General features: G+C 58.9%; 57 protein-coding genes, 3 tRNA genes and 3 pseudogenes (2 of these 63 cut by a window edge). 28 read left to right on the forward strand and 35 right to left on the reverse strand.

Translation table 11 applies throughout. From position 1 onward, the window contains the following. From trmY to ACN2TU_RS10295, 5 genes are all read left to right on the forward strand, one after another. Positions 1 to 53 carry the end of a tRNA (pseudouridine(54)-N(1))-methyltransferase TrmY gene (gene trmY, locus ACN2TU_RS10275; RefSeq protein WP_435155127.1) on the forward strand. The gene continues 544 nt to the left of window position 1, outside the view, so the window shows 53 of its 597 coding nt (coding positions 545-597); the start codon falls outside the window, past its left edge; it ends in the stop codon at positions 51 to 53. 50 nt (positions 54 to 103) lie between these two features. Further along, positions 104 to 176 (forward strand) — tRNA-Pro (locus ACN2TU_RS10280). Positions 177 to 371: 195 nt separating this feature from the next. After that, positions 372 to 1,094 (forward strand): profilin-fold protein, encoded by a 723-nt coding sequence (locus ACN2TU_RS10285; protein WP_435155128.1) that lies wholly within the window; start codon positions 372 to 374, stop codon positions 1,092 to 1,094. A 111-nt stretch (positions 1,095 to 1,205) separates the two neighbouring features. After that, entirely contained in the window at positions 1,206 to 1,907 is a 702-nt protein-coding gene (locus ACN2TU_RS10290; RefSeq protein WP_435155130.1) for an SDR family oxidoreductase, read from the forward strand. 74 nt (positions 1,908 to 1,981) lie between these two features. Further along, the gene (locus tag ACN2TU_RS10295; protein ID WP_435155131.1) at positions 1,982 to 2,347 is read left to right on the forward strand and encodes a VOC family protein; all 366 of its coding nucleotides are present in this window, start codon (positions 1,982 to 1,984) and stop codon (positions 2,345 to 2,347) included. A gap of 10 nt (positions 2,348 to 2,357) precedes the next feature. Here ACN2TU_RS10295 and ACN2TU_RS10300 read toward each other — a convergent pair whose 3' ends face one another. Both ACN2TU_RS10300 and ACN2TU_RS10305 read right to left on the reverse strand, forming a co-directional pair. After that, positions 2,358 to 4,028 carry a hypothetical protein gene (locus tag ACN2TU_RS10300; RefSeq protein ID WP_435155132.1) on the reverse strand — a complete coding sequence of 557 codons (1,671 nt, stop codon included), beginning with the start codon at positions 4,026 to 4,028 and terminating at the stop codon, positions 2,358 to 2,360. A 188-nt stretch (positions 4,029 to 4,216) separates the two neighbouring features. Then, positions 4,217 to 5,316 (reverse strand): annotated as a pseudogene (locus tag ACN2TU_RS10305) (oxidoreductase). Between the two features lie 175 nt (positions 5,317 to 5,491). Here ACN2TU_RS10305 and ACN2TU_RS10310 point away from each other — a divergent pair. Further along, positions 5,492 to 6,049 carry an NUDIX domain-containing protein gene (locus ACN2TU_RS10310; protein ID WP_435155133.1) on the forward strand — a complete coding sequence of 186 codons (558 nt, stop codon included), beginning with the start codon at positions 5,492 to 5,494 and terminating at the stop codon, positions 6,047 to 6,049. A gap of 69 nt (positions 6,050 to 6,118) precedes the next feature. Next, the gene (gene tgtA, locus ACN2TU_RS10315) at positions 6,119 to 7,594 is read left to right on the forward strand and encodes a tRNA guanosine(15) transglycosylase TgtA (protein ID WP_435155134.1); all 1,476 of its coding nucleotides are present in this window, start codon (positions 6,119 to 6,121) and stop codon (positions 7,592 to 7,594) included. 71 nt (positions 7,595 to 7,665) lie between these two features. Here tgtA and ACN2TU_RS10320 read toward each other — a convergent pair whose 3' ends face one another. Further along, a complete protein-coding gene (locus tag ACN2TU_RS10320) occupies positions 7,666 to 7,971 on the reverse strand; it encodes a hypothetical protein (protein WP_435155136.1) in 306 nt (101 codons plus the stop codon). 162 nt (positions 7,972 to 8,133) lie between these two features. On the opposite strand from ACN2TU_RS10320, the gene arcS reads away from it, so the two are divergent. Next, positions 8,134 to 9,936, forward strand: a complete 1,803-nt coding sequence (arcS, locus tag ACN2TU_RS10325; protein WP_435155138.1) for an archaeosine synthase subunit alpha — start codon at positions 8,134 to 8,136, stop codon at positions 9,934 to 9,936. Positions 9,937 to 9,998: 62 nt separating this feature from the next. Further along, complete coding sequence (locus ACN2TU_RS10330; RefSeq protein ID WP_435155139.1) at positions 9,999 to 10,802, forward strand: GNAT family N-acetyltransferase; 804 nt, start codon at positions 9,999 to 10,001, stop codon at positions 10,800 to 10,802. A gap of 88 nt (positions 10,803 to 10,890) precedes the next feature. Here the strand turns inward: ACN2TU_RS10330 and ACN2TU_RS10335 are convergent, their stop codons facing one another. The 4 genes from ACN2TU_RS10335 to ACN2TU_RS10350 all read right to left on the reverse strand — a co-directional run bounded on the left by ACN2TU_RS10335 (position 10,891) and on the right by ACN2TU_RS10350 (position 12,795). Further along, on the reverse strand, positions 10,891 to 11,058 hold the full coding sequence (locus ACN2TU_RS10335; protein WP_435155140.1) for a hypothetical protein: 168 nt from the start codon (positions 11,056 to 11,058) through the stop codon (positions 10,891 to 10,893). Further along, on the reverse strand, positions 11,055 to 11,177 hold the full coding sequence (locus ACN2TU_RS10340; protein ID WP_435155141.1) for a hypothetical protein: 123 nt from the start codon (positions 11,175 to 11,177) through the stop codon (positions 11,055 to 11,057). The genes ACN2TU_RS10335 and ACN2TU_RS10340 overlap by 4 nt, the downstream gene beginning before the upstream one ends. Before the next feature lie 96 nt (positions 11,178 to 11,273). Further along, a complete protein-coding gene (locus tag ACN2TU_RS10345) occupies positions 11,274 to 12,344 on the reverse strand; it encodes an archaeosine biosynthesis radical SAM protein RaSEA (RefSeq protein WP_435155142.1) in 1,071 nt (356 codons plus the stop codon). A gap of 16 nt (positions 12,345 to 12,360) precedes the next feature. After that, a complete protein-coding gene (locus tag ACN2TU_RS10350) occupies positions 12,361 to 12,795 on the reverse strand; it encodes a VanZ family protein (RefSeq protein ID WP_435155143.1) in 435 nt (144 codons plus the stop codon). A gap of 441 nt (positions 12,796 to 13,236) precedes the next feature. Between ACN2TU_RS10350 and ACN2TU_RS10355 the strand changes: the two genes are divergently transcribed. The 4 genes from ACN2TU_RS10355 to ACN2TU_RS10375 all read left to right on the forward strand — a co-directional run bounded on the left by ACN2TU_RS10355 (position 13,237) and on the right by ACN2TU_RS10375 (position 19,794). Next, positions 13,237 to 13,482 (forward strand): hypothetical protein, encoded by a 246-nt coding sequence (locus ACN2TU_RS10355; protein WP_472850202.1) that lies wholly within the window; start codon positions 13,237 to 13,239, stop codon positions 13,480 to 13,482. A 405-nt stretch (positions 13,483 to 13,887) separates the two neighbouring features. Further along, positions 13,888 to 16,131 carry an outer membrane protein assembly factor BamB family protein gene (locus ACN2TU_RS10365; protein WP_435155147.1) on the forward strand — a complete coding sequence of 748 codons (2,244 nt, stop codon included), beginning with the start codon at positions 13,888 to 13,890 and terminating at the stop codon, positions 16,129 to 16,131. Between the two features lie 214 nt (positions 16,132 to 16,345). Then, positions 16,346 to 18,277 carry an aldehyde ferredoxin oxidoreductase family protein gene (locus ACN2TU_RS10370; RefSeq protein ID WP_435155148.1) on the forward strand — a complete coding sequence of 644 codons (1,932 nt, stop codon included), beginning with the start codon at positions 16,346 to 16,348 and terminating at the stop codon, positions 18,275 to 18,277. Between the two features lie 302 nt (positions 18,278 to 18,579). Beyond that, entirely contained in the window at positions 18,580 to 19,794 is a 1,215-nt protein-coding gene (locus ACN2TU_RS10375) for a trans-sulfuration enzyme family protein (protein WP_435155149.1), read from the forward strand. 432 nt (positions 19,795 to 20,226) lie between these two features. On the opposite strand, the gene ACN2TU_RS10380 is transcribed toward ACN2TU_RS10375, so the two are convergent. The 10 genes from ACN2TU_RS10380 to ACN2TU_RS10425 form a co-directional block, all read right to left on the reverse strand. Then, positions 20,227 to 20,598: a DUF8048 family protein gene (locus tag ACN2TU_RS10380; protein ID WP_435155151.1), complete on the reverse strand. Its 372-nt coding sequence runs from the start codon at positions 20,596 to 20,598 to the stop codon at positions 20,227 to 20,229. A gap of 32 nt (positions 20,599 to 20,630) precedes the next feature. Continuing rightward, a complete protein-coding gene (locus ACN2TU_RS10385; protein WP_435155152.1) occupies positions 20,631 to 20,885 on the reverse strand; it encodes a MoaD-like domain-containing protein in 255 nt (84 codons plus the stop codon). Beyond that, on the reverse strand, positions 20,886 to 21,155 hold the full coding sequence (locus ACN2TU_RS10390) for a ubiquitin-like small modifier protein 1 (RefSeq protein ID WP_435155153.1): 270 nt from the start codon (positions 21,153 to 21,155) through the stop codon (positions 20,886 to 20,888). A gap of 106 nt (positions 21,156 to 21,261) precedes the next feature. Beyond that, entirely contained in the window at positions 21,262 to 21,729 is a 468-nt protein-coding gene (locus ACN2TU_RS10395) for a hypothetical protein (protein ID WP_435155154.1), read from the reverse strand. Next, complete coding sequence (locus ACN2TU_RS10400) at positions 21,726 to 22,100, reverse strand: DUF7971 family protein (protein ID WP_435155156.1); 375 nt, start codon at positions 22,098 to 22,100, stop codon at positions 21,726 to 21,728. Before ACN2TU_RS10400 ends, ACN2TU_RS10395 begins: the two co-directional genes overlap by 4 nt. 59 nt (positions 22,101 to 22,159) lie before the next feature. Beyond that, positions 22,160 to 23,119, reverse strand: a complete 960-nt coding sequence (locus tag ACN2TU_RS10405; RefSeq protein ID WP_435155158.1) for an aldo/keto reductase — start codon at positions 23,117 to 23,119, stop codon at positions 22,160 to 22,162. Between the two features lie 43 nt (positions 23,120 to 23,162). After that, positions 23,163 to 23,441, reverse strand: coding sequence for a DUF8028 family protein (locus tag ACN2TU_RS10410; protein WP_435155159.1), 279 nt, complete (start codon positions 23,439 to 23,441; stop codon positions 23,163 to 23,165). Between the two features lie 225 nt (positions 23,442 to 23,666). Further along, a complete protein-coding gene (locus ACN2TU_RS10415; protein ID WP_435155160.1) occupies positions 23,667 to 24,479 on the reverse strand; it encodes a ZIP family metal transporter in 813 nt (270 codons plus the stop codon). Between the two features lie 282 nt (positions 24,480 to 24,761). After that, on the reverse strand, positions 24,762 to 25,022 hold the full coding sequence (locus ACN2TU_RS10420; RefSeq protein ID WP_435155161.1) for a DUF8028 family protein: 261 nt from the start codon (positions 25,020 to 25,022) through the stop codon (positions 24,762 to 24,764). A 462-nt stretch (positions 25,023 to 25,484) separates the two neighbouring features. Further along, positions 25,485 to 25,637 (reverse strand) — tRNA-Met (locus ACN2TU_RS10425). A gap of 217 nt (positions 25,638 to 25,854) precedes the next feature. On the opposite strand from ACN2TU_RS10425, the pseudogene ACN2TU_RS10430 reads away from it, so the two are divergent. Next, positions 25,855 to 27,005 (forward strand): annotated as a pseudogene (locus tag ACN2TU_RS10430) (DUF7115 domain-containing protein). Between the two features lie 21 nt (positions 27,006 to 27,026). Here ACN2TU_RS10430 and ACN2TU_RS10435 read toward each other — a convergent pair. Next, on the reverse strand, positions 27,027 to 27,386 hold the full coding sequence (locus ACN2TU_RS10435) for a DUF5830 family protein (protein WP_435155162.1): 360 nt from the start codon (positions 27,384 to 27,386) through the stop codon (positions 27,027 to 27,029). An 86-nt stretch (positions 27,387 to 27,472) separates the two neighbouring features. Between ACN2TU_RS10435 and ACN2TU_RS10440 the strand changes: the two genes are divergently transcribed. Further along, complete coding sequence (locus ACN2TU_RS10440; protein ID WP_435155163.1) at positions 27,473 to 28,120, forward strand: TVP38/TMEM64 family protein; 648 nt, start codon at positions 27,473 to 27,475, stop codon at positions 28,118 to 28,120. 31 nt (positions 28,121 to 28,151) lie between these two features. Here ACN2TU_RS10440 and ACN2TU_RS10445 read toward each other — a convergent pair whose 3' ends face one another. From ACN2TU_RS10445 to ACN2TU_RS10455, 3 genes are all read right to left on the reverse strand, one after another. After that, entirely contained in the window at positions 28,152 to 28,274 is a 123-nt protein-coding gene (locus tag ACN2TU_RS10445; protein ID WP_435155164.1) for an HVO_2523 family zinc finger protein, read from the reverse strand. Between the two features lie 42 nt (positions 28,275 to 28,316). Then, positions 28,317 to 29,561, reverse strand: coding sequence for an aryl-sulfate sulfotransferase (locus tag ACN2TU_RS10450; protein ID WP_435155166.1), 1,245 nt, complete (start codon positions 29,559 to 29,561; stop codon positions 28,317 to 28,319). Between the two features lie 160 nt (positions 29,562 to 29,721). Further along, the gene (locus ACN2TU_RS10455) at positions 29,722 to 32,802 is read right to left on the reverse strand and encodes an adenosylcobalamin-dependent ribonucleoside-diphosphate reductase (RefSeq protein ID WP_435155168.1); all 3,081 of its coding nucleotides are present in this window, start codon (positions 32,800 to 32,802) and stop codon (positions 29,722 to 29,724) included. Positions 32,803 to 33,151: 349 nt separating this feature from the next. Here ACN2TU_RS10455 and ACN2TU_RS10460 point away from each other — a divergent pair, with 349 nt between their 5' ends. Next, complete coding sequence (locus tag ACN2TU_RS10460; RefSeq protein WP_435155170.1) at positions 33,152 to 33,313, forward strand: hypothetical protein; 162 nt, start codon at positions 33,152 to 33,154, stop codon at positions 33,311 to 33,313. Here ACN2TU_RS10460 and trpG read toward each other — a convergent pair. The 4 genes from trpG to trpD are packed head-to-tail and all read right to left on the reverse strand — an operon-like array spanning position 33,289 to position 37,193. Beyond that, entirely contained in the window at positions 33,289 to 33,915 is a 627-nt protein-coding gene (gene trpG / locus ACN2TU_RS10465) for an anthranilate synthase component II (RefSeq protein WP_435155172.1), read from the reverse strand. The genes ACN2TU_RS10460 and trpG overlap by 25 nt on opposite strands. Positions 33,916 to 33,934: 19 nt before the next feature. Further along, complete coding sequence (trpE, locus tag ACN2TU_RS10470; protein ID WP_435155173.1) at positions 33,935 to 35,536, reverse strand: anthranilate synthase component I; 1,602 nt, start codon at positions 35,534 to 35,536, stop codon at positions 33,935 to 33,937. Continuing rightward, positions 35,533 to 36,192: a phosphoribosylanthranilate isomerase gene (locus tag ACN2TU_RS10475; RefSeq protein ID WP_435155174.1), complete on the reverse strand. Its 660-nt coding sequence runs from the start codon at positions 36,190 to 36,192 to the stop codon at positions 35,533 to 35,535. The genes trpE and ACN2TU_RS10475 overlap by 4 nt, the downstream gene beginning before the upstream one ends. Further along, positions 36,189 to 37,193 carry an anthranilate phosphoribosyltransferase gene (gene trpD, locus ACN2TU_RS10480; RefSeq protein ID WP_435155176.1) on the reverse strand — a complete coding sequence of 335 codons (1,005 nt, stop codon included), beginning with the start codon at positions 37,191 to 37,193 and terminating at the stop codon, positions 36,189 to 36,191. Before trpD ends, ACN2TU_RS10475 begins: the two co-directional genes overlap by 4 nt. Positions 37,194 to 37,358: 165 nt before the next feature. On the opposite strand from trpD, the gene ACN2TU_RS10485 reads away from it, so the two are divergent. Then, positions 37,359 to 37,432 (forward strand) — tRNA-Val (locus ACN2TU_RS10485). A gap of 181 nt (positions 37,433 to 37,613) precedes the next feature. Here the strand turns inward: ACN2TU_RS10485 and ACN2TU_RS10490 are convergent. The 5 genes and pseudogenes from ACN2TU_RS10490 to ACN2TU_RS10505 all read right to left on the reverse strand — a co-directional run bounded on the left by ACN2TU_RS10490 (position 37,614) and on the right by ACN2TU_RS10505 (position 39,653). Beyond that, positions 37,614 to 37,844, reverse strand: coding sequence for a DUF7978 family protein (locus ACN2TU_RS10490; protein ID WP_472850204.1), 231 nt, complete (start codon positions 37,842 to 37,844; stop codon positions 37,614 to 37,616). A 37-nt stretch (positions 37,845 to 37,881) separates the two neighbouring features. After that, positions 37,882 to 38,067 (reverse strand): annotated as a pseudogene (locus tag ACN2TU_RS26945) (DUF7978 family protein); the annotation flags it as partial. Then, complete coding sequence (locus ACN2TU_RS10495; RefSeq protein WP_435155179.1) at positions 38,064 to 38,255, reverse strand: hypothetical protein; 192 nt, start codon at positions 38,253 to 38,255, stop codon at positions 38,064 to 38,066. The pseudogene ACN2TU_RS26945 and the gene ACN2TU_RS10495, both read right to left, overlap by 4 nt. 253 nt (positions 38,256 to 38,508) lie before the next feature. Then, a complete protein-coding gene (locus ACN2TU_RS10500) occupies positions 38,509 to 39,177 on the reverse strand; it encodes a DUF7344 domain-containing protein (protein ID WP_435155181.1) in 669 nt (222 codons plus the stop codon). Positions 39,178 to 39,326: 149 nt separating this feature from the next. Then, positions 39,327 to 39,653 carry a lycopene cyclase domain-containing protein gene (locus ACN2TU_RS10505; RefSeq protein WP_435155183.1) on the reverse strand — a complete coding sequence of 109 codons (327 nt, stop codon included), beginning with the start codon at positions 39,651 to 39,653 and terminating at the stop codon, positions 39,327 to 39,329. Between the two features lie 95 nt (positions 39,654 to 39,748). On the opposite strand from ACN2TU_RS10505, the gene ACN2TU_RS10510 reads away from it, so the two are divergent. The 3 genes from ACN2TU_RS10510 to ACN2TU_RS10520 all read left to right on the forward strand — a co-directional run bounded on the left by ACN2TU_RS10510 (position 39,749) and on the right by ACN2TU_RS10520 (position 43,110). Then, complete coding sequence (locus tag ACN2TU_RS10510) at positions 39,749 to 40,888, forward strand: CBS domain-containing protein (protein ID WP_435155185.1); 1,140 nt, start codon at positions 39,749 to 39,751, stop codon at positions 40,886 to 40,888. A gap of 177 nt (positions 40,889 to 41,065) precedes the next feature. Then, on the forward strand, positions 41,066 to 42,079 hold the full coding sequence (locus ACN2TU_RS10515) for an N-acetyltransferase DgcN family protein (protein ID WP_435155187.1): 1,014 nt from the start codon (positions 41,066 to 41,068) through the stop codon (positions 42,077 to 42,079). Next, a complete protein-coding gene (locus ACN2TU_RS10520; RefSeq protein WP_435155188.1) occupies positions 42,076 to 43,110 on the forward strand; it encodes a dipeptide epimerase in 1,035 nt (344 codons plus the stop codon). Before ACN2TU_RS10515 ends, ACN2TU_RS10520 begins: the two co-directional genes overlap by 4 nt. Positions 43,111 to 43,128: 18 nt before the next feature. Here ACN2TU_RS10520 and ACN2TU_RS10525 read toward each other — a convergent pair whose 3' ends face one another. Together ACN2TU_RS10525 and ACN2TU_RS10530 are read right to left on the reverse strand one after the other, a co-directional pair. After that, a complete protein-coding gene (locus ACN2TU_RS10525; RefSeq protein ID WP_435155190.1) occupies positions 43,129 to 43,902 on the reverse strand; it encodes a M14 family metallopeptidase in 774 nt (257 codons plus the stop codon). 75 nt (positions 43,903 to 43,977) lie between these two features. Next, positions 43,978 to 44,223, reverse strand: a complete 246-nt coding sequence (locus ACN2TU_RS10530) for a PRC-barrel domain containing protein (protein WP_435155192.1) — start codon at positions 44,221 to 44,223, stop codon at positions 43,978 to 43,980. A 265-nt stretch (positions 44,224 to 44,488) separates the two neighbouring features. Between ACN2TU_RS10530 and ACN2TU_RS10535 the strand changes: the two genes are divergently transcribed. Together ACN2TU_RS10535 and thrS are read left to right on the forward strand one after the other, a co-directional pair. Continuing rightward, positions 44,489 to 44,650: a hypothetical protein gene (locus tag ACN2TU_RS10535; RefSeq protein WP_435155193.1), complete on the forward strand. Its 162-nt coding sequence runs from the start codon at positions 44,489 to 44,491 to the stop codon at positions 44,648 to 44,650. Positions 44,651 to 44,928: 278 nt separating this feature from the next. Beyond that, positions 44,929 to 46,851, forward strand: a complete 1,923-nt coding sequence (gene thrS / locus ACN2TU_RS10540) for a threonine--tRNA ligase (RefSeq protein WP_435155195.1) — start codon at positions 44,929 to 44,931, stop codon at positions 46,849 to 46,851. A gap of 852 nt (positions 46,852 to 47,703) precedes the next feature. On the opposite strand, the gene ACN2TU_RS10545 is transcribed toward thrS, so the two are convergent. Next, positions 47,704 to 48,744 (reverse strand): DUF7972 family membrane protein, encoded by a 1,041-nt coding sequence (locus ACN2TU_RS10545; RefSeq protein ID WP_435155196.1) that lies wholly within the window; start codon positions 48,742 to 48,744, stop codon positions 47,704 to 47,706. Positions 48,745 to 48,790: 46 nt separating this feature from the next. Next, complete coding sequence (locus ACN2TU_RS10550; protein ID WP_435155197.1) at positions 48,791 to 49,657, reverse strand: PspA/IM30 family protein; 867 nt, start codon at positions 49,655 to 49,657, stop codon at positions 48,791 to 48,793. A gap of 54 nt (positions 49,658 to 49,711) precedes the next feature. Between ACN2TU_RS10550 and ACN2TU_RS10555 the strand changes: the two genes are divergently transcribed. The 5 genes from ACN2TU_RS10555 to ACN2TU_RS10575 all read left to right on the forward strand — a co-directional run bounded on the left by ACN2TU_RS10555 (position 49,712) and on the right by ACN2TU_RS10575 (position 54,175). Further along, positions 49,712 to 50,308, forward strand: coding sequence for an alpha/beta hydrolase (locus ACN2TU_RS10555; RefSeq protein ID WP_435155198.1), 597 nt, complete (start codon positions 49,712 to 49,714; stop codon positions 50,306 to 50,308). A 485-nt stretch (positions 50,309 to 50,793) separates the two neighbouring features. Beyond that, the gene (locus tag ACN2TU_RS10560) at positions 50,794 to 52,455 is read left to right on the forward strand and encodes a CTP synthase (protein WP_435155199.1); all 1,662 of its coding nucleotides are present in this window, start codon (positions 50,794 to 50,796) and stop codon (positions 52,453 to 52,455) included. Next, positions 52,455 to 53,372, forward strand: a complete 918-nt coding sequence (gene guaA, locus ACN2TU_RS10565) for a glutamine-hydrolyzing GMP synthase (protein ID WP_435155201.1) — start codon at positions 52,455 to 52,457, stop codon at positions 53,370 to 53,372. The genes ACN2TU_RS10560 and guaA overlap by 1 nt, the downstream gene beginning before the upstream one ends. Next, positions 53,372 to 53,692, forward strand: coding sequence for a DUF7126 family protein (locus ACN2TU_RS10570; RefSeq protein WP_435155202.1), 321 nt, complete (start codon positions 53,372 to 53,374; stop codon positions 53,690 to 53,692). Before guaA ends, ACN2TU_RS10570 begins: the two co-directional genes overlap by 1 nt. A gap of 81 nt (positions 53,693 to 53,773) precedes the next feature. Beyond that, positions 53,774 to 54,175, forward strand: coding sequence for a GNAT family N-acetyltransferase (locus ACN2TU_RS10575; RefSeq protein ID WP_435155203.1), 402 nt, complete (start codon positions 53,774 to 53,776; stop codon positions 54,173 to 54,175). Between the two features lie 300 nt (positions 54,176 to 54,475). On the opposite strand, the gene ACN2TU_RS10580 is transcribed toward ACN2TU_RS10575, so the two are convergent. Then, positions 54,476 to 55,147 carry an MBL fold metallo-hydrolase gene (locus ACN2TU_RS10580; RefSeq protein WP_435155205.1) on the reverse strand — a complete coding sequence of 224 codons (672 nt, stop codon included), beginning with the start codon at positions 55,145 to 55,147 and terminating at the stop codon, positions 54,476 to 54,478. 100 nt (positions 55,148 to 55,247) lie between these two features. Here ACN2TU_RS10580 and ACN2TU_RS10585 point away from each other — a divergent pair, with 100 nt between their 5' ends. Next, positions 55,248 to 55,430: the 5' portion of a DUF8142 family protein gene (locus tag ACN2TU_RS10585; RefSeq protein ID WP_435155206.1), read on the forward strand. Its footprint extends 93 nt past the window's final position; the window shows 183 of its 276 coding nt (coding positions 1-183); the start codon lies at positions 55,248 to 55,250; its stop codon lies beyond the right edge, outside the window.

Consider the following 55,430-nt stretch of genomic DNA (forward strand, 5'->3'; position numbering starts at 1 on the left):
CGATGACGGTGGCCCACAACTATCTCGACACGAAAGGGTACACCGACTACTGACACCGAAATTCCGGAACCGTTAAAGCCGGGTATCGCCATTTCCCAGATGCGGGCCGGTGGGGTAGCCTGGTATCCTTCGGCCTTCGGGTGGCCGTAACCGCGATTCGAATTCGCGCCGGCCCACTTTTCCCGCAACGTCATAACGACGAGCGATAGCGAGGAGTCTGCGTTGTGGAAATCGAGGAGGAAACCCTCCCGAACGATTTTCGGTCGAGGAACGGTTGCTCGGCTTGGAGTTGGTTCGACCCCGAGCGACGGCGAGCCGTCGTGAAAACCGAGTCACCACCGTTATGCCCGTGACATCCCTACCCACATAGAATGACTGAGGGAATCGACTTCGACGTCACGGAAACCGCCAGCGTCGCCGAGGAGCGGGACGCGGTCGTCTCGGCGGTCACGCAACACGCGGGGGAAATCGCACGCGAACTCGCACTGCTACAGGGCGGGGATTACGGCCAAGCGACCTTCGACACGAACGGGGGAAAGTGGACGCTCAAATACGAGGCTGGTGACATCCAGTATCTCCGATTCAAAGGGAAATCCGGCGGCGAAACTTACGTCGTCTCGTCGAAACAGCCGCCGGATCCGGATGACCTCGCCGACGCGATGCAGGATTACGAAGCGTTCGTGCGGGCGTACAACCGACACGTCGAATCGAAGGAGGGTGTGCTGGATGGTGTGTCAAGCGACTTCCCGCCGATTTCCTCGACCGATTCGGTCGTCGCCGAACGGGATCGTATCGTCGGCCGCATCCGAGACGTTGCCGACACCATCGCGGGGGAACTGCACCGCTACGATGGTGTGGATTATGGAACGTTCACCACGCGAGTGGGCGGCCAACGGTGGGAGTTAAAGCGTGACCACAGTTCGGTTTCGTACCTTCGCGTCGGCGGACAGGGTGGTACGTACCTCGTCTCACAGTACGAACCGCCGTCGGCACCCGATGTTCGCGAACTCGCCGACGACTTCAGGGGGTTCGTCGAGGCGTTCAACGACCATGTGGACGAGTTGGAAGCGGACCTGTCGAAAGTCTCGCTCTGAATCGGGAGGACGCGAAAACGACCGAGACATTCGAACGCGGAAACGAACACGAAACAGTCCGATTTTCGCCCGTTTCCGAACACACAAACCCACACCGACCGACGCATCGGTATGGACGAAAACGTCGCAATCGTCACCGCCGCAGGTCGCGGAATCGGTGCGGCATGTGCCCGAAGGCTCTCGGATGATGGATACACACCTGTGTTGCTGTCGAAGTCCGGGTCGGCAGTCGATGTGGCGGAGGATATCGGCGGCGTCGGATTCGAAGGGTCGGTCAGCGACCCCGACGACCTCTCCGCACTCGTGGAGGCTACAGACGAACGATTTGGTCGCATCGACGCCGTTGTGAACAATACCGGCCATCCGGCGACTGGCGACTTGCTGGACATTTCGGACGAAGAGTGGCACGACGGACTCGACCTGGTTCTCTTGAACACGGTTCGGATGGCGCGACTCGTGACCCCGATTATGGAAGCACAGGGAGGTGGCGCGTTCGTGAACATTTCTACCTTTTCGGCGTTCGAACCGAGCAGTGAGTTTCCGGTTTCGTCGGTACTTCGTGCAGGTCTCGGGAGTTTCACCAAACTTTACGCAAACCGATACGCCGAGTCCGGGATTCGGATGAACGCCGTGCTACCGGGGTTCGTGGATAGCTACGAGGTCGATGCGGACACGAGAGACCGGATTCCGATGGGACGTCCCGCGACCACGTCCGAAATCGCGGACACCGTCGCCTACCTCCTCTCCCCGGCAGCGAGTTACGTGACCGGCCAGAATGTCCGGGTAGACGGCGGCCTCACGGACAGCGTCTGATTTCCGTCGGCACCACGGTCACTTTTGCCGCCCTTCAGATACGGTTATCTCACTCATCCGAGAATGTCGGACGAATGTCATCGACGACAATCGAAAACCGAATCGGTTCCGTGTTCGTCCCCGTCTCCGACATGCAACGCGCAATCGAATGGTACTCCGTCCTCTTCGACCTACCGGCGGACGAATCGAGCCACGACGGAACGATTTACAATGTGGAAATGGCTGGCGACGTGAATCTCACGCTCGATTCGAATCGTCCGGTCGAGAACTCCTCGCAACCGCTGTGTTACTTTTGGACGGACGATATCGAGGAGACACACGATTTCCTCATCGAGGGAGACATCTCCATCGTGATGGAACCGGAGAACATCGGGAGTGTGACATTCGTCACGTTCGAAGATCTAGATGGAAATCGACTGATGGCTTGCCAAGCGAACTGAAACTGGCGGTTTATCCGGATTCGTTTCCGGAAACGGATTCGTCGCTGCTCTCGGGAGTTTTCGACGCCGGTTCGACCGCTGGTTCCTCGGGGGCAGGTGATGACTCCGTCGCCGGATTCGACGGTTCCGGTGTCCGACTTTGTATCACTTTTGGAGATTGCCGTTCCGTCGTCGAATCGAACGAGTCCGCCGTCGGCTCCGACGACTCCGTCGCCGAACCAGATGATTCCGTCGTCGATGGTGGTTCTTCCGTCGTGGTTCTCGTCCGCTCGGTCGTCGTTTCGGTCGTCGGTTGCTGCGTGGGGCGAATCGCTTGGTCACAGGCGTTCATATTCGGTTGTCGTTTCGAAATCGCCGGTCTTACAGCACCCAATTCGTATGCACTGATGTTGGTGATGACGAACCCAGCGGCGCTATCCACGTCACCGACGTTCGACTCGTCGATTATCGTTCGTCCACGCACCGGGCCGATTTCGTTGTAGGACGTCGCAATTCCCTCCGGTGTGTACCACGACGAACTGATCGTGATTCGCTCGAACGAACCCGTCACACGTGCTCGGTCGCAGGCAAGGAATTCGATACCGCTCGATGGGTTGTCTTCGTCGTTCAGTGGTTTGGTGTCGTCCGCTTGAATGTCGAAGTCGTCCGGGTCTATCCGGCGGCCGTTCAGGAATACCCTCGCACCGCTCCCGATTCGAAATCGCTCGATTTCGCCGGAAAACCGATACGCGTCACCTCCCCCGGCGACTACACCGCGAACGCGGCGCTTCGAAATCCTGTCTTCCCGGTCGATAGTGACGTGTCGGTCGGCAATCGGTGCGTCTCCGCTGCTACCGCTCTTTTCGACCTGCCCGCTAACGGCGAATTCGTACCGAATGGGGTTTCGAGGGCTCCCACCGACGATGACGAGGTGATTCGGGAGCGTCTCTGATTGGCCCTTCGCCGAGACCGTCATTTCGTGCTCCCGGCACCACGATCCTGCGAAAGGGTTATCCGCGGTGAACTGCGCTGGCTGTCCCGGTGTCTGCAGTTCCCGTGTATCGATGCTCACCGAGTCGATGGCGAACGGGTACGGTGCATGTTCGTCGATAGGACTGATGAGTGTCGTTCCCCGAATCGGTCCATCGAACAACCAGTTCGTGCCGAGTCCCGTCGCGTCCCAAAAACTTGTGTGCATTCTGATACTGCGGAAGTCCCCCGTCACTCGCACGGTTCGACAGTCGAGAAATTCGATGGGCGTCTCTATTGCCGGCGCGTCTCCGAGTTCGGTTGGTCGGACTCGCTGACCGTTCAGAAATACCGAGACCTCTTTAATACGTTCGGCTGACAACGAAACCCGAAACCGAACGAGACGCCCCGTGAACCAATACGCGTCCCCGCCGCCGGCAATCGCCCCACTCGCGTGAGTTCCGTCGCGGGAGATGGTGTCTTCGTCGTTCACGCCAACATGGCTATCCGAAATCGGCGCACCACCAGACTCGCCACTTTTTTCGAGACGACCACTGACTGAAAAGGCGTACTCGATGACGTTCCGCGAACCGCCACCGTAAATGATGATGTGGTTAGCCATCTGTCCCGCTCTAATTCTCATTCCCGCCGCCCCGCGTCGTCCCACCTGAAATCCGCCCAACAACAGTGCGGTGGTCGAGAGCACGTTACGGCGGCTCAAACGTGATTTCATGAATCGTCTCCCCGGATTCGAGGGGTGACAGAATAAAACGCGAGAATCGTTCGATTTGCTACACTACGTGACAACGACGGCTTACCGTGGTGCTACGTGAACGGTGCGAAGTATCCCGAACCTACCGGCGTCGAACGTCGAAAACGGCCGACGACGACCGCAGACCGAGCACAAGCGATACTACTGCGTCACGTCGGCGGAACCTCGGTGTCGTTCAGGGTCGCGTCGGGGAGGAGGGTCGCTTCGAAGTCGAAGTCGTTCAACTCCTCCCCGTTTCGAACGCGGTCGGGCCAGTCGGGATTCGCGAGGGCACTTTTCGCGAGCGTGATGAGGTCGGCACCGTCCTCGATAGTTTGTCGCGCTGACACCGGGTCGCCGAGACCGCCGTTTGCGATGACCGGAACGTCGGCGTACGCATCGGCGAGTTCGGCAAGCGTCGGCCCGCTGTCGCCGAACGCGGGGGCAGTAATGTCCGGTTCGGTGACGTGGACGTAGTCCACACTCACTTCGCTGACGTCTCGAAGACCGTCTCCGATTGCGATTCGCCGCCTTCCCACTCGTGTTCGTCGTCGTTGACTTTCGTCTGGGAGAGTCGCACGCCGACGACGAACTCGTCGGAAATGCGGTCGGTGACAGCGTCTACGACCTCGTGCAGGAGACGAACGCGGTTTGCGACCGAGCCGCCGTATTCGTCGTCACGGTCGTTCGTGTAGGCGGTGAGGAACTGGTCGAGCAGATAGCCGTTCGCGCCGTGAATCTCGACGCCGTCGAATCCAGCGTTCGAAGCGCGCTCAGCGGCATCCGCGAACCCTTCGACGGCCGCTTCGATTTCCGATTGGGACAACGCTTTCGGCGTTGGGAACTCCCCGTCGCCACCGTAAATTGGGAGTTGCTCGTCCTGCGGTGTGACGGCGGATGGGCCTGCCGTTTCCTCGACGTGGCGGTTGCCTTGCGAGAGCACTCCCGCGTGCATGAGCTGGGCGAAAATAGGCGCACCGACCTCGTGAACTGCGTCGGTAACCCGCGTCCACGTCTCGGCGTGGTCGTCAGTTGCGAGTCCGGGCTGGTTGTCGTATCCCTGGCTGTACGCCGTATCCGTATAGATACCTTCCGAGACGAGGAAACTGAAGCCACCCTCGGCGAACTGTGCGTAGTATCGCGCCATCTCGGCGGTTGCGTTTCCGTCGTCGGTCGCACTCGTCCGCGTCATGGGTGCGAGACCGATTCGATTATCGAGGCGCTGTGCATCGAGTTCGACCGTTTCGAACAGTACGTCGGTTTCGGACATGCGCGAGCGTAGCGGCGTCGCGAATAAGTGGCCCATGTAACCCGAAGATTCGGCCGGAAAACGTGGAATACCGCCACATTCCTCCGCTTTCGAGGATGTTGTTCGGACATCGATTGTTTGTCTGTCATCGACGCGGGTAGTGCGATTTTTCAGTACCGACTCGGTACTGGTTCACATGACCGACGAAGACCCCCTTGCATGGAAAACGCTCGACTCCGAAGTCGCCTACACCTGTCCCGGTTTCGAAATTCGTCACGAGGATGTTCGTCTCCCGGACGGTGTGAAAACAGATTTCGATTATCTCACGGAACCCGAAAGCGTGGCCGTCCTGCCGTTTACCGAGGATGGCGACGTGGTCGTCATCGAGGAGTGGCGACAGGCCGTATCGCGAGTTTCGCGCGGGCTGCCAGTCGGTGGGGTCGAACCAGAAGACGACACTCTCGAACTATCGGCACACCGGGAACTCACCGAGGAGACGGGGTACGAAGCAGACCGTGTCTCCCACCTCACGACCGTTGAACCGGCAAACGGAATCGCGGACTCCGTGATGCACTACTTTGTCGCGTACGACTGCGTCCCGACCGGCGAGCAGGAACTCGACGACAACGAGAGCATACGTGCGACGACGACCACGTTCGACGCGCTGAAAGAAGAAATCGCCACCGACGGTGTCTACGACGGTCGAACCGTGCTCGGGGTGTCGTATTACGAAACGTTCGGCGCGGAGGAGTAGAACGGTTGGTTCTGGTGAACCGAACGCGTAGCGCAATTCTTACACCGCCACCGTGGCAACGACGCGGTAATGGAACGAGATATCTTCGAACTCCGCGCTCAAGACGGCGGGGGTCGGATCGGGGTACTCACCGTCCCGCGCGCTGGTGTGACGGTCGAAACCCCAGCACTTCTGCCGGTCGTCAACCCACACGTCATCACCGTCGAACCCTCCCGACTCGAATCCGAGTTCGGCGCGGAAATCCTCATCACGAACTCCTACATCCTCTACAAAAGCGACGAGTTCCGCGACGAAGCCCTCGACGTGGGACTACACGAACTGCTCGATTTCGACGGCGCGATTATGACCGATTCCGGGTCGTTCCAACTCGCCGAATACGGCGAAATCAGCGTGACGACCGAGGAAATCCTCCAGTTCCAACACGATGTTGGCTCGGACATCGGAACCCCTGTGGACATTCCGACGCCACCCGACGTAGACCGCGAGCAGGCTGAAGACGAGTTGGCAACCACCCAAAAACGCCTCGAACTGGCCGAAACCGTCGATGTCGGCGACATGCTCGTCAACGCGCCGGTGCAGGGTTCGACGTACCCCGACCTCCGCGAGGAGGCGGGTCGCCACGCCTACGGAACCACACTCGACGTGTTCCCGGTCGGGGCCGTCGTTCCCCTGATGAACGAGTACCGATACGGCGACATGGTGGAGATGGTCGCCGGAGCGAAACGCGGACTTGGTGCCGACGCCCCGGTTCACCTGTTCGGCGCGGGCCACCCGATGATGTTCGCGCTGGCAGTTGCCATGGGCTGTGACCTCTTCGATTCGGCGGCCTACGCGCTCTACGCCCGCGACGACCGCTACCTGACGGTTCGCGGAACCCAACACTTGGACGACCTCGACTACTTCCCATGTTCCTGTCCCATCTGCGCGAACAACACGCCCGAGGAAATCCGGAGTTTGGATGACAGGGAGCGAGAAGAGCAACTCGCGGAGCACAACCTCCACGTCACGTACGAGGAGATTCGCACCATCAAGCAGGCGATTCGGTCGGGCAACCTGCTCGAACTGGTCGAAAACCGCGCCCGCGCACATCCCGCGATGCTAGACGGCTACCGTGCGCTGGTCGAGCATTCGGAACAACTCGAACGGGCCGACCCAGCCTCGAAAAGTACCTTCTTCTACCTCTCCAGCGAGAGCGCCTACCGTCCCGAAGTCGTACGGCACCACGAACGACTATCGCGCCTGAATCCCGAGGGGAAAGTGCTCCTGACCGAAGGCAACCCGAGCAGTCGCTACGACGAATCGTGGAACGTCGTCCCGCCGTTCGGCCCGTTCCCCCGTGCACTCTCGGAGACGTATCCTCTGACGGCAGAGGTGCCCGACCGAATGGACGTGGACGGGTTCGAGATGGCGGCGCAGGGCGTGGCCAAGCTTGTCGAAGAGAATCCCGAAACCGAGTTCACGCTCGCACATCGTGGATGGCCTGAATCGGCGATTCGACACGTTCCACAGTCAGTTCACATCGTCGATTTGGACGACCAAGCGTAGAATCAGGGTTGAGAGTGTTTTCAGGTCTGTTTGTTATCAATTCTAACACCCCTGGGGACTGTCTGCGACTGCTACGCGCAAAGGACGCCCGAACTCACTCGGTCACTCGTGGCAAGCCACTCGTTCCCCGTTCGTTCGCCCGTGCCCGGCCAAAGCAGCAGGCGGGCGAGTGCCCAGCACTCGCCCGCCGATTTACTGGGCTGCCTGCCATCATGTGTCGAAAAGACGGATTTCGCCCCGAAATCGGCAGAACGATCCTCCGCCCCGAAACCGGTTGGCCGGGTTTGGCTTGGACGGGCAGGCCGCTGGCCTGCCCGTCCTGCGGTTAGTTCGGGAACGAGGAAATGAGCGAGTAAATCCGAGCAGGTGCTCCGCACCTGCGAGGGGAGAGCGAGCTCGGGCGTGGCGTGCGCCTCGCATCAGCAGTCGAAACCTCATCAAAACCACGCTCGTCGTGTACAACGCATACCCACTATCATCCACTCCGCAACTCACGGAGTTACGCAAGATAGTTGAATCCGCTTCCCCGAAAGACGGGTATGACCGACTATTTCGAGGTTCACGACCGGGATGGGGCGGCCCGAATCGGGGAACTCCGTCTCACCGAGTCCGTGACCACGCCCGGACTCGCGGAAGGGGCGGAGCAACGCTCCGCCGAACAGTCGAGCGGCAACCGCCGCGAGACCGCCGTGGTGGCCGACGCGGGGAGCCTCTGGTTCAAGGAGCACGAGATGCCGGAGGGCGACGAGTCGCAGTTGACTGTTCTGCCGCATCGCGCATTCCCGCGCGGCACCGACGACGAAGTGATGGACTCGTTCGCGGTGGACTATCCGGACGTGGACTTCCCCAGTGCGGCAGTTATTGCACCCGAAACGGCCGAAGATTTTGGCACCGACGCATACGTCCTCTCTGGGGCGCAAGGCGTCGTCGGCCACGGAGCGGGATTCAAAGAGGCAATTATCGAGACCCGCGGGTCGATACCCTCGGACAGCGCGCTGTTTCTATCCGGCGTCGCCACGCCGAAAAACGTCGCCACGCTGGTCTACGCCGGGGTTGACCTCGTGGATGCAGACCGCGCCGTGGTCAAGGGAACCCAGGGGAAATACCTGACGACGGAAAATGAGTACCATCTGGACGAACTGGACGAACTCCCCTGCTCTTGCTCTGCCTGCCAGCGCCGGATGAACGAGTTTACCCGCGAGCACTGCGTCGACCACAACGTCAACGCGCTCCGAGCCGAGTTGGCTGTCGTCCGCCAGCGAATCCGGGCGGGGCGACTTCGGGACTACATCGAAGGACAGGCGCGCCACGACCAGTGGCTTACAGCCGCGTTCCGGGAGTTCGACCAACAGTGGAGCTACGTGGAGGAACGAACCCCGGTTCTCCGAAATACGGAACTCGCCGCTGCGACGGAGGATTCCCTGCGTCGAGTCGAGATTCAGCGGTTCGCGAACCGAGTGACGACGCGCTATCAGGGTCGGTTCGACAACCCGTTGGTGTTGCTTCCCTGCTCCGCAAAAAAGCCCTACAGCGAATCGCAGAGTCACGGCCAGTACCACGACGCCATCCAGTTCCGTGCGCATAAGGTGTCGATGACGAGTCCGATCGGCGTCGTGCCGCAGGAACTCGAACTAACCTACCCCGCCCAGCATTACGATTCCGTCGTCACGGGTCGCTGGAGCGAGGACGAAAAGGAATTCGTTTCGGAGGTTTTGCGACGGTATCTGGAGCAAAACGAGTATCCACGCATCATCGCGCACGTTCCCGAAGAAGGCTACCGCGACGTGTGCGAGCGCGTTGAGGACGCCCTCGATATGGAGTTCGAGTACACCGTGGAAGGACACCCGACAAGTACCGAATCGCTCGCCAACCTGGCCAGCACGCTCTCGGGCGAACTGAAGTATGGCAAGCGAGAACGCCAGCACAACACGGTTCGCGGAATCGCGGACTACCAGTTCGGCGAGGGTGCGGGCGACGAACTCTTTTCGTCCATCAACATCGAGAGTCGCTACCCGAAGCTCCGGGTTCACGACGACGATGGGGAACAGTTGGCCGCGATGGTGCCCCAGTACGGCACGCTCTCGTTCACGCTCGCCGGAGCGCGCCAGTGGGTCGAAAGCGACGTACCGGAAAGGCGAATCGAAATCGACGCCTTCGCACCCCACGGAAGCGTCCTCGCGCCAGGTATCGTGGACGCGGACGACGACATCCGTGTCGGCGACGAGGTCATCATCGAAGGGCCGAAGGCGTTTGCCATCGGTCGTGCCGAGATGTCCGGGGCGGAGATGGTCGAATCGACGCGCGGCGTCTCGGCGGACGTTCGACACGTCGAAGAGAAATAATCGACCCGGAAAGCGAAATTAGGCGATAAATAATAACCTCCTTCGGGTAGGTATACACGATTATGGGAGTACCTGTCGACATCGAGTTTGAGGACGCCATTCAACAACGAATTTACGACGAGGTCGAGCGCAACGGTTCCGTTTCCGTCGAGGAAGTCCGCGACAGCGTTCGAATCGACTCACCATCCGGATCGAAACCGGCGCGCTCCGGGACGACGGAACCACGGGTTCGAATTCCCCCGGAGGAGTTCCAGCAGTACGTGACTGCGCTGTTGGACGCAGGGCACCTCGTGGAGCAGGAAGGAGAACTCCACCTCGCGCTGGACAGCGACGTAGAGGAGTACGAAGAGGACGGCCTCTCGTACCAAATCCGCCAAGCGCACCAGTTCGACCGTCAGGGCATCGAAACCGCGATTCGCGAGGTCGCCGACGAGGGGGCGTCGGTTTCCGCGGAACGGGTTTCCGCCGATATCAACGACGAAGGTGTCCTGCTCCGGAACAACGACCGACGCTCGCGGATGTTCTACGTGGCAACCATCAGCGACGGCGAGAACGAGGGCGAAATCGCGGGATGGGTTCACCTCGACGCGCCGGAACTCGACAAACTGCGTCACACCGCCGAACTGACCGTGGGCGTCCGCGGGCCCTACCGAAAACACGGCATCGGGAGCAGATTGCTGGAGCGCGCGATGGCGTGGGCACACGACGCCGGTTACCAGAAAGTGTACCAGAGCGTTCCGGCGACGAACGAGACGGCTATCGACCTCCTCGAAGACCACAGCTGGGAGACCGAAGCGGTACGAAAGGATCACTATCTCGTCGGCGACGAGTTCGTTGACGAAGTCATGATGGCCAGAAAGCTCTGAGCGGGATATTTCGGCGTCCGATTTCCAGACATCGTTGCGGATAGAAACTCACGAATACTCGAAGCCGTAAACACGTTCGCTAGCGCCGTCATCCACGAAGAAGTGACCAGACGGCACCGACCAGCAGTCCGCCGATAAACACCAAAAGGAGGGGCCAGAGAACGACTGGCCCGGCGACGGTCGCGGGGTCAACGAGCGTCAACAGCTTTCCAACCGTCTCCAGTCGAGCACCCGTCAATCCCCCGGTGACCGTCATCGTTGTACCTCTGTCGGTAAGTCGGTAGCGATCCACTGGTCTCCCTGCTCCGGGTTCCGGATTTCGACCCAGCCGTTCGGACAGTAGACCGTCTCGTATTCGTCCCGTGAATTCGTCATCACTCGGGACGCTCGTCTGCGTCCATTCACCCCGTTGTCCGGTCGCGGGATGCGTACTTTGTTATCCACGTCGTAGCCGGAATAAGACCGTCCTGATTACCGCGCCAGTGGGAGGTTATAGCTCTTCTCGCGCTCCATTACGGCCTCCCACGTGTGTTCACACTCACACGTCACTTCGTCGAACACGGAGGGATCCTGTCGGAGGTCGAAATCCTTGATGGCCTTCTGTGCGAGGTCGTCGCATTCGCCACAGTTGTGTGCGCCACGATCTGACCCATGACCGACTGGGTCGGAGATAACGATTGCGGGTGCGTCAGCCGTGTCCTGTAGTACCTCACAGACGCTCCAGAGCCACGGCGGCCGGTAGCCGTTTCGGAAGTAGAGTTCGTCTACCATCGTGTATCGCTGAACGTTCGTCGGGTTCATCGACACCGTGTGGGCGTACTCGGCGCACTTTCGAATCGACTCCTTCATGTCCTGTACCGCGTTGGCCTCCGAGAGGAAGGGCGGCTTCATCAGCAGGTAGGCCTTGATACCCGCATCGACCGATTCGGCGTGTTCGCTGGCCTCGATAAACTGCTCGAAGTCGAAGTACTTGTTCACGCAGTCCTTGCGAACTCGGTCGTTCGCCGTCTCCAGTCCGATTGCAACGTCGGTTTCGAGACCGACGCCCGTGAAATTCTCCAACTTCTCCTTCGCTACGAAATCAGGCAGGCTCTCCACGACGATTCGGTCGCGGTCGGAAAACGTCTCGGCGATAGCTTGCCGTGTTTCGGCACCGACTTCGCGCTCGTCCAGGAACGACCCGGAGGTGTAAATCTTGATGAGGCCGCTCTTTTCGTCCGCGTTCTCGCGCTCGTGTTCGAGACAGACCTCGATTTGATCCATCAGGGCTTCGTGCCCGACGCTTCCGCCTTCGACCGACTCGGCGACGTAACCGCACATCGTACAGCCACCGGCCCGCGCCCAGCGACAGCCACCGGTGTTGAGAATGATGGTGAGGCTCTGGTAGACGCCGTCCGGTGTGTTGTCCTCGTCCAACCACACTCGTGTCGGCTCGTGTGGGTCGTAGTGTTTCTCCTTCCGGGCGCGAATATCGCGCATCACGGAATTGTGGGCGTCCATGCCCTTGCCCCGTTCGTAGCTCTCGGGAGTCGGCGTGCTCATTGTGCGGGAAGAACAGTTACGCGCGTAAATCGCCTTCGTCTCGCCGAGCCACAAGCCACCGAACTGTGACCCACCATATCCCAACTGCGAGGCTCGCACCAACTGCATCAGCAATCACGTCTCCGATTCCGGTGTGTCGAACCGGAACGAACGCTTGGGCGATTTCCATCAGGATGCCGAATCCGGTCGCTCCCGACATGGCCACCAGAGCGATTTTTATCGCTCTGGTGGCCATGTCGTTGTGACTCGACAGGGCGACTGCGAGCAGAATGCCCAAAACGCCGTAACCAGTCGCGTGATACCATTTGTCCATTCCGACGAGTCCGAGGGGTCCAAGGGAGGAAACGCCAGCATCGGGCGAGGAGAACACCGAGAAGTAGCAGATACCGACCGCAACGGCAATGACAACGGCCCAGTTTCGTGTGGCAGCTCTATCGCGAAGCGTGGTCATCCGTCTGGTAATTGCGTGCAAGAAGCGTAAAGGCCGACGATTTGGTATAGACATGAAAATTCGTCGTATATAATAGCAAAATATAGTCATTAAATTCATATTTATTTGTCGTTTTTTCCATAATCGAAGTATTTCCGGGCTCTGGACGCCGAGAGTAGTGACACACGGTAGACGGCCGGTTTGGATGGCGAAATGAGAACGACGCCAGTTGGTACGATGGGATGATTTACACCGTATCGCACTACTCCTACCCGACCGCGACGATGTACGCCTTCGATGAGGAAACCGGTGATACGCAGTGGACGTTTGGCGACGACTGTGGCACTTTTTTCACACACCAGTACTCATCGACGGGTTGGCTTTCGTGGCAACCGATGAGACGCTGTGGCATTTGGTGCAAACGACGGAGGCGTTGAGTGGTCGAGAGAAGCCGGCTCAACGATGGAGTTCGAGTCACTCGCGGGGTCGGACGGAACCGTCTACGCAGGCGTCTTCGATGACGATTCCAGTGGCGTGGTCGCGCTCGACAAAACAAACGGCACCGAACGTTGGCAGTTCGAAGTGAACCAACCGTGGACACCTGCACCATCGCAGTCCGGAGGTATCGGTAACCGTCTCACGACGGTCGTCTCTATCTCAGTGCCAACCGTCGCGTCTACGAAATCGGTGATGACGGCACGGAACTGAACCACTGGGAAACGACTGGCGACGTCCCAGCGGCACCCAGCATTAGCGACGAGACAGTATCCGTCGTGAGTAGCGACGGGTACGTGTACTCGTTCGCCCGCGACGAGTAATTTTCACCGTACTGACCTATTTTATCGGATAGCTAACCATTTCTGCGGCAAGTAGAATCGTGTCAGAATCTTCAAATAGTATTTCAATACAAACCTACAGTAATCGAAAATTGATTTTTGAACCGGCGAAAGCACACACATCCATACCAGTCACATTTGCCGGTGGTTGGACACTATTCGAATAGTAAACCCTCGTTTTAACTGTTGGGTATTAGACCAGTGAAAACGCTCGAAATAACTAAAAACAACTTAGAAACCTGATAGCAAATACAGCTCCCTCACATTGCTCATTTGCATGTTCGAAGATACACGACGAACGTTCCTGAAGACGGTCGGCCTGGCAGTCGGTGGCGCGAGCGTCGCAGGTGCATCCGGAACACTCGATAGCACGCACACCGCGTCCAACACCCCCTCCACACTCGCCGGACAGAACTGGTCTACGTTTCTGTACGACGCCGCGAACACGGGTCACCCACCGGGAGACGGCGTCCCCGAACCACCATTGGGTTGGAGTGGACAACTAAGCGAAGAAGAGATTTCGAACCCCGCTGTCGTTGACGATGTCGCCTACGTGGTTGACGCAACTGTAACCACTATCGCGTTCGACATAGAGGCACGCGAAGTGCTGTGGCGAGCAACACCCGATACGGATGGTTCGCTGTATGCGAACGGTTCGCCGCCAACGGTCGCGGATGGAACGGTACTGACGACGGCTGAAGGAATGGTTTTCGCGCAGGATGCGGAAGACGGAAGCGAACTGTGGCAGTTCGAGGTTGGCTCACAGCTTACACCCTCGGTCACGGTCGTAGACGGTACCGTCTACGCGACGTCACATCGTACCGGGGCGAAAGTCTACGCACTCGACCTTGCGGATGGGTCGGTTCGCTGGGACTTCGAACCGAACGAGCCGAGAGCAAACGTTCCGGCCGTCGTCGATGGTGTCGCGTATTTTCGCGGGAGAAACGCTGTCTACGCCCTCGACGCTGAGGACGGCACCGAACTGTGGCGGATAGACGGACTGTCACGATTCGGCGGTTCCCCGTCGGTCGCGAACGGGAGCGTCTTCATCGTAGACGATACGAAACTGCGATCCTTCTCGACCGATGACGGAAGCGAACAATGGACCGTTGAAGTCGATGAGTACAGTCTGGACTCAGACAGTACCCCCGCAGTCGCCGACGGCACGGTGTACGTCGCCGGGTCGGGACGGTCGGGTTCGATATACGCCTACAATGCGGAGGATGGAAGCGAGGTTTGGAACTCGTGGGAAACGCTCGCAGATACCGCGACGCTCACGGTTGCAGGAGGAAACATCTACACGGCAGGCGACCCAATCCGCGTTTTCGACGCATCCTCGGGAGATGTCCAATGGCAGTATTATCCCCGTGGAACCGTCGAGTTCGCGTCGACGGTTAGCGACGAAACCGTCTATGCCGGGGACAACAACGGCTACCTCTACGCCTTTTCGGCGACGGACGACCGAACGAATTGGCGGTTCGTCACGGACGAAACTGTCGAATCGGCACCTTCCGTTGACGACGATACGGTCTACGTTGTGGACGAAAGCGGGAGTCTCTCCGCCCTCGACCCCGAGAGTGGGGAAGTGAAATGGCAACTCGCTGGGTCGTACCGTGAACTGACCTGCGTGGACGAAACTGTCTACGCGTACAGTCGGGACGGATCGGAACGCCACATCATCGCGGTGGATGCCGAGGACGGAACTGTCAAGTGGAAGACCAGATTGAGCGGAAACGTCGGTGATTATGAGGTCGTTGACGGAACCGTTTACGTTGCGCAGTGGTTCGCACCCGAAGGGACGCTGTTGTACGCGCTGAACGCCGAAACGGGAGACACCGAGTGGACGTTCGGTAACGACCATTCGACCGGAGAGAGAGCCACTTCGGTCGCCGTTTCGGATGAACTCGTGTATCTCGGCGAAACCGAGAACCTCTGGGCACTCGGAGCGGGCGATGGCTGTGTCGAATGGCAGGTTTCGGACGGTAAATTCACGCGTGATGCGAACGTCGCCGTCGCGGATGGCGTCGTCTACGCCACCGACCGATACTCGATTGACGACCCGGCGGATGTTTTCGCCTTCGACGCAAGCGACGGGACGGCGCTATGGTCGAGCGAAATTCCGGACACGACCAACGTGTCCGGACTCGCCACAACGGACGATGTCGTCTACGCAACGGTTACTGAAGACACCGAATCGACGGAGGACAAACCGCCACGTCTGGTGGCTCTGGATGCGGATTCCGGGGACGAGCAGTGGACAGTCACCCCAAGTTCGTCGTGGCGGCTTTCCGAGGCAGTCGTGCACGGCGATACCGTCTACGTGGGCAGTAACAGACGCGTGTACGCCTATTCGGAGGACGACGGAACCGAACTCGACCACTGGGAAGTGTTGGGAACCGTGAGAGTAAAACCGGCAGTCACGGACGACGCCGTCTACGCCGGTACCAGCACGTTCATCTATCCACCGAACGGCGACCGAGCGGAAAGCGGACACGTCTACTCGTTCCGTCGGGACGACTGAATCGGTCGAACTCCTTTTTACGAACTGTCGGCAGTATTTGGTATCCGATGTATTCGCAGTGTTTGGTGAACTGTTCCATCTACCACTCACAGAGTATTCTCTCTTTTCTGTCAAATAGTTGCCTCTCAACTCTCGACAACGTAACCGTTTCTGGTTACATAAACGTGGCAACGGCTAACACGATAGCGACCTAATATAAACGTTGGAACTTACCATGACCGATTTAGGCGGTTTTCACGACCACGTCGCTCGCGTCGATCTCTCGGACGGTTCGGTGAACTACGAGAGCGTCAATGACGATGATGCAAAAAAGTACATCGGAGCGCGTGGCCTCGGTGTAAAGTACGTGTTCGACCAAGGAGCGGACGTTGACCCGCTCGGTCCGGACAACCTCTTGGCGTTCATGAACGGCCCGCTCACGGGCACACAGACCGTGATGAGCGGCCGAATCGCGGTGTGTACCAAGTCGCCGTTGACGAACACCGTGACCGACTCGCACCACGGCGGGTGGTCGGGCGCACGACTGAAATGGGCCGGATTCGACGGGTTACTGTTCGAAGGCGAATCCGACGACCCCGTGTATGCGGTGGTCGAAGACGGCGAAGTCGAACTCCGCGATGCATCACACCTCTGGGGGAAGGGCGTCCACGAAACCCGTGACACCCTGGAAGAAGAAGTCGATGGTGCGTACGGCAAGAACCTCTCGATGATGGCCATCGGCCAGGCAGGGGAAAACGAAGTTCGATTCGCCTGCATCATCAACGAGGACGACCGGGCGTCCGGCCGTGGCGGCACTGGTGCCGTAATGGGGTCGAAAGGGCTCAAGGCAATCGTCATCAAATCCACGACGAAGATGCAGAAACCGGCCGACCAAGAGACGTTCCAGAAAGGACACAAGCAGGCGATGCAGGCCATTCAGGAATCCGACGTGACAGCACCGAACGAAGGTGGCCTGTCACTATACGGAACGAACGTCCTGATGAACGTCACGGAGGAGATGGACGGTCTCCCGACGCGGAACGCACGGCATACCAGCACCAGCAGCGAGGCGGAGGCCGGAAACCCGCAGCCGAACATCGACGCCGAGAACGTCTCCGGCGAGAACGTCCGCGAGAACATTCTCGTGGACGAACCGACCTGTCACTCCTGCCCGGTCGCCTGTAAGAAGGAAGTCGAGGTACAGGTCAATCACAAGGGCCAGGACATGAACGTCCGGATGGAGTCCTACGAGTACGAATCCGCGTGGGCGCTCGGACCGAACTCGATGACCGACGACCGCGACAAGGTCGCGCTGATGATCGACCGCTGTAACGACGTGGCGCTCGACACCATCGAGATGGGGAACACCATGGCGATGGCGATGGAGGCCACCGAGGAAGGTCGCCTCGACGAAGGCCTGGAATGGGGCGACGTTGAGACGATGGTCGATATGATAGACCGCGTGGCCCACCGCGAGGACGAACTGGCCGACCTGTTGGCGGAGGGTGCGGCCCGCGCCGCCGCCAAACTCGGCGACGAGGAGATGGCGCTAGACGTGAAAGGCCAGACGATGGCCGCATACGACCCGCGAGCGATGAAGGGGATGGCAATCGGCTACGCGACCAGCAACCGCGGCGCCTGCCACCTACGCGGCTACACGCCCGCCGCGGAACTGCTCGGGATTCCGGAGAAGGTTGACCCGGCGGACTGGGAAGGCAAAGGGGAGCTCTGTGCCACCTTCCAGGACATGCACGCCGTCAGCGACTCGTTCGACATCTGCAAGTTCAACGCCTTCGCGGAAGGTGTCGAGGAGTACGTCCTCCAGTACAACGGCATGACCGGTCTCGACGTGTCCGAGGACGACCTGATGGAATCGGGCGAGCGCATCTACAACCTCGAACGCTACTACAACAACCTCGTCGGCTTCGACGGCGACGACGACGACCTGCCGGTTCGGTTCATCGACGGCCATCCAGACGCCATCCCCGGAACGGGCGGCTCCGAGGGCCAACTCGCCGAACTGGACGAGATGAAAGCCGAGTACTACGACGTTCGTGGCTGGGAAGATGGCGTCGTGCCGGACGAAAAACTGGACGAACTCGGCATCGACATTGGCCCCGGAACGGGCGTCAGTCGCGGCGGTGCGGCCGCCTCCGGCGACGACTGAATACCGATACGAATTTTCCATTTCGTGTTTTTCGCGGTGATTTCGTAGACTGGCTAGGTAGTACTGGTTAGTGAAAGACAGTGCGTGAAATGACGAAGAAAGTGCAAGGGTCTGGCCGACCGCGCGCGAGCGAAACCGACCCCAGTCTCTCTCGATTTTGTTCTGAGTTTAGTCAAAACACGTTCGAAAAATTTCACCAGGATGTTTCACAATAATTTACCACGAGAGACCATTCTTTGGGTGCATGGCAACACCTGCCGCATCGGAAGTTTCTAAGTATCGTTATCTAACGTGAAGGTGGCATGACTGACCGAACCGGCGACGAAGAAAAATTCGAAACCACGGCCGTGACCTACGCTGAGCAACCATCGCACGACGAGCAAGCAGGCGACGTGACGATGCCGATTCACCTCGCTTCGACCTACGAGGTCGGCGGCATCGACCCCGACATCGCGCTCGAAGATTTAGACCCCGACGAAAACCAGTATCTCTACTCGCGTCTCTCGAACCCGACCCGGCATGCACTCGAAAAGCGACTCGCGGCCCTCGAAGGTGGCGACCACGGCATGGCCTTTGCCTCCGGTACCTCCGCAATCGTCGCCACTATCACGGCCTCGGTCTCACCCGGCGACCACGTCGTCGCGTTCGACGACCTCTACGGCGGGACGAAAACGATGCTCAAGGAACTGTTCCGCGAGCGACTCGACGTGGCCGTCGATTTCGTGGATGCCCGCGACACCGACGCCGTCTCGGACGCCGTGCGCGACGATACTGCCCTCATCTGGATGGAGACACCGTCCAACCCGCTCCTCAGACTCTGTGATATCGAAGCCATCGCCTCGGTCGCCGAATCGATCGGCGCGACTCTCGGCGTGGACAACACCTTCCTTTCGCCCTACTTCCAGCGTCCGCTCGAACTCGGCGCGGACGTGGTCGTCCACAGCACGACGAAATACCTGAACGGTCATAGCGATTCCATCGGCGGCGTCGCAGTTACCAGCGATGACGAACTGGCGAACGAGATTGGCTTCCTCCAGCAGGTCGGCATGGGCAACATGCTCGCGCCCTTCGACGCCTTCCTCACCCTCCGCGGTCTGAAGACGCTCCCGCTACGAATGCGCCAGCACGAGACCAACGCCGCCGAAATCGCGGCCTATCTGGACGAACACGATGGCGTTGCCACCGTCTACTACCCAGGCCTCGAATCCCACCCACAGTACGACCTCGCAAAACGCCAGATGGACGGCGGCGGCGGGGTCGTCTCCTTCGAACTCGACGGCGAACTCGAAGCCGTGGAGCGATTCGTCGCCGAACTCGACCACTTCGCGCTGGCGGTTAGTTTGGGTGGCGTGGAGTCGCTCATCGAACATCCTGCAAGTATGACTCACTCACCCCTCACACCCGAGGAACGCGAGGAAATCGGCATCTCGGATTCCCTCCTACGGATTTCCGTCGGCGTCGAGCATCCGCGGGATTTGCTCGCCGACCTGGAATCCGCATTCGAGGTTTTGGAGTAGCGAACAGGGGAAAACGAACTGTTTGGGTTCTTGGCTACTATCCTTGGTTCTCTGCTGTTTGCAAGTCCCGGCCCCAATGAAAACCGCCACGACGACGAAACCATTGATACGCGATTCGAACTGAGGTCGTTTGTCCGTAGCAAATCACGACAACACACGACCGCCACCGCGTGCTCGTGGCTTCGCCGCTCGCTATCGAGGTCGCTCCGCGACTTCGCAGGCCTCACCCTCCCCAACCGACGTTTGCGCGAACGAATGTGAGCAAAGGAGTCGGTTGGGGAGGCGTGTGGGCCATTGTGAGGTGGTGCGGTAGCGGTCTCATCGGAGTCGGGATTTACTGACGTGCTTACTCCAAAAACCCAGCAAACGTACTCCGATTCAAGCACCTGTGGTAAATTACTGAATCGATCAAACACAACAAACTATCCGCTGTCACTCGTGAGTCGCGATCAACACGGCTTCGCGAATCTCGAGGGCGCTGTCGAACTCCGACCGACGACGTTCACGCCGCCCGATTCGGTACAGTTGCTGTTCGTGCGCCCGCCGAACCGCATCCCACTCGCGGCGGTCGAACCCGAATCGGTTTCCGACCATCTCCCAGTGACCGTCCTCCACGAGAAAGACGCACCACTCCGGCGTCTCGTGAACGCATTCGTATCGCTGTCGGTATTCGCCCATCCGTTCGCAGAGGTCGGAATGTGTTTCGGCGAGGAGTTCGGAAAGTCGTTCGAGCGGAACGCTGGCTTTCGCCCCCGCCAGTAGGACGATTTGGCCTTCAATCGGGTGATTCGGTTCGTCGGTCATTGCATCGGTCTCACTGCCCGTTCGATCTTTTCCTATCCGCCCGCGCGCATGGCCTTCTGGGAGAACGCTTCGACGAGCGAATCCAGCGTTGCTTCGTCGCCTTCGAAGACGACTGTGACTTCCGTCAATTCGACGGTCGGCCCGATACTCACCTTTTCGGAGGAAAGGGACACTTGCCAGCCATCGCCTGTAACATCGCCGTTATCTTGCACCTCGCCGCCGAGGTTTTCGAGGTAGTTGCGTGCGAGACGCTTGCTGATTCCGCGGAAAGATTTCTCGCGTCGCATCTATCCCCCTGCAACCGGTGGGAAGATGCTCAGTTTGTCGCCATCCGAGAGCGAAGTTTCCCGACCGTCGATGTGGACGACATCAGTTCCATTTTTCATGATAGATATCTGCGGTCGGAGGTCGCCGTCCTCGAACACGTCGATGCCGTACTCTTCCGTGAGCGATTCGAGAACGTCGCCGACGGTCGAAGCATCGGGATACTCCCGTTCGAGCTCCTTCTGTCCGACGTCTTCGCGGAAGTTCGCGAAGAACCGGAGCGTGAGTTCCATGGCGGAATATGGCACGCACGGATTATAAACGCTCAGACTGCGGGGCGGTGTTCGCTCGGTGCGAACACCCAACTGCGTTCAGTTCGATCCGAGTGGCTCTTTGCATTCAGTTCGACCCGAGCGCTCCCCCAATGATTCCGGTAAACAACAGAAAGACGACCGTCGCCGCAAGCAAGGGTGAGCCGGAAATCAGTGACAATCCCGACTCCGCAACGAGTATCCGGCCGAATTCGCCGACTGCCCGCCCGGGTCCGACGAGGACAACGGCCAACATTCCGAGAAGGACGAGCGACGCCGTCGCCGTGAGTAGCCCGTGCAGTCCACAGCGTTCCCAGTCGCCACCCGCATAGCGCCCGGTGACGTAACTCCCGAGCGGGAACGTGAGGGTGCTGGCGAGGGCGGTCACGCGGACGAGAGACGCCGACGTTTCGAAAAGCAGGAAAAACGCGGGGATGAGATGTGCGCCGAGGGTGACGACCATCCCGACCGCGACCGCGCCACTATCTACACGGGCGGAGGGCGACTGACGACTTTTCGCCCGTCGAACGCGGGAGAGCGGTCGGTCGTCGCTCATTTCCCGAAGCGGATGCCGTCAGTGACGAGACGGGCGTTTCGCTCGCGGTCGATATGTTCGGACAGGTCGTCGTGGTCGTACAACTGCTGGATGAGCGCGGCATGCAGGTCGCGCCACGCCATCGCGTAGATCGGTGATTGTCCCCACGCACGTAGTTCGGCGACGAAATCGTCGTACTGCTCCCACCGTGTTTCGAATCGCTCGACGACATCGAAGACTGCACTGGCGACTTCGTCGTCGCTCTCTGCAAGGCGGTTAAGTCGTACTTCCCATCCCGCGACGGCCTCGTGCATGTCGCGGGCCGCACTGTCGCCGTCTTCGGGCAGCGATTCGATGATTGCCTCCGGAACGGCGAGTGAAATTTCGTCCATGGGGATGATTGTTCGGTATCCGTCAAAAACGCTTGGCTCGGCGGTAAGAAAGAGTTCGGTTATTTTGCGTTCGCCAGTCGCTCGAACTGGTCATCCGTGAGCGACATGTCGGTCGCGTCCAGATTCTCCTGTAACTGCTCGACCGTCCGCGCACCGACGATGGGTGCAGTGACAGCATCGTGTTTCAGCAACCACGCGAGGCTGATCTTCGCGGGAGTCGTGTCGATCTCCTCGGCGACCGCTTCGACCTCTTCCAGCACGTCGAAGTTCTCCTCGGTGAGGTAGGAGTTGCGGAACTGTTGGTCGGTTGCGCCGCGGGTTCCTTCCGGCGGTTCCTCATCGCGGGAGTATTTACCCGTCAGGAAACCACCCGCCAGCGGCGACCACGGGATGAGACCAATGTCGTAATCCTCACACATGGGGAGGTAGTTCGACTCGATTTCGCGGTTGACGAGATTGTATCGCGGCTGAGCGAGACGGAACGGTTCGTACTCCATCTCGTTCGCCTTCACGACCTTCCACGCGTTCGGTTCGAGCGTCGAGGTGCCGATGTAGTTCACTTTTCCATCCCGAACGAACCCGTCGAGCGTGCGCATGAACTCGTCTGCGGGCGTCTCGTCATCCCAGCGATGGATGTACAGCAGGTCAAGGTAATCCGTGCCGAGACGGTCGAGAATGAGGTTTATCTGCCGACACAGGTGTTTACGCGAGAGGCCGCGCCCGTTAGGGTCGTCCTTCCGAGTCGGCCAGTAGATCTTGGAGGCGATGACGAAATCCTCGCGGTCGCGGTCTGCGAGCCAATTTCCGATGTAGCGCTCGCTCTCGCCGTCGCCGTACATATCTGCTGTGTCGATGAAGTTTCCGCCCGCGTCCGCGTAGGCATCGAGGAGTTCGTGCGCTCGCTTCTCGCCGATTTCGACTTCACCGTCGTCGTTCTCACGGCCGAACCGCCACGTTCCGAACGCGACTTCACTCACTTTCGTGCCGGTACTACCGAGCGACACAGTTTCGAGTCCCATAGCTACTCGTTTTCGAGGAGAAGGTTAAATCGACCGAAGGCAGTTACTCCTGTCGGTAGGAGTGTCCGGCAAAGAGGGCCACTATGTGGCACACCAGCAGGGAGAGGAAGACGGTGAGCTCGGCGTCAGCGAGACCATTCATCAGGAGAGGAACGTAGAGAAACGGCAGGGCGACTGCCGACCAGAAGCCGACGAACTGAATCGGTGTCGTGAGCGTGTGTTCACTGTACTTCGCGTGGAGTGCGGTGAGTTTCCGGCGTCCGACAGTGGTGCGACTCGCGACTGCGTTCCCGTCGTTTTCGAAGGGGGTAGTTCCCGGCATTGTAGCACACCCGTGCCCGGCTAAACCGTCTACAGGAGCGACCTTATAGCGTGGAGAGTGTTAGAGCCAATTCACATCGTTTACCGTCGATGAACAGACCTGTCGATTGGGCTCTCAGACGACTACAGTCAATTAAACGATTTAAAATCGTTTTTGCGCCGGTCTCGTCGAACGAAGTACTTTGGGTTGTGCATAAATTCAGAAATCGGGTCGAGTAAACCGTATTCAGACGAACGCGAGTGGAACCATGAGCAGAATACCCGCGGTGAGTCCCGAAAGCAGTTCCCGGTGACCACCACCCGGCAGTTCCTCCCCGACTTCGAGCGCTTCCGGGATGAACTCGGATGCGACCAGATATATCATCGCCCCTGCGGCGAAACCGAATCCGATGGGGAGAAACTCCCGTGCGACGCGAACGAAGTAGAACGCGATGACCGCACCGATCGGTTGGGGAAGGCTGGAAAAGATAGACCACCAGACCATCCGCCATTTGTCCACGCCCATCGAGCGAAGCGGAATGGAGATCGCGACGCCTTCGGGGACGTTGTGGATCGAAATCGCGACGGTCATGAAAACTGCCAACAGCGGGATGGAAAAACCGAGGAGAGATACACCGTCGACACCACCGAGATTCAGGTCGGCGAACGACACGCCGATGGCAACTCCCTCCGGAAAGCTGTGCACGGTGAGAATACCCAGAATAAGCGCGAGTTTCTTGAAATCCGCCTCCTCATATCGCTTCGGATTCACTTCAGCTTCCGCGATGACGTGATGACTCACGACGACGAGTGCGACACCGATCAGCAACCCGAGAGCGACGCCGCTGACACTGCCACCGTTTGCGTTCGAGAGACCCTCGAATATCAGTCCAAACACAGACGCGGAAACCATGATTCCCGAGGCAAGTCCCCACAGTGCGACGTTCCAGCGGTCGCTCACCTCGTCGACGAGAAAGAAAGGGAGGGCGCCGATGCCGGTTGCGAGTGCCGTAACGAGTCCTGCAACAAACACCAGCGTTAGATTGCCGAGAATCCCCATATTCACACTTAGGATGCAGCGAATATAATTCTTGTCACCACAATTACTTTTTTGGCTAGCCTAAAACTAGAATGAGTATATTCAAAAATGGAATCACCATATAGAAAATCGATTTTGGAGGAGTGATTCATCCTCGGAACCGTGGATTCTCTGACGGTTCAGCGACGAATCGTTAGGGAGCGCTCTACTGTCGGAAGAACTGTTGCGACGGAGAATGGGGGATGATGGCGATGGAGGAAAGCGGGGGCGGTGCGGTGTAGTTGGGATGACGAAATCAGGAACTCAATCGCGTTTGTACCCGTGGCCGACGACCATGGCGACGACGTTCAGGACGAGGAGCAGGGCAAACACCTCGACCGACGACGAGAAATCGCCCCGATACAGCAGCGGAAGGTAGCCGAACGGGAGTGCAACCGCCGTCCAGAAACTCAGAAACTGAACCGGTGTGAAGAGTTTTCGTGCCGCGGTCTCGGCGGCGTTGCGGTGGACTGGCAGTTCGAAATCCGATGCGTGGTCGTTCTGTATCGTTGGAGGACTCGACATGATTACTCTGGGATGTATCTCTTGCTACGACTGGAGGGGTCATATAACGTCGTGAGTGTACAGAGAAATTAACGCGGTTTTATACATCTTGTTCGGTTTGTCGACATTTTATAAACGCCTGAGAAACATTTAGACCTTTTAATAAAGAATTTGAGGACGTTTGTCGATATCAACCCATCAAACATGTCCGAGAGATATATGTTCTACTGTCGTTGCGCAACTATGTATCAAATTTCTGACTAATACACTCTCAGGACAACTGGATGGGTGTTCGCGTCCGCCAACATCTACGGCGTCCAATACGAAACGATTGCCACGGTATGGAACCGAATGCAGTTCGAATCCACAAACGGAGCTTCGAATCGCCGAAAAAGTGTTCACCCCGTTTCCAGCTCACTTCGGTCGTCGAGACCCGACCATCATCAGTCGAGACTACATCTCCCAACTGTGCTGTGCGAAAAATGCCCGGGGAGGGCTCCGAACCCTCGATCTCCGCATGTCCCAGGTTCGAGGCCTGGCGGGGCCTCACGGGCACATGGGGAGGCTTCCAAGGCCTGAGCGCCAAATCTCAGAACCCTATGAGTGCGGCGCTATGTCCAGCTAAGCCACCCGGGCTCGATTACGGGTAGGGATGTGGTACTCTTTAAAGTTCTCATCTCGGACGGCGAATGACACGGGGATACACGGCACGACACCACGCCGTCTTTCGACTTTCACGACGACCGGACGACGCTCCAATGGCTATTCAACCGATTCAGATCAACCAAAAATTAGTCTTTAATGTGTTATGTTTCTCCGGTGTTTTTAAGATTTGGGCATGACCATTCCCTGCATGAGCGTTCCGGGAATCGTCCAGTCCAGTCCTGAAGACGAACATGTTGCCGCAGAAGTATCGCTTGGAGGCGAAGATATCCTCTTCGTGACACCGACGCGAACACTCATCTACCGGGCCGATGGCCTGTTGAGCGACGAGTCCGTCGAAGAGTATCCACACGGTGCAGAACGAATTGCCGTCTCCAAAGGCGGACGGAAATCGACCATCACGCTCGATTACGGTATCGACGGGACGGACAAGTTCAAAATTCCGTCGAAACGCCTCCACGACGCCCTCCATCCCGTCATCGCGGGCGTACTAAACGGCGCAGGTATCACCGACGCAAACGAACAGGTCATCCAAACGTACCAGTTCAGCGAACTCACGCTCGTCCTCACCAGCGCGCGCGTCGTGAAACACGTCGGCGAAGCGATTTGGGACGAGGATTTCGAGCAGTTCCATTTCGCCGATGTCACCCGCCTCGATGTCGAAGAAGGAAACGTCTCCTCGCAGATCATCATCGAAGCGAACGGCCGTCCACAGCGAATCAAAACCCCGAGCGACCGAACCCGCGAAGTCCGTGAGCGCATCGAACAGACACTTCTCGCATACCACGATGTCGGCAGTTACGCCGAGTTCGAGCAAACGGTTGCACCCGACGACAATTCGGCAACCGAATCCGACGAAACCGTCTCACTTGCGGATGACGACGACGTGTTCGGCGGCGGCGTCGAACCGCTCAACGCGAATCCACCCGAACTCGACGACCGCGGTCAGATCGTCGAGGAACCGCCTGCCGACCCACTCGACGAGGATGAAGTCGAGCGAGTGACCGCCGATTCGGCAACACCCGAATCAGCGACCCCTGAACAGGTGGCCGCCACGTCTTCGACTACCGAACCCACGACGTCCGACCAACCGGCGACCGACTCCGGAGGCGTCGAAACGGAAGCGACGACGTCCGAAACGTCCGAGCCGCAAACGACGGAGTCCGACTCATCGGCCGGATTTGTCGACTCGGGGTTCGAATCAGCGAGTGAAAACCTGGACGACACGACGGAAACCCAACTCGCGGGCTCACCGAAGCCGTCGAACGCCAAAGCGAGCTGCTCGAACAGCAACAACGCACCATCGAGCGACTTATCGAAGAACTCAGTCGCGGTCGGTAAGCCACGCTCCGACGAAACCGTTCACTCCCGCCCGGTCACTTTTCGAATACACGACGACCCGAATGGGCCGTGTTCGCCCGCGTCGAGTTTCATGAAATAGCCCGTCGAGATACCGGTTCCACAGCGCCGACAGGAGAAATCTCCCTCCTTCGTCACCACGTCGCTTTCGAACCGCACGAATCCGCCGCCTTTCGGTCGGACGATTCCGTTTTCGCGTTCGATGACGCCGCGTTTTTCGGCCGCATCGAGAATTTTCCGTGTCATCGTTGGGTTAGTGGTGATGGTCTCGATACGGTCTACCGCCTCCGCGACCGACAGTTCGGGGTGTTCCAGTTTGCTCAACAGTTCCACCCCCAGCGCGACGGCGTCATCCTCGTCCATCGATTACGAATCCCACACGGAGGGGATTAAACGTTGCGCGGCCGGGTGGAAAGAATTTAGCCCCCTCCCCGACTCTCTGTGACAGAATGGCGTTCACGCAGAACCGGCGACACATCACTGGCGTTGTGGTGATTGCGCTGGTGGTCGTCGCCGGTGTCCTACTCTCTCCGAAGTTCGTTTTTCGGCAGGTCGAACGAGTGACCGAGAACCCGCTGCTCGCTGGGGGATTATTTTTCCTCGTCTACCTCGTTCGCCCGTTTTTCGCGTGGCCGACAACCGTCGTGGCGGCGGCGGTTGGCTACGTTTACGGCCCCGTCGTCGGATTCCCCATCGCACTCGTCGGCGCGACCACGAGTGCCTGCGTGCCGTTTTCTGCGGCGCGGTATTGTAACATGGGAACGGGAGTTTTCGGGCGTCTCGGCGAGTCCGGTGATCGCTTTTTCGATGCCACGGGAGACGTACGGGGAATGGTGGCATCACGACTCGCACCTGCTCCCTCCGATGCCGTTTCGGCCGCCGCTGGCTTGTCGAACGTTCCACTCCGCGCGTTCGTGCTCGGCACTGCAGTCGGCGAAGTGCCGTGGATGGTTGCGGCGGTGCTGGCAGGGAGTTCACTCGATTCGCTGTCGATAAGCGAACTCGGGAACAATTGGCTTCTCGTCGTGGCCGCCGGAATCGCGGCCCTCGTTTTGCTGGCCGGGCCTGCGTACCGACTCCTTTCGGACGGGGAGTAGCGAACGTCACATTCGTAGTCAGATCGGACGTTCAGTAGAAGGTGTCCGAACAGTCGTAAACGACGCCGTGTTGTGGGCAGACGTACTTGCAGTGGCGATGATACATGGACTCGCCACAGAGGGGGCACGGTCGCCCCTTCGATTCTTCGGCCATATGGAAACTACCGGATGCGGCCCGTTTGACTGTTTCCCTCGGTCAGGACGACCAGCGGGACGTGACCAGTAGGAATCCCCCCACAATCCACAGCGTGACTGCGACGAGAACGACGAGGACGTGGAGTTCCGAAACCCAGAACGGGAGCGAGATGACGTGACGAGCCCCGGTGAGAAGCGTGGACAGCACAGGGATGTTCACGCTTCGTTCACCGAGTACGTTGGATTCTCCCTCGGTTCCGTACGGTTGTCCGTACGACTCGCCGAACGGAACGCGGTCAGCTTCGTAGGGGAGGTCGGGGACGTCGTAGCTGGTAACCACACTTCCGTTTCGCGTTATCTCGACCACGCGATTGTTTCGACTGTCCGTGATGAGCGTGTTCCCGTTCGGCAGACGGTCGGCGTCGCGCGGCCAGTCGAGTTGTATTCCGTCCACTTCGTAGACAGTCCACGCTTCCTCCCACTTCCCCGTCGATTCGTTTCGGTGAAGTTCGACGATACGATGGTTCTCGGAATCTGCCACGACGACGGCCCCGTCCCCGAGCCAGTGCGGGTTGTGTTGCTTGTCGAGTATCGACGGGTCGCGGTTCTCGTTGATCACTTCGACGACCCCCTTTCCGCGTTCGACGATGATCAGTTGATTCGTGTTTCGGACGGAGACGAGATATCGTCCGTCGCCGATTCTATCCACGTCGTTGATGTGGAGCCAATCGGTTTTCGTCGGGTCAGATGGTGCGTCGTAGTACTGACTCGCGTTCCACGTCCACGACGGCTTTCCGGTCGTGAAGTTGTACGTGTAGATGCTCTCGTACTCCATATCCGCGACGAGCAGTTCGCCCGACGGGAGTATCTCCGCGTCGTGAACCTCGCTGTCCTTCCGGGTTCGAACCGGATAGCTCCATTCGCCGGTGACTTTCGTGTTCGGTTGCGGGTCAACGAATCGAACCCCCGTTCGCTTGCAGGGCGGCTTGTACGGACCACACGCTCTGTATTTGTCCGCATACGTTGCAAGAACGGTTCCGTTGTCCAGTTGCGTAACGTCCTGATAGCTGATAGCGTTCCCGACGCTCCACATCGTCGTTCCGTTGTTGTCGATTTCGACGACGCTCCCGCCCCATCCGGGCCCTTGGACGCCGACGAGTGTCGTCGTGTTGTTCTCCGCGCCCGGTGATACGACGCTCGTGTTTGGCGCGAACGCCCAGCTCGCGCCGAACGTCAATCCGACGAGCAACACACCTGCGACGATGAGGAGCAGTCCACGTCGCGTCGAGTTACTCCACGATTTCATACCCTCCCCCGAATCGGACTAGCATTCGCATATCATTTCCCTGAATACATTGACCCTCTGCGTAGCTCTCTCTGTGAGATGATATCACTCTACTTGTCAGTTTTGGCCGTCAGGGGGTGCCAAAAAATAACCGAACGGTTGTGGAGTGCCTACGATCCGATTACGAGCACTCGCTCCAACCGCACGACTCGCAGGTCTTACAACCCTCAGAGAAGTACAGCGAGAGCGACCCACACTCGGGACATTCGGGGCTTTCACCCGCATCGATGAGCGACTGGGAGGCGTCCTTCCCTGTCTCGGCTGCAGCGCCGTCCGTTTCGCTTTCGTCCGCCGTCTCTTCGAGCGTCTTTTGCTGTGGAATGCCCGCGCGCTCGATTTCGCCGTCGAGGTAGCGTCGCATCGCCACGCCGATGGCGTCCGGGATGGAGTTGATCTGTTCGCCCTTGTCCCACGCGACTTTCGGGCTGCGGATGCCCTGCAAGTCGGAGGCGATTTCGTTCGGGTCGACACCGCTGCGGAGCGCGTAGCTGATGACTTTCGCTAGCGCCTCGGTGAAGGAGTTGGTGAAGCCACCGGAGTTACCGATGGTGGCGAACAGTTCGAACGGTTCGCCGGATTCGTCCTCGTTGATGTTGACGTACATCTTGCCGTAGCCGGTGTCAACGCGCTGGGTCACGCCGTGGAGCACGTCCGGACGTGGGCGTTCCTTAGCGTAGGCACCGCCGGTGACACCGTCTTCGACCAGACTGGACAGTTCGTCGCCGAGTGCGGCCTGCACTTCCTCGTTCTCGATGAAGTTCTCCATGCCGTCGAAGACCTCCTCGATCTGCTCGGCGATGGTTTCCGCCGCCTCGTCCTCGTCCGCGAACTCGGCGTTGTCGGCGCGCGTGGTAAGCACCTGTTTCGAGCGCGTGCCGTCGCGGTAGACCGTGACGCCCTTTCCGCCGTGGTCGTAGATGTAGCGGTACACCTCGTCCATATCCTCCTTGCTGGCGGAGTTCGGGAAGTTACAGGTCTTCGAGATGGCCGAGTCCACACCCTGCTGGCAGGCACACTGAACCGCGGCGTGTTGCTTGCCGGTGAGGTCGCCCGTCACGACGAACAGTTCGCCGATGGCGTCCGGGACGGTGTCGAGTCCCTCGACGCCCGAGAACTCGTTGTTCGCCATCTGTTCTTGGGCTTCCTCTTTGACCGCGTCCACGTCGATGTCGTTCGCCTCCAGCGTGCGGAGGAAGTAGTCGTCGAACTCCACGAGCATCTCGTCGCCCTGCACGTCGTCGGAGACGTTCTTGTAGTAGGCGACGTTGTAAATCGGCTCACAGCCACCCGTGGTGTTGCCGACCATCGAGGTGGTGCCGGTCGGCGCGATGGTCGTCGTGTTGTGGTTCCGAACCGAGAATCCTTTTTTCCACTTCTCGGGGTCGAGACCGGTCTGGTGCTCGAACCACTCGGGGTAGTCGGTCGGGTTCGCGTATTTCGAATCGGTCCAATCGTTGAACGACCCGCGCTCCTCGGCGAGTTCGTGGGAGGCCCACTTCGATTCGTGGTTGATGTGGGTCATCAACTGCTGGGCGATTTCGTTGCCTTCCTCGCTTCCGTAGCGAACGCCGAGTTGGATGTACAACTGGGCCAGTCCCATGATGCCCAACCCGATTTTGCGCATATCCCGAACCTTCTGTTCGATCTTCTCGACCGGGAAGTCGGACATCGTAACGACATTTTCGAGGAATCGAGTGCCGTAGTCGATGCGGTAGTCGAACTCGTCCCAGTCGATGGCATTCCGGAGGAACGCATCGACGGCCTCTGACAGCGAGCCGTAGCTGTCGCCGTTCTGCTCGTACCAGACGCGCCAGTCCGGCGCGTCGGTGTCGGCGAGCGTCGAGAGGTTGATGTGGCCGAGGTTACACGCCTCGTACTCTTCGAGCGGCTGTTCGCCACACGGGTTCGTCGCGAGAATCCGGTGGTCGGGGTGTTTTTCGACGTCGAAGGAGTGCTGTTTGTTCACCCGTTCGAGATAGATGACGCCGGGTTCGCCGTTCTCCCACGCACCCTCCACGATGCGGTTCCAGAGGACATCGGCGGGAATCGACAGCACTTCGCCCGGTGTGACGTAGTCGCCAAGACCGAACATGTCGTACATTTCTTCGGTGTGTTCGGTGGCGACGTGTGGTTCTTCCGTGCGCGGGTTGGTAAAGACGAACTCCTCGTCGTTGTAGAGTGCCTCCATGAAATCGTCCGTGACGCCGACCGAGATGTTGAAATTAGAGAGGTGACCCTCGGCGGCGTTTCGGAGGTGTTTCGGAACCCGACCATCGTCGTCGATGAGTTCGCGGGCCTCTTCCAGCGCGTCCTTGAACGACGTGTGCGTGTAGTCGTCGGGGTCGTTCAGGCGGAGCGTGTTGGCGAGGCTGACATCCTTGTTTTTCGCGTGAATGAACTGGATAACGTCGGGGTGCGAGACGCGCATGACACCCATCTGTGCGCCACGCCGGGCACCGCCCTGCGCGATGGTCTCACACATCTGGTCGTACGTGCGCATGAACGTAATCGGGCCGGACGCGATGCCGCCGGTCGAACCGACTGCGTCACCGTAGGGCCGGAGTTTCCAGAACGCGTAGCCCATGCCACCGCCGGACTGGAAGACCTCGGCGGCCTCCTTCGCAGTCTGGTGGATGTCCGTGATGTCGTCGCCCGGGGAATCGACGAAACAGGCGGACAACTGCTGGAGTTCGTCGCCCGCGTTCATCAGCGTGGGCGAGTTTGGAATGAACGACAGGCCTTCCATGAGGTCGGCGAACTCGTCCCGAACGGATTCGACGTGCACCGCGATATCCTCGGGGAGTTCCGGAACGACCGTGTCGTAGGCGAACTTGTTGACGTTGTAGACGGTGAGTTCCGTCTCAGCGTCGTCCCCAGCGGTCGTTCCTTTGCCGAACACTTCCGCGGCCAACTCGTCGCGGCGCGGGTGGTCGGGTTTCAACTGCGCAGGCGTGACGGTGAGCTCGACGCCCTGCTTTTCGGCCTCGTAGACGGCTTCCGCGAGTGCGATATTTTTCGCAACGCGCGGGAACAGGTCTTCCTGCGTCTCGACGAGATTGCCGTCAGCGTCTTTGCGGAGATAGCGTGCCGGGAGGATGTTCTGGTACGCGTTCCCCGTCATCCGGTCTTCGAGGGTGTCACCCTTGGTTCGTTTGACCGGAAGGGTGACTTCGTCGGCGTCGGTTTCGTGCGCGCCGCTCATTCGTTCGCCACCACCGTAGTTCCAGTGCTCTGTGTAGCGATTCGTCTTTCGTTTCGTGTGTAGACCCGTTTCATTCGTGACGAAGAATGCATTTGACCCATCCCCAATTAAGTTTACTTTCTTTAGCGCAAGTTTGTTTGTATAGTGACGCCTCTGGAAAACGTTCCCTTCCTACTCTACAGTAATACCTCGGGGACTATAAGAGTGTTCAGACCGGAGCGAAAGTGACCGATAAGGTGGAAATTCTTATGGTAATGACTCATTACTCGACCGTCGTCCCTCGATTTTCACGAAAATCGAACCCGACATTACCGATACGTTTACCACTCAGTATACAGCCATTTTCCACATGGTACCCCTCGCCATCGAACCTGTCGGAATCGTCGCAGTCGTCGTCGCAATCATCCTGCTCATCTTCGCCATTCGGTTCGCCGTCAAACTCATCTGGCGTATCGGGTTGCTCGCCCTCCTCGTCGTCGCCGCACTTTACGCGGCGGGCGTGCTGGTGTAGCGCGACAGGAAGTTTTCGAGTATCTCCCGCCCGCACGCCGTGAGCACGCTCTCCGGATGGAACTGTACGCATTCGATCGGGTATTCGCGGTGGCGGACACCCATCACCAGTTCATCGCCGTCGTGGTTCGTCGTCGCACTCACGTCGAAGCAGTCGGGCACCGTCGTCGAAACGAGCGAGTGGTATCTCCCGGCCTGGAATCCCTGCTCGATACCGTCGAACACGCCGATTTCGTCATGGTCGACCGGGAACGCTTTTCCGTGAATCGGCTCCGGTGCGCGTCCGATTTTTCCGCCGTAGACGTGCACCGCCGCCTCCAACCCGAGACACACGCCGAGCGTCGGGATTTCGGGCGAAAGCTCGCGCAATACGTCGTTGGTGACGCCGACGTCCCGTTCGTTTTCGGGATGGCCCGGGCCGGGACTGATGACGATGGCGTCCGGATTCATGTCGCGGATTGTTTCGAGCGAAACGGTGTTTTTGACGACCTCGGTTTCGACTGTCCCGGAAGTCGGTTTCCGTGCCCGAAGCGCCTCTTCAGCGTACTCAACGAGGTTGTAAGTGAACGAATCGAAGTTGTCCACGAACAGCACGCGAGTCATCGCGACACCTCCAGCGGAGTCATCGGGACGCCTCCATGGGTTCGTGTTCGCGGTCGTGGTCGGTATCGGGTTCCGAATCGCACCCCATCGTTTTCAGCGCCGACAGCACGCCGCCCATCTTCTGTTCGGTCTCCTCGAACTCGGCGGTCGGGTCGCTATCTGCGACGATGCCCGCGCCCGCCTGCACCGTGATCGTGTCCGTCCCGCTTCCTTCGTTCGTGCTTCCGTGCTCGATAGTCGCCGTTCTGATGACGATAGCGAAGTCCGCATCACCCGTCCACGAGAAGTAGCCGACGCCGCCCCCGTAGACACCTCGTGAGGTTTCTTCGAGGTCGTGAATTATCTCCATCGCGCGGATTTTCGGCGCACCGGTTAACGTCCCCGCAGGGAAGGTAGCGCGCACCGCATCGAAAGCGTCACGGTCAGCCGCTATGGTACCTGTTACCGTGCTTTCGATGTGTTGGACGTGGCTGTATTTGATGACGTTCATGAACTCCTTAACGCGGATGCTTCCGGACTCGGAAACCCGGCGAACGTCGTTTCGAGCCAGATCGACGAGCATCGCGTGTTCCGACCGCTCCTTTTCGTCCGCGAGGAGTTCGCCCGCGAGTCGGCGGTCGTCCATCGGATTTCCGCCACGGGGACAGGTTCCGGCGATGGGGTTCAAGACGATTGTATCGTCACGCACCGACACCAGCGTTTCTGGACTTGCGCCGACGATGGTTCTGTCCTCATAGCCGAGAAGGTACATGTACGGCGATGGATTCACGTCGCGTAAAGCCGCGTACAGTCCGAGCGGGTCGATGTCGCCCGAAACCTCTCGCTTGCGGGAGATAACGCCCTGATAGATGTCGCCAGCGTAAACGTGTTCGTTCGCCCGTTGCACAGCATCTTCGTACTCGTCCCGCGCCCCCGACGATTCGTCTATCGGTCGGTAACCGCCGAACTCCGGTTGAGCGGCCGATTCGAGTACCTCGGCAACGCGTTCGGCCTCAGCGACCAGTCGGTCGTACACATCACTTGAATTGTCGTCCGGCGAAAGCAACGGCGTGAACACCAACGACAGGGTATCTTCGACGTGGTCGAACACGAGCGTCTTGGTGTTCAGAACGAACTGCGCGTCGGGCAGTTCTGTTTCGGGATGGTCGATACCCTGCTCTTCCAGCCAGAGGTCGTACACCGCGTCGTACGCGAGAAATCCGACGAGACCGCCGGAAAACCCGTCTTCATTGGGGAATCCTCGTCGTTCCACGTCGGGAAGCGAGTTCCGAAGTGTATCGAGCACATCGACGTCATCTCGGTCGACGGCGACCTTTTCCTCCCATCCGTCGTCCAACACTCGAACGTCCGTTTCGTTCGAATCGACCGACACCACCGCTTTCGGGTCGTAGCCGACGAACGAGTATCGCGCCCGTCGGTCGTCGGTTCCTGTGGGATTGAACGCGCCGTCCGGGTCGGAAGATGCGACCTTCTCCGCGCTTTCGAGCAGAAAGTCGTACTCGCTCCTCCCGAGTGCCGAGTAGGCGGTCAGTGGATCGATTTCCACGTCAAGGTCGGTCTTCACGTGGACGACGACCGACCCGTCACTCTCAGCCAGGGCTTCGAACTCGTCGCGATTCATCGTTGCAGAACTGGCCCCGATGTCGTCCTCGCTTCCTTCGGTGCCGTTTTTGCGTCCGTGACGAACGATTCGACGGCGGTGTGGTCTTTCTGTCCGCCGTTCGATTCGACGCCGCTCGCAACGTCTACGGCGAAGGGCTCGACTGCCGTGACTGCCTCGCCGACGTTTTCCGGTGTCAACCCTCCGGCGAGGATGATCGGTGAGTCGAGAGCGTTCACGAACTCGCGTGCGCGTTCCCAGTCGTGTGTCTCGCCGGTACCACCTGCCTTTCCGGCATCCAGCAAGAGTGCATCAGCGACCGTGTCGTACCGCTCGGGATTCTCCGTCGTCGCGTCGATAGCGCGAATGACGTTCCCGTCGATGCTGGAAGAGAGATATGCGAGGTCTCCGACACCCATTCCGTGAACCTGCACGGCGTCCGGTTCGATGATTTCGGCGAGTTCGACCGCGCGCTCGGGGGTTTCGGGCATCGTCACGAGAACAGTCATTACGAAGGGAGGTACTGCACGAGCGAGTTCGGCGGCCCGCAGCGGGTCGATTTCCCGCGGTGAATCGACGGGAACGTCCACGAGGAGACCGATTGCATCCGCTCCCGCAGAAATAGCGGCGTTGAGGTCGTCTTCCTCCGTCAGACCGCAGATTTTTACCCGCGTCATGCTGAGACTGTCCTCGTCATCACGTTCAGTTGCTCTTCCGCGCGCCCCGAGTCGATCGCACGTTTGGCTTGCTCGACCCCGTCTTCCAAGGACGATGCTTGGCCGGAGACGTACACCGCGGCCCCGGCGTTCGCCAGTATGATGTCACGCTTTGCACCAGCGACTTGGCCGTTGACGATACCGCGGAGGTCATGCGCGTTCTGTTTTGGCGTGCCACCTGCGACGGCCGACACGTCGTAGCGTCCGACACCGAGGTCTTCGGGGGAGAGCGCGTACTCCTCGATGGAACTTCCGGTGACTTCTGCGACCGTCGTTTCGTCGTGGACGGCGATTTCGTCCATCCCCGACCCGTGAACCACGAGTGCGTGGGAAACGTCCATGTGGGCGAGTGCGCGGGCCAGCACGGGCACGAGATCGGGGTCGTAGACGCCGACGACCTGTGCGTCGGCACCTGCCGGGTTCGTCAGCGGCCCCAGGACGTTGAACAGGGTTCGGATACCGAGTTCGCGGCGGGGACCGATGACGGCCTTCATCGCGGGATGGAACACCGGTGCGAGCATGAATCCGATTCCCTGCTCCTCGATGGTGCGTTCCACCGCCGGTGGTTCCGAATCGACCACGACGCCAACCTCTTCCAGCACGTCCGCACTGCCGGAGGAGGAAGAAACCGAGTAGTTGCCGTGTTTTGCCACCGGGACGCCCGCGCCGCTAGCGACGATGGCCGAAGTCGTGGAGACGTTGATGGTGTCGTAGTCGTCCCCACCCGTGCCACAGGTATCGACCAGCGGAGTTCGGTCGGGGGAAATCGTCCGCGCGGCATCGCGCATGCCCTGCGCGAACCCGGCAATTTCGGTTTCGGTTTCCCCTTTCGCACGGAGTCCCGTGAGGAGCGCGCCGATTTGCGCGTCGGTCGCGCCGCTAAAAACGGCGCTCGCCGCGTCTCGGGCCTGCGGTAGTGTGAGGTCGTGTCCGGTGGTGACGTGTTCGATGTAGTCCTGCATAGTGGAACACCAATGAACTGATTCGTGTTATAATGCACAAATTCGTACAATCACTTAAAGCTGTTGCCCGCCCAGGTCGAAATAAAATCGGGCGACGGTATTCGATTTCGAAACCTTCAATTACCCATGCGGCCAACGAAGAAATGCGTACGACAGAGGCCGACTGGGTTTGTGGTCTAGTTGGTTATGACACCTCCTTGACATGGAGGAGGCCGGCAGTTCAAATCTGCCCAAACCCATACTTTTTCCGCGCTACTATCCGACGAGCGAAGCGAGGAATCACATCGCCAGAATGAGCGTTTGGCAGTTTGAAGTAGACGAGACGCACGTCCGCGGAACGACCGAAGGGAAGTGAGCAGGAACGTCTCGGCGTAGTTCAAATTCGGCTCAAAACGAAGCGATTCAGCAATACCGAACGATTCAGCCAGTGACACCGGATTCCTCCGTTACCCCTCGTTTATGGACTTCGTGCATCACCGCCCCACCGAGTTCTCCAAAGACGACGGGATAGATGAACCCGGCGATGACGAGGGAAAATAGCACGTTCGGCTGAAACGCTCGATGCAATGGCCCCTGCGTGAATCCGAAGCAACCGACCACCGCCAGCGGGAAGTAACCGAGGAAAATGAGCGCCCCAGCGTAGCCGCTTATGCCAAATCGTGCGCCCGTACGAACCCTGTACCGCTATCACGCCTACGATGGCGAGCAGGATGGGAAGCACGAGATAGAGGAGCGTATAACTCCCGCCAGTCACTTGCACGAGGTTCCGCGACCCGCCGATTACCATCCGGAGCTCAGTCGGAACGAAATGCGCGTTGTAGAACAACCAACCGGCGCTCTTCCACGCCGGAATGGTAATATCATGGTTTGTCACTCACTGTGCGAGCGTGATACTGCCGGTTCTTCTATCGATGGCGATCGCTTCGAACGCAGTCCGGACGCGTCACCGATCCAGAGGAAGGTGAGGAGGTAGCCGACAAGGAATACGAGGATGCCAAGCAGTCCCTTCTTGCGGGCAGGGTATCGAACCGCGTCGTCTTTGACGAGCTTCGGGTTCGGCATGGCTGGGTTTCGACATCTTCGGGTGAATGTTTTGTGAGCTAACTGGAAGTGAAATCCACGAAGGATTTGCCTTCCGAAGCTATCTCCGGATTTCCGCGGTCGTGTACCGGGTTCCACTCCGGTCTACTCGTTTTTACCGTTGAGAACACATTCGACGGTGTGCTTGCCTCTCCGGTCGAAAAGTTAGGGTGGGATTCGTCCCCCCGTGTGGATTCCTCTCGAAAGAAAGTCGATAAAAAAGGACTGCGGGACGTTATTCGCTCGAAATATCCGGTGCTTGTTCGCCTGTCGATGGCGCATGTCGCGCGTCGTAGGTATGGGCAACTGCGACGAGCGTGAACGCAACGACCACGAGCAAGGCGAGGGCGATATCGGCGATTCCGGCGAGAAGCGGGAGCTCCAGCCATGCCCCGGTAAGCACGGCGAATCCGGCGACTGCGAGTCCGAGGTATCGTTTGCACCACGAGATATCGTCCCGTGTGTTTGTTTCGAGATAGGGATCGAGTTGTTCGGCGGCGGTGGCGAGTTCGACGATTCCCCGGTTTTGGTTGTATTCCACGATTCCTGCATCATCGAGTTTCGGGAGGTGGGACTGGTAAAGCGCGGTGTAGACTCGCTTTCGCTCAGCGGCGGAAATAGCATCCACAGTGGTATCGTTTTCCCACGCGGCGACCTGCTCCGCAAGGTCGCTCAACTGAACGGTTTCCTCTGCCTGTTTCAGGTAGTGGAGAGCGTACCGTCGGCGCTGATTTTTCAACACGTCGAAGACCATATCGCGGGAGAGGGGAGTCGCCCGTTGCTCCCGCGACGCGTTCGATTCGAGTATGTCTGAAACGTGTTCGGCGACCGTTGAGTCTGACTCGCTCGATTGATTTTCGGTGTCGTTGCTCCCCGTGCCAGAGGAGTCACCGATTGTGCTCATTACTTTGCCACCCCTTGCTCGTAATCCAGCATGGATTCAAACATTATCTGGTTTGTTCTTTGTTATTCACCATTTACCAGTCGTAAACGAGTGGTTACGCAAAACGACAGACAGTTCATACCTCCATGTCTGCTGGTGGTAACCACCAATTACTCGTCGGTTTCGGCCGATTCCGTCAGTTGGTACAGATTTTCGTGAACGCCGACAACAAGTGCCGGAATCACGACGATGAAGAGGTGTTCTTCGAGCGGAATCCCCGCCACGTCGATGCCGGTTCGGAGCGGAATGGAAAAGACACCGATAGTCAGGGTGTACCAGTCCCAGACGTAGCCGAGTGGATAGAGGACGAGAATCGTTTTTCCGGCACGAGAGAGGGCGTCTACCCGGAGAAGTAGCCAGAGCGCGAACGACCCAAACACCAGTTCACTGACGAGATAGGTGTATGAACCGAATACTGCACCAATGTCAGGTAGCACACTGAAACCGAACGTGTCGTATGTTCAAAAACCCCGCAGAAATGCCCGTTCCGCGACAAAGTTCAAGACCAATGCCCGCGTCATTCAAACTGCCGATGGATATCTCTAACATTGCGACCACCGATTACTTCGAGATCGAAGCGGAAGAGCGACTTGGGCAGGCTCGCTCGATATTCGAAGAGGAAAATCCGAAAGGCATCGTGGTCACCAAAGCGGGAGAGTACGACGGCGTTATCACCCAGAAACAGCTCTTACAGTCACATATCGAAGACCAGACGAAAGTAGCCACGCTGACGAAACCCGCACCGAAAATCGACCGAAACGACGATGTGCGTGATGTCGCGCGCGCGCTCGTCGAAGGCGGAAGTAAGGTCGCACCTGTGTTCGAAGATGGTCGAGTCTGGGGCATCATCGACGAGGACATGATTCTCGAAGGCGTCCTCGACAATCTCGATGCACTCACCGTCGAGCAGATTTACACCGAGAGCGCCGTCACGATTCCTGAGAGTGCCACACTCGGGCGCGTTATCAACCTGATGCGCGAACACAGCATTTCCCGCCTTCCCGTCGTGAACGACGACGGCTACCTCACCGGGATGGTCACGACCCACGATATCGTGGATTTCGTCACCCGGAACATGGACAAGCCGACGACAGGCGAGCGCATGGGCGACAGCGACCGAATGTTAGACCTGCCGGTGTACGACGTGATGAACAGTCCCGTCGAAACCATCTCGCTCGATACGACCGTGGAAGAGGCCGTGAGAAAGATGTTCGAGATGGACTACGCCGGTCTCGTCGTCACGCCGGAGGACAACCGCGTCGTCGGCGGTATCGTCACCAAAACCGACGTACTTCGTGCCCTGACGTACACCGAAGAGGAGCATATGGACGTGCAAATCACGAACATCAACCTCCTCGACACCATCTCCCGGCAGACCATCCGGGAGAGCATTCAGGAAATCACGGACAAATACCAGGACATGCAGGTGCGCCACGCGCACGTTCGATTCCACGAACATAAGGAGAAACTCCGCGGCACACCTCTCATCCAGTGTAAGATTCGCCTCCGCACCAACCGCGGACAGGTGGCCGGGTCGGGCGAAGGCTACGGCGCGGAACAGGCGTTTAACGTCGCCCGCGACCTGTTGGAGCGTAACGTCCTCGAATTGAAAGGACTCCAGAGCGACCGCGAGTACGAAGGCCAACTGCTCCGAAAGCTCAACGAGCTGTAAGGTCGAATCACCGCACAACGAAACGGTTCGATTTTTCCGATTGGTATCGCGATTCGTCCAGCCGTGCCGAGCGACGGCGAACGCCCTCGAATCGAAACCGTTCGAAAACGGATAGTGAGCTGAAATTTCGTTACCGGGAAGGGGGGCTTTAAGCCGCCGTGTCACCACCGCACACGCATGCAGGTGGCCATACTCGCACACGGGAAGTTCCCCGACCGCGCAAAGACGGCGGTCGGAATCCTGCGCTACGCCGACTACGAGGTCGAAGCGGTTCTCGACCGCGACCGACCCGGTACGCGCGTAAGTGATTATTTGCCGGACGTACAGGACGCGCCCATCGTCTCCGGAATGGACGACGTGTCGGACGTGGATGCACTGATTATCGGTATCGCCCCGATTGGCGGCGGGTTCAACAACTCGTGGCGCTCGGACGTGCGCACGGCGCTCGAACGAGGCTGTGACGTGATTTCGGGACTCCACTACTTCCTCGAGAACGACGAGGAGTTCGCCCAACTCGCCGAGGAAAACGGCTGTGACATCTGGGACGTGCGCAAACCGCACGACGACCTCACCGTCAGCAAAGGCAAGGCGAACGAAGTCGACGCCGAAATCGTGCTCACGGTCGGCACCGACTGCTCCGTCGGGAAGATGACTGCGACGCTCGAACTGCTCGAAGCGGCGAAAGAGCGGAGCGTGAACGCCGGTTTCATCCCGACCGGGCAGACCGGCATCATGATAGACGGCTGGGGCAACCCCATCGACCGCGTGGTGAGCGATTTCACCGCCGGAGCGGTCGAGGAGATGATTCTGGAGCGCGGCGACGATTACGACTATCTCTTCGTGGAAGGACAGGGAAGCATCGTCCATCCGGCCTACTCCGCCGTGACCTGTGGCATTCTCCACGGGTCGATGGCCGACAAACTCGTTCTCTGCCACGAAGCGGACAAGGAGGCGATCCATGGCTACGAGTCGTTCTCGCTTCCATCCATCGAGGAGTACATCTCGCTGTACGAAAACCTCGCTCGACCGGTTCAGGAGGCCGAAATCGTCGCCGGTGCCATCAACACTTCGGGAATCGATGACGACGAATCGGCCCGGAAAGCGGTCGAATCGTACGAATCCGAACTCAATGCGCCAGCGACCGACCCGGTTCGGTTCGATGCCGACGACGTGTTGGAGGGGATTCTATGACACTTTCGACCGAATACGAACGGCTCACGCTCCCACTCGAACACGCCTTCACCATCTCTCGGGGTACGCAGACCGCCGCCGAAAACGTCGTCGTCAGTATCGAGGACGACGACGGCAACGTGGGCATCGGCGGGGCCGCACCGTCCGACCATTACGGCGAGACGGCCGACACGGTGGAGGCCGTCATGCCGGAGTTGCTGTCCGTGGTCGAATCAGTGGACGACCCCCACGCACTGGCTCGAAGCGAGCGCGAAATGCGCGAGACGGTGAACCGAAATCCCGCCGCGCGCTGTGCGGTAAGCATCGCACTCCACGACCTTGCCGCGAAGCGGGCCGACCTGCCGCTCTATCGCTACTGGGGGCTCGACCCCGAGAATACGCTCGAAACCTCGTTCACCATCGGCATCGACACGACCGACGTGATGCGAGAAAAAACGGCAGAAGCAGTCGAGGCCGGATACGACACGCTGAAAATCAAGGTCGGCACCGACCGCGATGGGGAAATCGTCGGCACGGTTCGTGACGAGGCACCCGACGCGACAATTCGCGTGGATGCGAACCAGGCGTGGAGTCCCCGCGAAGCAGTGCAGAAAATCGACGTTCTCGCGGACTACGACGTGGAGTTCGTCGAACAACCCATTCCCGCCGAAAATCCCGACGGACTGCGATTCGTCCGGGAGCGCTCCGCGCTGCCGATTGCGGCGGACGAATCCTGCGTGACGCTCGAAGATATCCCGCGAATCGCCGGAAAAACGGATATCGCCAACCTGAAACTGATGAAATGCGGTGGTCTCCGCGAGGCGATGCGGATGATTCACACAGCGAAAGCGCACGGGATGGAGGTCATGCTCGGGTGTATGATAGAAAGCAACGCGAGCATCGCCGCGGCCTGTCATCTCGCCCCGCTGCTCGATTACGCCGATTTGGACGGCTCGCTGCTCCTCGCCGAAGACGAATACGAAGGCGTCCCGATGCCCGAGGGTGTCATCGGCCTGGAAACCGGACGACCCGGAACCGGCGCGCGACGGTAGCCTCGGGAAATATTTATTCTACACATCGGAAAGCTTTCCCACCCGTTCGGCCTGAAATCCGAGGATATCTTTGTACCCATCCGTCGACATTAACACCGGGTAGAACGACTGGTCGGCGCGTAGCTCTTCGTCGTCCCTTCTGGCGAACACCGTTCCGGTCTCGACGCGGACGAAGTTCTCTCCCACGAACTCGTATCCCGCCCCCTCGACCACGTCGAAAATACGGTATAGTTCGGGGTCACCAGCTTCAGAGAGCGTATCGAGCGCGCCCATCACACCAAGGAAGTTGCGAAGGATTCGCTCCGCGTTTCGCTCCGCCTGTTCCGTTCCGCGGAGTCCGCACTCGACTGCGACCCCGTCCACGTGGTCGATGAGTCCGCCAGCGATATAGCTAACGTCCACTACGCGGGAAGTCCCCGTGGCGCAAGCGAGACGTTTCGTTCGCTCGTTCAGTTGTGCAATCAGCCCGAACGGTTTGGGATGCGACCGTGTCGAGTGCAGGTCGAGAACGGCACAGTCGCGCACGTGCGGAAGCATTTCCGCTGCGAGTCGGGACTCGTGTGTGTTGCCGTCCGGGTCGCCCGGAAACGCTCGGTTCAGGTCTTCATCGATACAGCGGACGTGTTCCGCAATCGCTTCCTCGTTAGCGATAACGAAGCAGACGGGTCGTTCAACGTCGGGGTTTTCGGCCAGTACGCGCTCGATGGCCGTCTTTCCACAGATTTCGTTTCCGTGCAGACACGCGACGGCGGCGAGTTCCGGCGTACCATCGCCGGCGATTTCGACGCGCATTGATAGCAAATGGCACGCAGTGATACTACTTGAGGCTGTGGTTTTGGGCGAGGTGGGCGGGCGAACGTGGACGAGTTAGTCCGTCGCGTGTTCCGAGTCGCGGGTTTGCAGGCGAACCTCTTTGTCCGTGATTTCCGCGATGGCGGCCTGGGGAAGTGGGTAGATCTCCTTCGATAAATCCTGCCATCCGAGACGCACCCTGTACTCATTCACGAGGCTTGGATGCGGGTCGACGTACGCGATTCCGTCTTTGACTTTGGTGACGATGCCGACTTTTTGGTCGTCTTCGTTGAACACCGGTTTGTCTTTGTCGTCTACCATTGGCGTTTGGCGCATGGTTGGTATACTATTCAATCCGTTATCAGATTGTCTGCCGAGGAGAGCGGTTTTTGTAGTTGGTTTTGGGGTAGTTTGCGTTCGTTCAATCTCGTCTCTAGGTAATCCTGACAACAAATGACCGCCTCCACACCGCCCCGCAGACCACTCTCCCCAACCGACTCGTTCACTCGCTTTCGCTCGTTCGTTCATCCACCGTCAGGAACGGGTCTGACGAGCAATTGACGAACCCACGCGAACAATCTGGCGCGTGCGTCAGCAGGCCCGAGGCGAGCGCGATTTCGCAGAAACCGCGAACGCGAGTAGCGCGGAACGAAGTTCCGCGGACAGTCGAGCGGCAGCGCCGCGAAACGACGGTGCAACCGCGAGCCACCGCCGAGGGCCTGCGGAATATCACGCGAAGGATGATTGAGTGAAGCGAAGGAGTCTGTTGGGAAGGCGTGTGGGCGGGCGGGGTCTCATTGGAGTCGGCAGTTGCTAACTGAACAAAATCAAACAGACCCCATCGAAAGACGATAGACAGTGCAAAGAACCCGGAATCAAACCGAATACCTCGAAGAACAGGCTTTGCAGTAGTAACTCACCCTCCGACAAAATCCAAGAATATCGGGGCGAAAACAACTCGCGAAAATCCGCCCTAACGCTCCCGTCTCAACACACTTATCTTGCACCTGCCCCGTATCTGCGCCCATGAGTGATATCGTCGTCACGCTCCCGGATGGTTCCGAACTCCAGATGGAGGACGGGGCAACCGTGGAGGACGTGGCCTACGAAATTGGCCCGGGACTCGGCAAGGACACGGTCGCAGGTGTCGTGGATGGTGAACTCGTCGACAAGGCAACGCCACTCTCCGAGGATTGTCGACTCGTCATCGTCACTGACCAAAGCGACGAATACGTGGACGTACTCCGCCACTCCGCGGCACACGTCTTCGCACAAGCCCTCCAACGACTCTACCCCGAAGCGAAACTCGCAATCGGCCCGTGGACCGACGAGGGGTTCTACTACGACATCGCGGGCGTCGAACTCGACAGCGACGACCTCGCGGAAATCGAAGACGAAGCTCACGACATCATCGAGGAAGACCTCGATATCGAACGAGTCGAAAAATCGCGCGAAGACGCCTTCGACCTGTACGAGGACAACCCGTACAAACAGGACGTGCTCGACACCGAAGCGGCGGACGAAGACCCCCTCTCGTTCTACGAGCAAGGCGAGTTCGCGGATCTCTGTAAGGGTCCGCACGTCGAATCGACGGGCGAAATCGGCGGCTTCAAACTCCTCGAAACGTCAGCGGCTTACTGGCGCGGTGACGAGGAAAACGACACGCTGACCCGCGTGTATGGAACTGCATTCGCCAGCGAGGGCGACCTCCACGACTATCTGGAGCGCATGGAAGAAGCGGAAGAGCGCGACCACCGCAAACTCGGAAGCGAGATGGACTTGTTCTCCATCGACGAGACGACCGGGCCGGGGCTACCCCTGTATCACCCCAGCGGAAAGACGATTCTACGGGAACTGTCCGATTTCGCGGGCGAACTCAACCGCGAGGCGGGCTACGACGAAGTCGAGACGCCGCACCTGTTCCGCACTGAGCTGTGGAAGAAATCGGGGCATTACGACAACTACGTGGACGACATGTTCCTCCTCGACGTGAACGACGAGGAGTACGGCCTGAAGCCGATGAACTGCCCCGGCCACGCGACCATCTTCGACCAAGATTCGTGGAGCTACCGCGACCTGCCGGTTCGGTACTTCGAGAACGGCAAGGTGTACCGCAAAGAGCAACGCGGCGAACTCTCCGGCTTGTCGCGCGTCTGGTCGTTCACCATCGACGACGGCCACCTGTTCGTCCGCCCCGACCAGATCGAACGCGAGATTCGGCAAGTGATGGACCTCATCTTCGAGGTTATCGAGACGTTCGACCTGGACGTGGAAGTCGCACTCGCGACCCGCCCCGAGAAATCCGTCGGCAGCGACGAACTGTGGGAGCACGCGGAATCGCAACTCGAATCGGTGCTCGAATCCTCCTCGATGGACTACGACATCGAACCGGGCGACGGCGCGTTCTACGGACCAAAAATCGACTTCGGCTTCGAGGACGCCCTAGGCCGCGTTTGGGACGGCCCGACGGTGCAACTCGACTTCAACATGCCCGAGCGGTTCGACCTCGAATACGTCACCGAGGACAACGATCGCGAGCGCCCGGTCATGATTCACCGCGCTCTGTACGGAAGCTACGAGCGCTTCTTCATGGTGCTCATCGAGCATTTCAACGGGAAGTTCCCGCTCTGGCTCTCGCCCGAGCAGGTTCGCATCCTCCCCGTCAGCGACGACAACCTCGGCTACGCACACCGCATCGCCAACGAACTCGATGACTTCCGCGTGGAAGTCGAAGACCGCTCGTGGACGGTCGGACGCAAGATTCAGCAGGCCCACGACGACCGCGTACCTTACATGATCGTCGTCGGCGGCGACGAGGAAGAAGCGGGCACGATTTCGGTTCGTGACCGCAAGGAGCGCGAGGAGAAGGACATCTCGCTCGAATCGTTCCGCGACCACCTCGAATCCGAACGCGACGAGAAACGGACGGAAATCGACTTCCTCGACTGAGGCGGGTCGGTTAGCGTTTTTAGTGGTTCTTTCGGAGTATTCGGTTAGAGGCGGGGTTTATCAGTATCTCTGAACGGTGAGGCGAATGTGCCACAGGGTGAGGCAGCGTTCATTTTTGGAATGAACGACCATTCGCCAAGCGTTTTGTTTGCAGGAGAGAATGTGTATTCAATGTCTGACTGGATAGAGAAATACACTGAAACAGACGATTTGAACCAGAAATACTGATTACTCCGTGAAGAAATAAACAGACTTCGCGGTCAAAGAGACGAGATTGAGTTCTTTGATTCCGAAACAGTTTGTAGTGATATTCGGCGATTGAACGGCGGGACGGACGGCGATTTGATAGTTTTCGCCGCGAACGGTTTTGGTCAGCCGAGAGCGTACCGACCAAATGACGTCGGGATAGAAGTACAGGACGAAATTCGGCAGACAATTCTCCAGAACAAGTATGACGGCACAAACGAGGATTTGAACGAGATTCGGAATGAGCTATTGGATAGGTATTCCGCGATACATAAAGTCATAGTAGCTGAACACTCCGGTCAGCATATCAGATACCATCTCCCCGAGGGTTCAAACGAGACGACGAACTTCATAACCGTTCGTGAGATGGTCGGTCTAATCGACTATACGACGAACAGATTCCAGGGTGACGGTCTCTCCGTCACGTACTGATGGAGCAATTTTCCGGTTCTGATTGCAACGACCGAGACAGACACCGACTGACCGGCAGTTTTTCACCGACAGGTTTGCACAAATGAAAACCATTCGTTGAATATTTCATCTACATTCAGCACCCATCACTGACAAATATCAAAGGGATCACGTACCCACCCAGTTCGCCGTTCTTCAGTCCAACTCGTCGCTTCGCTCCGTCGCGCGCAGGATGAACGGACCGATAGAGAGCGTACGTTTTGCGACGGTCGCAATCCGCAGGATGTACGAAAGCAGAATGACGAACGGAACGACCGCGATCGTACACGCCAAACTGACGACCAGTATATCGTTACTGATTCCTATCGTGTTACCCGGAACCGCCCTCGCGTCGAAGTAGATTATCATCGCGACGGTGACGACGAGCGCGGGAACCGCGGTGTACAGCATCGTCCGCGAGAGATTGACGAGTTCCCACTGGAAGTAAAGCGTCTTGAAGTGTTCACGGGAGGGGCCGAAGAACTCCAGCGATTCAATGATGTCGTCGAACGCCTCGTCTACTTCGTCGGTGAGCGCGTCCGCATGCTCGTTGCGAATCTTGCGCGCGAGGAAGATTTTCCACGAGTAGTTGAAGTTGAGGATGGCCGAGAGCAGGTCGAACGTCCCGAATTGGGTTCCTTTGAGCGTCTCGCTCACCTCCTCCGCGTTTCCACTCAACCCATCGACGTAGCTTCGAATTTCCTCTTTGAGTTCTTCGTCTCGACTCTCCTCGACTGCATCCGCGAGCGCATCGGCCCGGTCTTCGGTTTCGTTCATCAATGCCTGCATGAACGAGCCTGGTTCCGGCGGTGCGGTCGGAACATCAAGAATCCTCTCGACATCCTGGCGGAACTCCATCGCGCCTTTCATCCGGTTTCGCTGGTCACCGACCGGCCCGAGTTCCTGTGACAGCACGAGTTGGTTCAAGGTCACGACGAGCGTCACGCCGGTGATAATCGCGCCGATGAATCCCTGAAAGACGGTGTCAACGGCGTCATCGCTCGGCCCGATGTACTGCTGGAGCGGCGACGGGTCGAGGATACCGAGAATCAACAGCGAGAGAAAAAAGGCGAGCAGGACGCCACCGGCGACGACCCACCGATTGGCTTCCATCAAAATCCATAGCTTCGTCCGACTCTCGTCTACTCGCTCCCGCATCGTGTCCCCCGGTTGGGAACTCCCACCTGAATCGCTCATAGTAGCCGAAAGGGTGAGCGGATTCAAATAGGCTGTTGCCGGAATGTTACGAGTTGTTCTCTTCGGTAGCCTGTTCGGTCTCGACTTCGGATTCCGTTTCCGCTTCAGTTTCGGCCTCTTCCGCGGCGACTTCGGCTTCGAGGTCGGCGAGGTCGATTTCCTCCTCGTCGGAGTCAGTTGCCGATTCCGTTTCGGTTTCCGGTTCGGATTCGTCCTCGATGCCCATTTCGGCTTTTAGGGTGTCGAGTTCCGAATCGACTTCGCCACCAGTTCGCATCTCCTCGAGTTCGCGGTCGAGTTGGTCTTTGTCCGAAAGCGCATCGTCGAACGCGCCCGTATCGTGGAGTTCGTCCATCGCTTCCGCGCGCGCTTCCATCTCCTCGGTGCGCTGTTCGGCGTTTTCGATAGAGCGAGCAACATCTTCCATCTCGTCGCCGACGCCCGTCATGGCCTCCGAGACGCGACTATTCGCTTCGGCGGCCTCGTAGCGGGCTTTCATGCTCTCCTTTTTCGTGCGGAACTCCTCGATGCGGTTCTGGAGCGTGTCTTTCTTCTCGATGAGGTTGTCCTGCGTGTTCTGGAGTTGCGCGATTTGGCCTTCCAAATCCTCCATCTGGTTCATCTTCTGCTTTTTCTTCTCCAGTGCGCGCCGGGCCAAGTCTTCACGACCCTGCTTGACCGCTTCGCGCGCCTGTCCGTTGTGCTTCTCGACGTTCTCTTCGAGGTTGCGCTTCTGGATTTCGAGGCGCTTTTTCTGGGTGGTCAGGTCGGCGATACCCTTTTTCACGTCCTGCAGTTCGTCGCGCATCTGCTCGTAGGAGTAATCGAGCGTCTCGGTTGGATCTTCTGCCCTGTTGAGGACGGCGTTTATCTTCGAGCGGATGACGTACGACATGCGTGAAAGTACTCCCATACTTCTACATTCAGAACCCGACCCTTAAAATCCTCACCAAGCTAACACGCGCTCATGCAGTCGAACAAAGTCGCCGTCCCCGGCACGCGGGACGTTCGGGCGACGCTAGACACCCCGGAAGGTGAAACGGACGCAATCGTGGTTGCGTGCCCACCCCACCCCCAGTTCAACGGCAACCGAAACGACAACCGACTCGTGGCCCTCGGCGAGTATCTCACCGACCACGGAATCGCCTGTTTGCGGTTCGATTACGGCGATTGGGACGAGGGCTACGGCGAGCGGGAGGACGCCCGGAACGCGCTTCGGTGGGCGAAAGAGCGATACGATTTCGTTGGCGTGTTTGGGTTCAGTTTCGGCGGTGGAATTGCGGCGTTGGCAGGTGTGGATGAAAGTGCGGTTGTGATAGGACTGCTCGCACCTGCGTCTCGCGTGACGGACGATTTGGACGCAGTTGAAGTGCTGGACGATGTTGACGTTCCATTCAAAGTTCTCTACGCCACGCGCGACGACACCGCGAACTGGGAACCGCTGGTGGAGCGCGCGGAGGTGTTGGGATTCGAGACGGAGGCGTTCAGCGCCGACCACTTCTTCATCGGGCAGGAACAGAAGGTTGCTCGGCGGTTGGGCGAGTTCTTCGTTGCACAGCTTTGATTTGAGAGCGAGGATTCATTCGGCGGAGGCTCTTTTTGCTATGGGTAGGAGAGATTCTCCCGCTCGTTAAAAAGAAGCAGTGAGAGAGGGATGTGTGACTGATGATGGTGTAGCGTTGCTGTTGGCAAGTCACGACTCCAATGAACCCGCACCGCAACCGCAGGCCACATGCCTCCCCAACCGACTGCGTTTCTCGGTCGCTCCTTCGTCGCTCCCTGCGATACCCGTCCCTCGCGCGGCTTTCGCTCACCTTCTCGGACGTGAAGTCCTCGAAGATTCGCCAGCGCGCGCCACATCGCTTGATTGGTCAACCGGGAGGTTGCGCCAGCGCATTCGCACGAACGCCGAACGTCAGTGAGGCGTGGCTACGTCTCCGCTTTCTAGTCACTCCCGAAACCGAACTCTACCACAGCCAACCTATGCCACCCCCTACCGAACCGGCCCGCCTCCGAAATGGTTTTGACGAACGATTGCGGAAAGTCAGTATGCCGACTGACCCCGAGACAGGCTACGACCCCGAGATGGGGGAGAAGTTCATTTTCGTCACAGGGGGCGTCATGTCCGGACTTGGCAAAGGTATTACCGCCGCGAGCACTGGCCGACTGCTCGCGAACGCCGGGTTCGACGTGACTGCCGTGAAAATCGACCCGTATCTCAACGTGGACGCGGGGACGATGAATCCCTACCAGCATGGTGAAGTGTACGTACTCAAAGACGGTGGCGAGGTTGACCTCGATTTGGGCAACTACGAGCGATTCCTCGACATCGACATGACGTTCGACCACAACGTCACCACCGGAAAGGCGTACAAACACGTCATCGAGAAAGAGCGCGCAGGCGACTATCTCGGAAAGACCGTCCAGATCATCCCGCACATCACGGACGAAATCAAGCGCCGAATCCGCGAGGCTGCAGAAGGCCACGACGTGTGTATCGTCGAAGTCGGTGGCACCGTGGGTGACATCGAGAGCATGCCGTTCCTCGAAGCCCTGCGCCAGTTTGCCACGGAACAGGACGAAGAGGACTTCCTGCTGACCCACGTCACGCTCGTTCCGTACTCGAAAAACGGCGAGCAGAAGACGAAGCCGACCCAGCACAGCGTCAAGGAACTGCGGAGCATCGGCCTGCAACCCGACGTACTGGTCGGACGCTCCGACGACGGACTTGACCCCGAAACGAAGGAGAAAATCGCGCTGTTCTGCGACGTGCCAACCGACGCCGTCTTCTCGAACCCCGACGTGGAGGATATCTACCACGTCCCGCTGGTCGTCGAGGAGGAAGGCTTGGACGAATACGTCATGCAGGAACTGGAACTCGAAGACCGTGCAGTTTCCAGCGAGGAGCGAAGCACGGCGTGGCGCGAACTCGTCACGCAGGAAACCGAGGGCGAAGTTGATATCGCGCTCGTCGGGAAGTACGCGCTCGAAGACGCCTATATGTCCATCCACGAGGCGTTAAAACACGCCGGACTGGAGAAGAACGTGGACGTGAACGTCCTCTGGGTGGATTCCGACGAGATGGACGACGACCACGAAGAACGCCTGAAGGAGGCCGACGGAATCGTCGTTCCCGGTGGATTCGGGAGTCGCGGAACCGAGGGTAAAATCGAAGCCATTCGCTACGCCCGCGAGAACGACGTTCCGTTCCTCGGCCTCTGTCTGGGCTTCCAGATGGCCGTCGTGGAGTACGCCCGAAACGTCCTCGGACTGGAGGGCGCGAACTCCGCAGAAATCGACGAGGACACGCCACATCCCGTCATCGACATCCTTCCCGAGCAGTACGAAATCGAGGACATGGGCGGCACGATGCGCCTCGGCGCACACGAGACTGACATTGAGGCGAACACCCTCGCCCACGAAGTGTACGGCGACACGAGCTGCACGGAGCGCCACCGCCACCGCTACGAAGTGAACCCCGAGTACTTCGACGATTTCGACGGCGAGAACCTCGTCTTCTCCGGCCGTGCGGGCAACCGGATGGAAATCCTCGAACTGGACGGCCATCCGTACTTCTTCGGGACGCAGTTCCACCCGGAATTCCGTTCCCGACCCGACAGGGCAAGCCCGCCGTTCGTGGGCTTGCTGGAGGGAGTGCTTGAAGAAAAAGAAAACGAGGAAGCGAAAGAACACGAGGAGGTCGAAGCCTAATGGTCGAAACTGGCAAATTCATCGAGGAGGCAGTCGCGGAGATTCGAGACGAAGTCGGCGATTCGCACGCCATCATCGCACTGTCGGGCGGCGTCGATTCCTCAGTCGCGGCGGCACTCGCCTACAAAGCTATCGGTGACCAGCTAACCCCCGTCTACGTCGATACCGGTCTGATGCGGAAAGGTGAGACCGAGCAGATTCGAAAGACGTTCTCCTACATGGAGTCCCTCGAGGTCGTAGAGGCCGAAGACCGATTCTTGGACGAACTGTCGGGCGTCATCGACCCCGAGGAGAAGCGCGCCGTCATCGGCGAGCAGTTCATCCGCGAGTTCGAGCGCGAAGCGAAGGAGACGGATGCGGATTACCTCGTACAGGGAACGATTTACCCAGACCGAATCGAGAGCGAAGGTGGCATCAAATCCCACCACAACGTCGGCGGTCTGCCGGATGTCGTGGATTTCGATGGTATCGTCGAACCCGTCCGCGACCTGTACAAGGACGAGGTGCGCGACGTTGCGCGCGCCCTCGGACTGGAGGACATCATCGCGGAACGCATGCCATTCCCCGGGCCGGGGCTCGCGGTCCGTGTCATCGGCGAAGTGACGCGCGAGAAAGCACAAGTCGCTCGCGAAGCGTGTCACGTCGTCGAGGAAGAACTCGAAGAGTACGACCCGTGGCAGGCGTTCGCCGCCGTCGTCGGCAAGGCAACCGGCGTGAAGGGCGACAACCGCGTTCACGGCTGGATCGTCGCGGTTCGGTCGGTCGAATCGCGCGACGGCATGACCGCCAGAGCGCAGGAAATCGACTGGGAGACGCTCCAACGAATCCAGTCGCGCATCACGGGACAAAACGAGAACGTCGCCCGCGTCGTCTATGACGTGACACATAAACCTCCGGCGACCATCGAGTACGAGTGATGCGCGCAGTCATCGCAGGACCAGATGGTGACGGACTCGGCACGGCACTGGAATCGGAGGGCGTCGAAACGACCAGTGTGGACGGAATCGCCTCTCGCCCCGCGCTCGAAGACGCGGGCATCATCGACGCCGACCTATTCGTCCTTACCGACGTCGGGCAGGCAACGGCTATCGCGGTGGCAAAAGACGTGAACCCCGGCATTCGGGTCGTCGTCTACGACGAGAACACGATCCCGGAGTTCGCCCGCAGTCAGGCCGACCTCATCGTTGACCCCAAATTGCTGTCGGTGGATGCAGTCGCGGAAGAGCTGACGGCATAAATAGGCTGAATTCGACTCGACAGCATCGCTCCGGACGGGGAGAACAGCAGAACTAATCACCCACCCTCGGAACCGTTTTTCATGTCATACGAAGTGCGTGACGAACTGCCGACGGTCGAGGAGTTCATCGCCCTCCGCGAGGCCGCGAATATGTCGTCCCGAAGCGTGGACGCGGTTGAGCAGGGATTGCCGAACACCGTATTTGGCGTCGTAGTAGTTGATGAATCCGAGGAAGTCGTCGGCATGGCCCGAATCATCGGCGACGGTGGGTCTGTGTACCATCTCTGCGATATGGCAGTTCATCCCAACCACCAGCTACAGGGCCTCGGTTCGCGGATGATGGAGCGACTGATGGAATATCTGGAGGAGAACGCACCCGAAGGTGCCTACGTCAACCTCATGGCGGACGTGGAGGGCTTTTACGAACAGTTCGGCTTCGAGTACACCGCGCCCGCGTCGCGTGGGAAGTATTTGCGAATGTGAAAGGGCGGGGTTGGTGGGAAGTGAGAAGAATGGTGCGGTGAACGTTACTCCGAGGAATTTGGGTTTTCTCCGTATCAGAGGGCGTTTTTGAGTTGCTGTCAGCAATTGCCGACTCCAAACACCGCCTCCGCACTGCATCCGCCCACACGCCTCCCCAACCGACTCTTGCGCTCACATTCGTTCGCGCAATCGTCCCTCGCGTGACTTCGCCACAGACCCTCGGACGTGAAGTCCTCGGGTCTGTTTCAGCACGCGCCATGGAGATTGGTTGGATAGCTCCGAAACGTATCCGTCCGAGTGTCACAACGTCTCGGCCAGTTCGCGCAATCGCTCGCTTCCACCCCGAATGAAGGGAACACCGTGGCCCATCGCAGCGACTTCGAAATCGGGTGCGCGCTCCGCGAGGGAGACGATGCTGTCGCGCACCGCGTCGGTGTCGTAGCTAATGACCCACGAGGAGGCTTTCAGTTCGCCGTGGGATTCCTGCACGAGGTCGCCGAGGAAGGCGACATCGAGGGTGTCACTGACATAGACGATGTGACCAGGGGAGTGTCCCGGGGTAGTATAGGCGGTAAAGCTCCCGATTTCGTCGCTGTCTTCGACGGAATAGAGTTCATTTTTCGGAGCAGAAACCAGTGACCCTGCAACGCGCTGGAGTGCGCCCTTGTGGTTTCGCCAATTGGGGGCTTTGGTTCCCGAAAGAACTGGCGCGTCCGCTTTGCCGACGAAGACGGGTGCGTCGATTGGAAGTCTGGAAAGCGCGCCGACGTGGTCGAAATCGTAGTGCGTGACCAGCACGCGGTCGATATCGTTGATGCTGTACCCAGCGTCGCTAACGCCGCGTGCGATGTCACCGCTGTCGAACGGGGTTCCAGCGTCAACGAGCGTCAGTTCGCCGTCGTCGTCCGCGAGGAAGGCGTTTACGCTCCCGAGCTCGAACCACCAGAGACCGTCCGCGAGTTCGGTCGCCATGGAGGGACGACGACGCCAACCCACTTGAGCGTGGGCAGCCGATCGCGAGCGGATGAGAACGAACGGGCAGTTTTTGGTCGTGGGACACCGAGCATCCATCATGGGCACGTCACTGCCGACCGAGCCGTCCGATGTGGACAGAAAGCGCGCTGCGAAAGCCATCATTCCCTTTCTCGCCCTCGGACTGCTCGACGTTGCGCTGATTCTCGGTTGGGGGATGGACCCGCTTTGGGGCTTCGCCATCCTGCCGCCCATTCTCTTCATCAGCGTGATTGGATGGATC

It is taken from the genome of Haladaptatus marinus (assembly GCF_051194195.1).

Coding starts and splice junctions, on each gene's coding strand:
- ACN2TU_RS10285 (WP_435155128.1), top strand. CDS start 372: ATGACTGAGGGAATCGACTTCGACGTCACGGAAACCGCCAGCGTCGCC.
- ACN2TU_RS10290 (WP_435155130.1), top strand. CDS start 1,206: ATGGACGAAAACGTCGCAATCGTCACCGCCGCAGGTCGCGGAATCGGT.
- ACN2TU_RS10295 (WP_435155131.1), top strand. CDS start 1,982: ATGTCATCGACGACAATCGAAAACCGAATCGGTTCCGTGTTCGTCCCC.
- ACN2TU_RS10300 (WP_435155132.1), bottom strand. CDS start 4,028: ATGAAATCACGTTTGAGCCGCCGTAACGTGCTCTCGACCACCGCACTG.
- ACN2TU_RS10310 (WP_435155133.1), top strand. CDS start 5,492: ATGACCGACGAAGACCCCCTTGCATGGAAAACGCTCGACTCCGAAGTC.
- tgtA (WP_435155134.1), top strand. CDS start 6,119: ATGGAACGAGATATCTTCGAACTCCGCGCTCAAGACGGCGGGGGTCGG.
- arcS (WP_435155138.1), top strand. CDS start 8,134: ATGACCGACTATTTCGAGGTTCACGACCGGGATGGGGCGGCCCGAATC.
- ACN2TU_RS10330 (WP_435155139.1), top strand. CDS start 9,999: ATGGGAGTACCTGTCGACATCGAGTTTGAGGACGCCATTCAACAACGA.
- ACN2TU_RS10335 (WP_435155140.1), bottom strand. CDS start 11,058: ATGACGGTCACCGGGGGATTGACGGGTGCTCGACTGGAGACGGTTGGA.
- ACN2TU_RS10340 (WP_435155141.1), bottom strand. CDS start 11,177: ATGACGAATTCACGGGACGAATACGAGACGGTCTACTGTCCGAACGGC.
- ACN2TU_RS10345 (WP_435155142.1), bottom strand. CDS start 12,344: ATGAGCACGCCGACTCCCGAGAGCTACGAACGGGGCAAGGGCATGGAC.
- ACN2TU_RS10350 (WP_435155143.1), bottom strand. CDS start 12,795: ATGACCACGCTTCGCGATAGAGCTGCCACACGAAACTGGGCCGTTGTC.
- ACN2TU_RS10355 (WP_472850202.1), top strand. CDS start 13,237: ATGGAGTTCGAGTCACTCGCGGGGTCGGACGGAACCGTCTACGCAGGC.
- ACN2TU_RS10365 (WP_435155147.1), top strand. CDS start 13,888: ATGTTCGAAGATACACGACGAACGTTCCTGAAGACGGTCGGCCTGGCA.
- ACN2TU_RS10370 (WP_435155148.1), top strand. CDS start 16,346: ATGACCGATTTAGGCGGTTTTCACGACCACGTCGCTCGCGTCGATCTC.
- ACN2TU_RS10375 (WP_435155149.1), top strand. CDS start 18,580: ATGACTGACCGAACCGGCGACGAAGAAAAATTCGAAACCACGGCCGTG.
- ACN2TU_RS10380 (WP_435155151.1), bottom strand. CDS start 20,598: ATGACCGACGAACCGAATCACCCGATTGAAGGCCAAATCGTCCTACTG.
- ACN2TU_RS10385 (WP_435155152.1), bottom strand. CDS start 20,885: ATGCGACGCGAGAAATCTTTCCGCGGAATCAGCAAGCGTCTCGCACGC.
- ACN2TU_RS10390 (WP_435155153.1), bottom strand. CDS start 21,155: ATGGAACTCACGCTCCGGTTCTTCGCGAACTTCCGCGAAGACGTCGGA.
- ACN2TU_RS10395 (WP_435155154.1), bottom strand. CDS start 21,729: ATGAGCGACGACCGACCGCTCTCCCGCGTTCGACGGGCGAAAAGTCGT.
- ACN2TU_RS10400 (WP_435155156.1), bottom strand. CDS start 22,100: ATGGACGAAATTTCACTCGCCGTTCCGGAGGCAATCATCGAATCGCTG.
- ACN2TU_RS10405 (WP_435155158.1), bottom strand. CDS start 23,119: ATGGGACTCGAAACTGTGTCGCTCGGTAGTACCGGCACGAAAGTGAGT.
- ACN2TU_RS10410 (WP_435155159.1), bottom strand. CDS start 23,441: ATGCCGGGAACTACCCCCTTCGAAAACGACGGGAACGCAGTCGCGAGT.
- ACN2TU_RS10415 (WP_435155160.1), bottom strand. CDS start 24,479: ATGGGGATTCTCGGCAATCTAACGCTGGTGTTTGTTGCAGGACTCGTT.
- ACN2TU_RS10420 (WP_435155161.1), bottom strand. CDS start 25,022: ATGTCGAGTCCTCCAACGATACAGAACGACCACGCATCGGATTTCGAA.
- ACN2TU_RS10435 (WP_435155162.1), bottom strand. CDS start 27,386: ATGGACGAGGATGACGCCGTCGCGCTGGGGGTGGAACTGTTGAGCAAA.
- ACN2TU_RS10440 (WP_435155163.1), top strand. CDS start 27,473: ATGGCGTTCACGCAGAACCGGCGACACATCACTGGCGTTGTGGTGATT.
- ACN2TU_RS10445 (WP_435155164.1), bottom strand. CDS start 28,274: ATGGCCGAAGAATCGAAGGGGCGACCGTGCCCCCTCTGTGGCGAGTCC.
- ACN2TU_RS10450 (WP_435155166.1), bottom strand. CDS start 29,561: ATGAAATCGTGGAGTAACTCGACGCGACGTGGACTGCTCCTCATCGTC.
- ACN2TU_RS10455 (WP_435155168.1), bottom strand. CDS start 32,802: ATGAGCGGCGCGCACGAAACCGACGCCGACGAAGTCACCCTTCCGGTC.
- ACN2TU_RS10460 (WP_435155170.1), top strand. CDS start 33,152: ATGGTACCCCTCGCCATCGAACCTGTCGGAATCGTCGCAGTCGTCGTC.
- trpG (WP_435155172.1), bottom strand. CDS start 33,915: ATGACTCGCGTGCTGTTCGTGGACAACTTCGATTCGTTCACTTACAAC.
- trpE (WP_435155173.1), bottom strand. CDS start 35,536: ATGAATCGCGACGAGTTCGAAGCCCTGGCTGAGAGTGACGGGTCGGTC.
- ACN2TU_RS10475 (WP_435155174.1), bottom strand. CDS start 36,192: ATGACGCGGGTAAAAATCTGCGGTCTGACGGAGGAAGACGACCTCAAC.
- trpD (WP_435155176.1), bottom strand. CDS start 37,193: ATGCAGGACTACATCGAACACGTCACCACCGGACACGACCTCACACTA.
- ACN2TU_RS10495 (WP_435155179.1), bottom strand. CDS start 38,255: ATGCCGAACCCGAAGCTCGTCAAAGACGACGCGGTTCGATACCCTGCC.
- ACN2TU_RS10500 (WP_435155181.1), bottom strand. CDS start 39,177: ATGAGCACAATCGGTGACTCCTCTGGCACGGGGAGCAACGACACCGAA.
- ACN2TU_RS10510 (WP_435155185.1), top strand. CDS start 39,749: ATGGATATCTCTAACATTGCGACCACCGATTACTTCGAGATCGAAGCG.
- ACN2TU_RS10515 (WP_435155187.1), top strand. CDS start 41,066: ATGCAGGTGGCCATACTCGCACACGGGAAGTTCCCCGACCGCGCAAAG.
- ACN2TU_RS10520 (WP_435155188.1), top strand. CDS start 42,076: ATGACACTTTCGACCGAATACGAACGGCTCACGCTCCCACTCGAACAC.
- ACN2TU_RS10525 (WP_435155190.1), bottom strand. CDS start 43,902: ATGCGCGTCGAAATCGCCGGCGATGGTACGCCGGAACTCGCCGCCGTC.
- ACN2TU_RS10530 (WP_435155192.1), bottom strand. CDS start 44,223: ATGGTAGACGACAAAGACAAACCGGTGTTCAACGAAGACGACCAAAAA.
- thrS (WP_435155195.1), top strand. CDS start 44,929: ATGAGTGATATCGTCGTCACGCTCCCGGATGGTTCCGAACTCCAGATG.
- ACN2TU_RS10545 (WP_435155196.1), bottom strand. CDS start 48,744: ATGAGCGATTCAGGTGGGAGTTCCCAACCGGGGGACACGATGCGGGAG.
- ACN2TU_RS10550 (WP_435155197.1), bottom strand. CDS start 49,657: ATGGGAGTACTTTCACGCATGTCGTACGTCATCCGCTCGAAGATAAAC.
- ACN2TU_RS10555 (WP_435155198.1), top strand. CDS start 49,712: ATGCAGTCGAACAAAGTCGCCGTCCCCGGCACGCGGGACGTTCGGGCG.
- ACN2TU_RS10560 (WP_435155199.1), top strand. CDS start 50,794: ATGCCGACTGACCCCGAGACAGGCTACGACCCCGAGATGGGGGAGAAG.
- guaA (WP_435155201.1), top strand. CDS start 52,455: ATGGTCGAAACTGGCAAATTCATCGAGGAGGCAGTCGCGGAGATTCGA.
- ACN2TU_RS10570 (WP_435155202.1), top strand. CDS start 53,372: ATGCGCGCAGTCATCGCAGGACCAGATGGTGACGGACTCGGCACGGCA.
- ACN2TU_RS10575 (WP_435155203.1), top strand. CDS start 53,774: ATGTCATACGAAGTGCGTGACGAACTGCCGACGGTCGAGGAGTTCATC.
- ACN2TU_RS10580 (WP_435155205.1), bottom strand. CDS start 55,147: ATGGCGACCGAACTCGCGGACGGTCTCTGGTGGTTCGAGCTCGGGAGC.